The following is a 55,290-nucleotide window of genomic DNA, read 5'->3' as shown; positions in this document are numbered from 1 at the left end:
AGCGCCGTCGAACGCATGCGGTCGCTGGCCTCGGTTCGCCGGGCCCGCGAGCGGGAACGCGAGAAGCGCAAGGGCGGCGGCCAGGAAGCCGCCCGCGCCGCGCGTGAAGTCATCATTCCCGACGTCATCACCGTGGCCGAGCTCGCCAACCGGATGGCGACCCGCGGCGTGGAGATCATCAAGTTCCTGATGCGTCAGGGCGTGATGCTGAAGATCAACGACGTCATCGACAACGACACCGCCGAGCTGGTGGCCACCGAATTCGGCCACACCGTCCGCCGCGTGTCGGAAGCCGACGTCGAAGAGGGCTTCATCGGCGACGAGGATCTCGACGATCACCTGGTGTCCCGTCCCCCCGTGGTGGCGGTCATGGGTCACGTCGACCACGGCAAGACCAGCCTGCTCGACGCCCTGCGCTCGGCCGACGTGGCCAAGGGCGAGCACGGCGGCATCACCCAGCACATCGGCGCCTATCAGGTGCGCCTGGAGAGCGGCCAGTCGGTCACCTTCCTGGACACCCCCGGCCACGCCGCCTTCTCGGCGATGCGGGCCCGTGGCGCCGACGTCACCGACATCGTCATCCTGGTGGTGGCCGCCGACGACGGCGTCATGCCCCAGACCATCGAGGCCATCCAGCACGCCCGGGCCTCGGGCGCGCCGATCATCGTGGCCATCAACAAGATCGATAAGCCCGGCGCCGATCCGCAACGGGTGATCAACGAGCTGCTGCAGCACGAGATCGTCGTGGAAAGCCTGGGGGGCGACACCCAGGCCATCCAGGTCTCGGCCACCCAGAAGCTCGGCCTCGACGACCTGATCGAGGCGATCCTGCTGCAGGCCGAGGTCATGGACCTGAAGGCCAATCCCGACCGCACCGCCGACGGCACCGTCATCGAGGCCAAGCTGGACCGGGGCCGCGGCGCGGTCTCCACCGTCCTGGTCAAGCGCGGCACCCTGAAGCGCGGCGACATCGTCGTGGCCGGCTCCAACTTCGGCCGCGTGCGCGCCCTGTTCAACGAGCGCGACGAACAGCTCGACGAAGCCGGCCCCTCAGTGCCGGTGGAGATCCTCGGCCTGGACGGCACGCCCTCGCCGGGCGAGCCCTTCGCGGTGGTGGAGAACGAGGCCCGCGCCCGCGAGCTGACCGCCTACCGCACCCGCGTGAAGCGTGAAAAGGCCGGCTCGCCGGTCGCCGGCGGCGTCACCATGGCCGACTTCATGGCCAAGCTGCAGGACAAGAAGATCTCCGAGCTGCCGGTCATCATCAAGGCCGACGTCCAGGGCTCGGCGGAAGCCATCGTGGGCTCGCTGGACAAGCTCGGCACCGACGAGGTCCGCGCGCGGATCATCCTGTCGGGCGCCGGCGCCATCAGCGAGAGCGACGTCATGCTGGCCAAGGGGGCCAATTCGCCCATCCTCGGCTTCAACGTCCGCGCCTCCAGCCAGGCCCGCCAACTGGCCGAGCGGGAAGGCGTCGAGATCCGCTACTACGCGGTGATCTACGACCTGATCGACGACATCAAGGGCGTGCTCTCGGGCATGCTGGCGCCGGAACAGCGCGAAACCTTCATCGGTAACGCCGAGGTCCTCCAGGTCTTCGACATCACCAAGGTCGGGCGCGTCGCCGGTTGCCGGGTCACCGAAGGCACGGTGCGCAAGGGCGCCCGCGTCCGGATCATCCGCAACGACATCGTCGTCCTCGAACTCGGCACCCTGCAGACGCTCAAGCGCTTCAAGGACGAGGTCAACGAGGTCAACGCCGGTCAGGAATGCGGCATGTTCTTCCAGGGCTTCCAGGACATCAAAGAGGGCGACACCATCGAGTGCTTCACCCTCGAAGAGGTCAAGCGCAGCCTCTAGGCGGCGATCTTGGCCCGGGCCTGAGTTCATGAGAGCCTTCCCGGAAACGGGGAGGCTCTTTTGATGTCCGACTTCGGTGTTCCGGCCCGGCCCAATCTCGCCGCCGCCATCCTCACCGGCGGCCTGGTGGCCGGCGCCGTGGACCTGCTGGCCGCAACGATCATCTATCACGCGCCCCTGCCGGTGATCTGCAAGTCCGTCGCCGGGGGCCTGCTGGGCGCCAAGGCGGCCCAGGCGGGCGGGCTGGAAAATGCGCTGATCGGCGCGGCCTGCCATTTCGCCATCATGACCACGATCGCGGCCATCTATGTCCTGGCCAGCCGCCGCCTGCCGATTCTGGTAAGGCGGCCCCTGGTTTTCGCCCCACTTTATGGGGCCGCCATGTACGGCGTCATGAACTATGTCGTCGTGCCGCTGTCGGCCATAGGACCCAGGCCCACGCCGCCCCTGCCGATCCTGATCGAGGCGGTCGCCCTGCACATGTTCATCCTGGCCCCGATCATCGTGTTCGCAGCCCGGAAGTTCGCCCCAGCGCGCGAATAGGCCCTCGCCAAGGCCATCAAGACACCCCATTTTCCGCGCATTCGACCGCGGGGCTGAACGGAGTAGACCATGCGCATCCTTCTGGTGACCGCCCTGCTGCTGTCCCTGACCGCCTGCGCCTCGGCCCAGCGCCTGGATGCGGCGGGCGACGTGCACACCCTGCTGGTTTCCATCCGCGACGAGGACCAGGCGACCTTCGACGCCCATGTCGACCGCGACGCCCTGAAGCACGAGATTTCCGCCCGCCTGACCGCCGAGGCCAAGAGCCCCAAGGTGGACAAGAACTGGCAGGCCCTGGGGGCGATCCTGGCGCCGGCCATCGCCGACATCGCCGGCGACGCCCTGGTCCAGCCCCGGGTGTTCCACAAGGTCGCCGAGTCCTACGGCTACAAGCCCGGCCAGCCGATTCCCAACCGGATCGCCATCGCCGGCTCGCTGAAGGCCATGGACGACGGCCGGGTCTGCGCCACCCGCACCAAGGACGGGCCCTGCATCCTGGTCTTCACGCGGGAGGAGGGGGTCTGGAAGCTGTCCGGCTTCGAGGGCGATATTTCGACCCTGCGCATCAAGCTCTGATCGGGTTAGGCTCCCCGAAAAGCGGGGGGACGCCATGGGTTACGAGGCCGCGCTCAGCGCCTACGACAAGTTTCAGTTCGACGACGGGCGCTGGACCCGCGACGTCTACAGGCGCGGCTCGGGCCCCGCCGTCATCGTCATCCACGAGATGCCGGGGCTCCATCCCCTGGTGGTGCGGTTCGCCGACGCGGTGGCGGCCGCCGGCATGACCGTCTACTGCCCCAACCTGTTCGGGGTGGCCGGCCGTCCGGCGACCCACCCCCTGGGGGCGGCCACCATGCTGGCCGGCATCTGCATCCGCCGCGAGTTCAATGTCTGGGCCACCGACAGGTCCAGCCCCATCGTCGACTGGCTCCGGGCGCTCGCCCGCAAGGCCCACGCCGACTGCGGCGGCAAGGGTGTGGGGGCCGTGGGCATGTGCTTCACCGGCGGCTTCGCGCTGTCCATGATGACCGAGCCCAGCGTCGTGGCGCCGGTGCTGTCCCAACCCTCTCTGCCCCTGGGGTCGAGCAACCCCAGCCGGGCGGCCGGGATCGGCGCTTCGCCGGCGGAGATCGCCTGCGCCCGCTCGCGGTTCGCGGAGGAGGGCCTCTCCATGATCGGCCTGCGCTTCCACGGCGACCCCTTCGTCCCCGACGCCCGCTTCGACACCTACAGGCGAGAGTTCGGCGACAAGTTCGAGGCCATCGAGATCGACCCCAAGGACGCCGCCCCAGGCCCCCTGAAGCACCCCCACTCGGTGCTGACCGTGAACCTGGCCGAGGATGGGCCCACCAGGGCCGCCGAACAGCGGGTGATCGCCTTCTTCAAGGAACGCACGGGGGCGTAAGGCTGGACTTCCGACCTCCATCCCACTAGAAGCCGCCGCTTGCCTGAGACCCGCGTCCGATCCGCGGGCCAGGCCTGCGAAGGTTCAGCGATATGAAACGTCATTCCGCCGGAAAACATTCCGGCCCCAGCCAGCGCCAGTTGCGCGCCGGCGAACTCACCCGCCACGCCCTCGTCGAGGTGATGCGCGACCACGAGATCCTCGATCCGGACCTCGCCGGCGTCTCGGTGACCGTCACCCAGGTGCGGCTGAGCCCGGACCTGCGCCACGCCGTCTGCTTCGTCGAGCCGCTCGGCGGCGGCAAGGCCTCGGTGGTGGTGGACGCCCTGAACCGCCACGCCAAGTTCCTGCGCGGCCTCCTCGGCCGCTCCATCGACATGAAGTTCACGCCGGACCTGAAGTTCATCCACGACGAGACCTTCAACCAGGCCAGCCGCATGAACGCGCTGTTCGAGGACCCCAAGGTCGCCCAGGACATCGCGTCCGCCCCCGATTCCGACGAGGACTGATCTTCCCCATGGCGCGACGCAAGAAGGGCGATCCGGTCTCCGGCTGGATCTGCCTCGACAAGCCCTATGACCTGACGTCGACCAGCGCCGTCGGCCGCGTGCGGCGGCTGTTCAACGCCCAGAAGGCGGGACACGCCGGCACGCTGGATCCCCTGGCCACCGGCATCCTGCCCATCGCGCTCGGGGAAGCCACCAAGACCGTCCCCTTCCTGATGGACGCCGACAAGACCTACCGCTTCGTCATCGAGTGGGGCCGCACCACCGCCAGCTTCGACCGCGAGGGGGCCACCACGGCCACTTCCGACGTTCGACCCACCGTGGCCCAGGTGGAGGAGAAGCTGCCGGCCTTCGTCGGCGAGATCTCCCAGATCCCGCCGATCTTCTCGGCCATCAAGGTGGACGGCGAGCGGGCCTATGATCTGGCCCGCGCCGGCCAAGAGGTGGAGCTCAAGGCCCGCCCGGTCATCATCCATTCCGCCCGGGTCACCGAAGCCCCCGACGCCGATCACGTCGAGATCGAGGTCACCTGCGGCAAGGGCACCTATGTGCGCGCCATCGTCCGCGACCTGGCCGAAATGCTCGGAGCCTGCGGCCATGTCAGCGCCCTGCGCCGCACCCGGGTCGGGCCCTTCTCGGAGGACCGGGCGATAACACTGGAATTGCTTGAGGATTTGGGGCATAAGCCCGGCCATCTGGAGGCCTTGCTTCCGGTCGAGACCGCCCTGGACGACATCCCGGAGCTGGCCGTGACCGCCGAAGACGCCTTCAGCCTTAAGCAGGGACGGTCCATCCTTCTCGTTCCCCGACAGGTTGAAGCCCTGAAAGCCCGGTTCACCCTGGGTTCTCGAACCGTTTCAGTCCTATCGGAGGGTATGATGGTCGCCCTCTGCGAGATGCGCGCAGGCAAGCTCGAGCCCTCGCGAGTCTTTCATCTGACAAAGAGCGGAGACTGACCGATGTCGATTACGATTGAACGTAAAGCCGAGCTTATCAAAACCCATGGCCGCTCCGAGGCTGACACGGGTGGCGCTGAAGTGCAGGTCTCGATCCTCACCGAGCGGATCGCGAACCTGACCGAGCACTTCAAGATGCACAAGAAAGACAACCACTCGCGCCGGGGCCTTCTCAAGATGGTGTCCCAGCGCCGCCGCCTTCTCGATCACCTGAAGTCGACCGACGCCGGTCGTTATCAGGCCATCATCGAGAAGCTGGGTCTGCGCCGCTAGGACCTCAAGTCCAGCCCCCGCGAGAGCGGGGGCTTTGCGTATCAGGCTCTATTCCATTGCGCCGCTTCCCCCGCGACAGGCCGGGGGATCAAAAGCGGCGATGGGCCGCCCCTTTCGGTGGGCGCCCAATCACGCCGAGGGTTCCATAGTAATCCTCACCCCGCCTGTTTGACTGGAGAGGATTTCGGGAGCCCGACGCCCTGTCCGCCCCCGCCGGGAATACGCCCGCGGGATGAGAAAGAAGCAAAATGTTCGATATCAAACGCAAGACCATCGAGTGGGGCGGCAAGACGCTGACCCTGGAAACCGGCCGCATGGCCCGCCAGGCCGACGGCGCCGTTCTCGCCACCTACGGCGAGACCATGGTGCTGGCCACGGCGGTCTACGCCAAGAGCGCCAAGCCGGGTCAGGACTTCTTCCCCCTGACCGTGAACTACCAGGAGAAGTTCTATGCCGCGGGCAAGATCCCGGGCTCCTTCCCCCGCCGCGAGGGCGCGCCCTCGCTAAAGGAAACCCTGACCAGCCGCCTGATCGACCGTCCGATCCGCCCGCTGTTCGTCAAGGGCTTCAAGAATGAAGTCCAGGTGGTCTGCACCGTCCTGGCCCACGACCTGGAAAACGATCCCGACATCGTCGCCCTGGTGGCCGCCTCGGCCGCCCTGGTGATCTCCGGCGCCCCCTTCATGGGCCCGATCGGCGCGGCCCGCGTGGGCTACGTGAACGGCGAGTACATCCTGAACCCGACTCTCGACGAGATGAAGGAAAGCAAGATGGACCTCGTGGTCGCCTCGACCAACGAAGCCGTCATGATGGTGGAATCCGAGATCCAGGAGCTCAGCGAGGATGAGGTCCTCAAGGCCGTCATGTTCGCCCACGCCGGCATCCAGCCGGTGATCGAGGCGATCATCGAACTGGCCGAGCACTCCGCCAAGGAGCCCTTCGACTTCACCCCCGACGACACCGACGCCATCAAGGCCGAAGTGAAGAAGCTGATCGGCAAGGATCTGGCCTCGGCCTACAAGATCGTCGCCAAGGGCGAGCGCCAGGACGCGGTGGGCAAGGCCAAGGCCAAGGCCACCGAGAAGTTCGGCAAGTCCGACGCCAACCCGGCCGGCTACGCCCCCGACAAGCTCGCGGGCGTCTTCAAGGAGCTGGAAGCCGACGTCGTGCGTCGCAACATCCTCGACACCGGCATCCGCATCGACGGCCGCACCGTCGACAAGGTCCGCCAGATCGTCTCGGAAGTGGGCGTCCTGCCCCGCGCCCACGGTTCGGCCCTGTTCACCCGCGGCGAAACCCAGGCCCTGGTCGTGGCCACCCTGGGCACCGGCGACGACGAGCAGCTGATCGACGCCCTGGAGGGCAAGTACTACGAGAAGTTCATGCTGCACTATAACTTCCCCCCCTTCTCCGTGGGGGAAACCGGCCGCATGGGCGCTCCGGGTCGCCGCGAAGTCGGCCACGGCAAGCTCGCCTGGCGCGCCATCCGGCCGATGCTGCCGAGCCAGGAAGACTTCCCCTACACCATCCGCCTGGTCTCCGAGATCACCGAGTCCAACGGCTCGTCCTCGATGGCCTCGGTCTGCGGTTCGTCCCTGGCCCTGATGGATGCGGGCGTGCCCCTGAAGAAGCCGGTCTCCGGCATCGCCATGGGCCTGATCCTCGAAAAGGACGGCTTCGCGGTTCTGTCGGACATCCTGGGTGACGAAGACCACCTCGGCGACATGGACTTCAAGGTCGCCGGCACCGAGGACGGCATCACCTCCCTGCAGATGGACATCAAGATCGCCGGCATCACCGAAGCGATCATGAAGCAGGCCCTGGAGCAGGCGAAGGGTGGCCGCAAGCACATCCTCGGTGAGATGGCCAAGGCCATGGAAGCCCCGCGTCAGGAACTCGGCGAGTTCGCCCCGAAGATCGAGACCATGAAGGTCCCGGTCGACAAGATCCGTGAAGTGATCGGGTCGGGCGGCAAGGTCATCCGCGAGATCGTGGAAAAGACCGGCGCCAAGGTGGACATCGAGGACGACGGCACCATCAAGGTCTCGGCCTCCGACCAGTCCAAGATCGACGCCGCCAAGGAATGGATCAAGTCCATCGCCTCGGAGCCCGAGCTGAACGCCATCTACACCGGCAAGGTCGTGAAGATCGTCGACTTCGGCGCCTTCGTGAACTTCTTCGGCGCCAAGGACGGCTTGGTTCACGTCAGCCAGATCTCCAACGACCGCGTCGCCAAGGTCTCCGACGTCCTGACCGAGGGCCAGACCGTGAAGGTCAAGCTCCTGGGCTTCGACGATCGCGGCAAGACCCGCCTGTCCATGAAGGTCGTCGACCAGGAAACCGGCGAAGACCTCTCGGCCAAGCAGGGCGAAGACGCGTAAGCGCCTTCACCTCCGGGACATCGAAGGGGCGGCCGCAGCGATGCGGCCGCCCTTTTTGTTGCGCCCGGGTCCGGTCGGCCGCCCCAATCCAGCCATGGTGGCGGCGGAGATGGAGACCCTTCCAAGGAACGTAGGAGGCGCGTCATGGCGGACGCCCAGACGACGGAGCAGGTGCGCGGGCTGCTGAAGGCCGCCCTGGCGGAGCGCAGGATCGACTACCGGGAGCTGGCGTCCCTGCTCGGGCGGATGGGGACGCCCTTCAGCGAGGCGCAGGTGGCCGAGCGGATCGATCACGGCGAGATCACGGGCGCCTTCTTCACCCTGTGCTGCGAGGCCATAGGGGCCCCGATCATCCATCTCGACTTCTAGGCGCACGGCCATCGCCCAAAAGCGAAAGGCCCGCCGGGGGTGGCGGGCCTTCGTTTCTCTCGATGAGTGAGAACGCCTAGCTGCGCAGCTTGCGCAGCAGCTGATCGAGATCCCGCGCCAGGACCGGATCGTCGGCCTTCAAGGCCTCGATGCGGCGCACGGCGTGCAGGACGGTGGTGTGGTCGCGGCCGCCGAACCTGCGGCCGATGTCGGGCAGGGAGCGGGTGGTGATCTGCTTGGCGATCCACATGGCCGCCTGGCGGGGCCGGGCGACGGCGCGGGCCCGGCGCTCGGAGATCATGTCGGCCTGCTTGAGGCCATAGTGCTCGGCCACGGCCTTCTGGATCTGGTCCACCGTCACCCGCTTCTCGGTGCAGGACAGGTGGGGCCGCAGGATGGCCTGGGCCTCGTCCAGGGAGAGCTTGGCGATCTCGCCGCCCACCCGGGCCACCAGGGTGTTGAGCGCCCCCTCCAGCTCGCGCACGCTGTCGGTGAAGCGGTCGGCGAGGAATTGCAGCACCTCGGACTTGGCCGAGGGGATGAAGCGGCCCTGGCCAGCCAGGGTGGCCAGCTTCCGCTCCAGTATGCCCAGGCGCAGGGTGCGGTCGGCGGGCTCGATGCCGCAGACCAGACCGGCCTGCAGGTGGCTGCGCAGGCGCGGCTCCATCTCCGACAGCTCGGCCGGCGAGCGGTCGGCGGTCATCACCACCCGGCGGCCGTCCTCGATGAGGGCCATCAGGGTGTGGAACAGCTCCTCCTGGGTGGAGGTCTTGCCGGCCACGAACTGGACGTCGTCGATGAGCAGCAGGTCAGCGTTGCGCAGCTCTTCCTTGAAGGCCGCGGTCTGGCGGTCCTGGACCGCCTTGACGAAGGTGGAGGTGAAGCGCTCGGCGGTCAGATAGACCACCCGCTTGCCCGGCGCGGTCCGCATGGCCTCCCAGGCCATGGCGTTGAGCAGGTGGGTCTTCCCGAAGCCGTAGGGGCCGTGGAAGAGTACGGGATTGAAGTGGCCGTCGGCCCAGGAGGCCACCCGGCGGGCGACCGCGAAGGCGAACTCGTTGGCGGGGCCGGCGACGAAGGTCTCGAAGGAGAAGCGGTCCTGCAGGCCCTGCTGGCGCGCGGCCTTGGGTTGGCTGATGTCGACCTCGATCTCGATGACATCGGTGTCGGCGTCCCGGACGGCGGCAGCGGCGGCCGGGGCGACGACGGCCACCATGGGCGCGGCCGGGCCGGCCTGGTCGAATTCCATGCGAGACTTCAGGTCGAGGGGACGGCCCATGGGATCGTTCTGCGCCCACAGCTCGCCGATCCGGCGCCAGGCGTGCCGGCGAATCCAGTCGCGCGCCACGCCGGTGGCGGCCACCAGACAGACTTCTCCCCCACGCTCGCGCAGGGCCGCCTGGCCCAGCCACGAGCCGAACGTGGCTTCACCCAGCTCGCGCTTCAGGGCCTGGCACGTCTTCGTCCAGACCGCGCCCGCCGGCGTTTCCGCCATGTCGCCCGCAATGCCCCCGGTCGTCATCGTCATCACCAACCATCACCTGCCCGTCCGGTCTAGGCCCCGCGCCTCACCGGATCTTTGTTCAACAAACACAAGTTCTTAGTCGCCGAGAAGATAGACTCCCCCCGCCGCTTTTTTCATCCGAGATAGGATGGAAGAACGCGCTTAAGACCTCGAACACTAGTCAGGGCGACCGGGGGGTCAACGCAGATTCTTCGCCCGTCCAGTCGATATTTTCGTTGACTCAAATCGACCCCTCGCGCGGCAAGGGAATCCCGAAATCGACCTTCCGTTAACTGAGAACATTCGTCGCAGGCTTGGCTTTGAAATGCTGCGGCGCACGAAAACACCCGCGGGTCTTTCAACCCGCGGGTGCGTCAAAATGGTCAGTTATTTCAGAAGGATAGCTGCCAAGCTAGACGCTCGGCGCCGCAACCTTAGGCAGCGGCCATCTTCTTGAGCTGAGCCGCCAGGCGGGACACTTTTCGCGACCCGGTGTTCTTGTGAACAACACCCTTGGTGACCGCGCGCATCAGCTCCGACTGGGCCTCGACGAAGGCGGCCTTGGCGGCGGCGGCGTCGCCCGAGGTCAGGGCCTCTTCGAACTTGCGCAGATAGGTCCGCACGCGCGAGCGGCGGGCCTTGTTGACTTCGGTGCGGCGTTCGATCTTGCGAACGGCCTTCTTGGCGCCAGGCGTATTGGCCATGATTTAGCTCTCAAAACGGCTCGCGCCCGAACCTGCGCTCGGGCGGGTAAATTGGAGGCGCGGATATACGGGAAGGCGCCCTGCGGGTCAATGCGGCTCGGCAGCTATTCCGCGGCCTGGGTGAATCGGCGCCAGGCGGGATGGGCGCTCACCAGGTCCGCCATCTGCTGATAGCCCCCCGCCCCGGGGTGGGCGCCGTCCCAGGCGGCGGCCTCGGTCTGCCACAGGCCGCCGGCCGCCAGGGGGTGGAAGACGTCGATGAAGGGGGCCTGCAGCCGTCCGCACAGGGCCAGCAGGGCGGCGTTGAGGCTCTCCACCCGGGCGCAGACCCCGGGGTCGGCCACCGGCGGCGGCCCGACCATCAGGACGGGCGCCAGGGCCCGCGCCTGGGTCAGCACCGCGCGCGCGTTCTTCAGGGTCTCGGCGGTCGCCACCCTCGGCGCGCCGTCCTCCAGGTGGCAGTCATTGACGCCGAAGGAGAAGACGATCCGCAGGGGTTCGTCCGGGGTCAGCCGGACCCTGGCCTCGGCCTCCCAGCGCCCGGCGATGTCGGCGGAGGTCTCCCGCCGCACCCCCAGGTTATAGAGGGTGATCTCGCGCCGGCCGGTGATCGCCCGCCCCACCCAGCCCAGATGGTCGGGATCCCCGGCGCCTGCGACCATGGAATCCCCAAAGGCGATCAGCCGCACCGATCAGGAGCCCTTGAAGTCGGGCTTCCGCTTCTCGACGAAGGCGGCCATGCCCTCCTTCTGGTCCTGGAAGGCGAAGAGGGAGTGGAACAGCCGCCGTTCCAGGGCCACGCCGGTGGCGAGCGTCGTCTCATAGGCCGCCTCCACCAGCTCCTTGTTCATCATCACCGCCAGGGGGGATTGGCCGGCGATCTTGGCGGCCGCGGCCATGGCCTCCTCGATCAGCTTGTCGGGGGCGGTCACGCGGGAGACCAGGCCTGAGCGCTCGGCCTCGGCGGCGTCCATCATCCGGGCCGTCAGGATCATGTCCATGGCCTTGGACTTGCCCACGAAGCGGGTCAGGCGCTGGGTGCCGCCGATGCCGGGGGCGACGCCGAGATTGATCTCCGGCTGGCCGAACTTGGCGGTCTCGGCGGCGATGATGAAGTCGCACAGCATGGCCAGCTCGCAGCCGCCGCCCAGGGCGTAGCCGGCCACCGCGGCGATCACCGGCTTGCGGAACTGCTCCATCCGCCGGGCGAAGGCGCCGAAGAAGTCCTGGGTGAACATCTCGGCATAGGTCTTGTCCGACATCTCCTTGATGTCGGCGCCGGCGGCGAAGGCCCGCTCCGACCCGGTCAGGACCAGGCAGCGGACCCCGTCATCGGCCTCGGCGGCGTCCAGGGCCGCCGACAGCTCCGACAGCAGCTGGGTGTTCAGGGCGTTCAGCGCCTCGGGCCGGTTCAGCCGGATCAGGGTCACCGCCTCGGTGGTCTCGACGATCAGGGTCTCATAGGCCATGGCCGGTTCCTCTTGCGTGTAGGAGCCCGATTACGGCCCCTCGACCGAATAGCCAAGCGCCCGCAGCCGGGCGGGCACCCCGTCGGCGGTCAGCAGGTGGCCCACCCCCACCACCACCACCGTGCGGCCATGACCCTTCAGTCGCCCGTCCAGCACCTGGGTCCAGGCGGCGTTGCGCTCGCTCACCAGCCGCTCATAGAGGGCGGGTGAGGCGTGGCGCAGCGGCTCCAGCGCGTCCCGCTCCAGGGCGGCGGTGTCGGCGGCCATCCAGGCGGCCACCAGCCGATCATAGGCGTCGGGGTCCTTCTCCATCTGGTCCAGGCTCTCCTCCAGGGAGGCCACCTGGGCCGGGACCGGGGCCTCGTCGAACAGGGCGATCTGCTGGGCGGCGGTCTCGAAGGCCCGGCGCTGGGCGCTGGCGGGCGCGATGGCGGCCAGCGCCTTCTCCACGCCGGAGTCGGTGTCGGCGCCGGCGGCGCGGAACTCCGCGCCGGCCAGGGCCACCTCGGCGAACCAGGGCTCCAGGCGATCGAGGAAGCCTGGGGTCAGGCCGTACTTCTGGCTCGCCTTGGCCAGCGCGCTCGCCCCGGTGGGCGACAGCAGGCCGCTGAGGGACTTGTCGGGGGGGAGCACGCCCCTGGAGGCCGCCAGGCCGGCGATCTGCGCCTCCGTGGCCGGTCCCATGGGCAGCTCGAACCAGAGGTCGTCGGCCTTGGCCAGGGCGGCGTCCAGGGCCGGAGGCCGCCAGTCCAGGCCCGGCGGCAGGACGTGGACGGAGCCAAAGATGAGAACCTCGGAATCGGCGTCGCGCACGATCCAGACCGGCGGCTTGGCCAGGGCGGGGCCGGCGATCAGGAACGCCGCCAGGGCGAGCGGGCCGAGCTTGAACATGGGGGAAACCTAGGAGGGGAGGGCGCCGCGCGCCATTATTTCTGGCAAACCGGGCAGAAGAAGGTCGAGCGCCCCGCCTGGACCTCGCGGGCGATGACGCCGGCGCAGCCCTCATTGAGGCAGCGCTGGCCCTCACGGCCATAGGCGCGGAAGCGGTGCTGGAAATAGCCCAGCGCCCCGTCGGCGCTGGCGTAGTCGCGCAGGGTCGAGCCGCCGGCCGCGATGGCCTCCTCCAGCACCTCGCGGATGATGGCCACCAGGCCCGGCAGCTTTCTCGGCGAGATGGACCCCGCCGGCTTGAAGGGGGAGATGCGCGCGCGGTTGAGCGCTTCGCACACATATATATTGCCCAGGCCCGCCACCACGCGCTGGTCCAGCAGCAGGGTCTTGGGACCCTGTTTGCGGCCCGCGAAGGCGGCCTGCAGGCCCTGCGCGTTGAACGCCTCGGAGAGGGGTTCCGGCCCCAGCCCGGCGAACCAGGGATGCTCCGCAAGCGTCGCCGTCTCGATCAGCGCCATGTAGCCGAACCGGCGGGGGTCGTAGTAGGTGACCCGGCCGCCAGCCTGGGTCTCGAAGACCACGTGGGCGTGCTTGGGGTCGGGGTCGGCGGCGTAGACGAACTCGCCGGGCCGCACCGTCCCCTCGGGGCGGGCGATCTCGAAGCGGCCGCTCATCCCTAAGTGCATCACCAGGGTCTCGCCGCGGTCCAGCACCCCCATCAGGTACTTGGCGCGGCGCTCCAGGCGCTGGATCGTCGCCCCGGTCAGGCGCTGGACGAAGCCGTCGGGGAAGGGGAAGCGCAGGTCGGCGCGGCGGGCCTCCACGCGGGAGAGCCTCTGGCCCTCCAGCACGGGCGCCAGGCCGCGGCGGACGGTCTCGACCTCGGGAAGTTCGGGCATGGCCTGGAGTGGCATGGGTCGCGCCCGGGCTCAAGCCGGCGAGGCTGGCGCGGCCGGCCCTCGCGGTCTAAGACCGCTCATCATGACAGGACCCGCCGCCACCTTCGGATTCCGCGACGTGGACCCCGCCGAGAAGCCGAGCCTCGTGCGCGGCGTCTTCGACCGGGTCGCCAGCCGCTACGACCTGATGAACGACCTGATGAGCGCGGGCGTGCACCGGCTCTGGAAGGACGCTGTCGCCGCGCGGCTGAACCCGCAGCCCGGCGAGGTCATCATCGACTGCGCCGGGGGCACCGGCGACATGGCCCGCCGCTTCGCCAAGATGGCGCGGGCCGCCCAGCTGCGCCGGGGCGGGGACGACGCGGCCATCCACATCATCGACTACAACGCCGAGATGATCGCCGCCGGGCGCGAGCGGGGCGGGGAGCCGGAGATCACCTGGACCGTCGGCGACGCCCAGCGTCTGCCCCTGCCCGACGCCAGCGCCAACGCCTATGTCATCTCCTTCGGCATCCGCAACGTCACCGACATCTCCCAGGCCCTGCGCGAGGCGCGCCGGGTGCTGAAGCCGGGGGGCCGGTTCCTGTGCCTGGAGTTCTCGCAGCCGGCCACCGAGGCCCTGCGGAAGGCCTATGACGCCTATTCCTTCAAGGTGATCCCGGCCATCGGCGAACTGGTGGCCAAGGATCGCGCCTCCTACCAGTACCTGGTGGAGAGCATCCGCCGCTTCCCCGACCAGAGGACCTTCGTCGACCTGATCACCAAGGCCGGCTTCGGCAAGGCCGGCTACACCAACTTCACCGGGGGCGTCGCGGCCCTGCACCACGGTTGGGCTGTCTGATCGGTGGGGACCTTGTCGGCCTATGGTCGGTTGGTGGGGGCGGGCCTGCTGCTGGCGCGCAATGACGCCCTGCTGCCCCGCGAACTGGACGGCCTCTACCCGCCCGGCCTGAAGGTCCTCGCCAACCTGTCGCGCATGGCGGCCGGATCGTCGGCCCGCGTTGGCCGCCCCGGCGAACGCCTGGCCCGCTCCCTGGAGCAGCTGGGGCCGGTGGCCATCAAGCTGGGCCAGCTTCTCTCCACCCGGGCCGACATCTTCGGCGAGACCTTCGCCCTGGATCTCGCCCGCCTGAAGGACAAGCTCGATCCCTTCCCCACCGACCAGGCCCGCCGCGAGGTGGAGCTGACCCTCGGGCGCACGGTGGAGAGCCTGTTTGGCGCCTTCGGCCCGCCGGTCGCCGCCGCCTCCCTGGCCCAGGCCCATGAGGCTGTCCTGCTGGACGGCCGCCGGGTGGCGGTGAAGGTCCTGCGCCCCGGGGTGGCCCTGCGGGTGGCCCAGGACGCCGAGGCCATGGCGCTCGCCGGCGCCCTGGTGGAGCGCTGGAGCTTCGCGGCCCGGCGTCTGGAGCCCCGGGCGCTCGCCGCCACCGTGATCCGCGCCACCGAGTTGGAGCTGGACCTCCGCTTGGAGGCCGCCGGCGCCGACGAACTGGCCCAGGTCATGGCCCGCGACGGTTATATGTCGACGCCGAAGATCGTCTGGGAGGGGGTCGGCAAGAGGGTGCTGACCCAGGAATGGGCGGCGGGAACCCCGCTCTCCGATCCCGCGGCGCTGGATCTGCCCGGACTCGACCGCCAGGCCCTGGCCGACAATCTGATCCGGGCCTTCCTGGCCCAGGCCCTCGACCATGGGGTCTTCCACGCCGACCTGCACGAGGGGAACCTGTTCGTCGCCGCCCCGGACCGGGTCGTGGCCGTCGACTTCGGCATCATCGGCCGCCTGGGCGCGCCGGAGCGGCGCTACCTGGCCGAGATCCTCTGGGGCTTCCTGGAAAAGGACTACGACCGGGTCGCCCAGGTCCACTTCGAGGCGGGCTATGTCCCGGCCGGCCACAGCCCCGCGGCCTTCGCCCAGGCCCTGCGGGCGGTGGGCGAGCAGGTGTTCGGCCGCCCGGCCAACGAGATCTCCATGAGCCGGGTGCTGATCCAGCTGTTCGAGATCACCGCCCTGTTCGACATGCGCCTGCGCCCGGAACTGGTGCTGCTGCAGAAGACCATGATGACGGTGGAGGGGGTGGCCCGGCGCATCTGTCCCGACCACGACATCTGGGCCGCCGCCGACCCGGTGGTGCGCCGCTGGATGCTGCGGGAGCTGTCCCCGGCCGCCAAGGCCAGGCGCTTCGCCGAGGAGGGCCTGAGCGCCCTGCGCAACCTGGGCCGTCTGCTGGAGGCCCCGCCCGCGCCCGCCGTGACGGTTGTGGAGACCGAGGCCGCCCATCCCGCCCGCTGGTTCGCCATCGGGGCCCTGGTGGCCACCGTGGTCTTCTGGCTGGCGAGCCGGCTGCCTAGCTAGGCTTCGTCCGCGCGCCCCATTCCTCGGCGGTGAGTTCCTCGACCCCATCGTCTCCGAACAGGCTGATTCGGCCCGGCCGGAAGACGGCGGTCTTGCCGATCGTCGGCATCTCGGCCACTTCCACCCGCGCCCGCTCGCCGGCGGTGAGATAGAGCAGGTCGCCGGTCCCGGTGTTGCGGAAGGCGTGCACGACCCCGTCGGTGGGGAAGCCCACGAAGTCGCCGACCCCCACGGGGTGGGCCACACCGTCCAGCACCACCTGGCCCGAGCCCTCGAGGACGAAGATGAACTCCTCCTCCACGGCGTGGCTGTGGGCGATGAAGCTCTCCTTGCCCGGCGGCAGGCGGACCAGGTTGGTCAGGACCCGCCTCATGCCGGTCTGGTCCCCGAGCCGCGCCATCTTCATCTCGGAGTCGGGATTGAAGGGGTGGCGGCCGGAGGGCAGGGCGGCCCAGTCCAGGTCGCGGGTGCGGACGATGTGTTTGGGGTCAGCCATCGTCACTGTCCCTGTCCTTGCGGGCCGCCGTCTGGCGCTTGGCCTCACGGGCCTTCTGCTCGTCCCAGTAGGCGGCGCCCTCGTCGGGCTTGAACATGGTGCGCGGCGCGCCCTCCTTGTTGGCCACGGCGAAGACATTGCCCTTGGGATCGTAGAACAGGGTGTCGCCGTTGGACCGCTTAAGGGTCTGGGTGCCGGCCGGCGGGTGGTCGACGAAGGCGTGGGCCTTCTTGACGAAGGCGTCCAGGTCCTTGGCGCCGAAGTCCTCGCCGTTGCGCTCGAAGCTCTTGGCGGCGTTTTCCTGGGCGCTGCCCTTGCGGCTGGAGGACCACATGGGCTTGCCGTCCACCTGCGGCACGGCCTCGTCGCGGCGGTCGGCGCTGGCGGTCGCGGAAACATGTTCCCCGCTGTCGGAGGCCGAAGCGGCCGACGAACCGCTAGACTCAGAGGGCCTGTTCGCCACCGCCGAGGGCCGCTCGCAGGCGGCCAGCAAGACCAGCGCGGCGCCCGCGCTCAACCACACCTTGAACCCAGCCATCGTGTTCTCTCCCTGCACGGCCAAGTGAAGCGGGAACAAATTAAGAACAGATCGGCGGGTTTGTCCAGCGCCCGCGTTTGGCCTATGACCGGGGACCAACACCCAAGGGGGCGCGAAGCCTTGTCGGAAAAGCGGATTCTCCTGATCGTGGGCGGCGGGATCGCGGCCTATAAGAGCCTCGAGCTGGTGCGGCTGCTGCGCAAGGCGGGCGTCGCGGTGCGGCCGATCCTGACGGCCGCCGGCGCCCAGTTCGTCACCCCGCTCAGCCTCTCGGCGCTTTGCGAGGACAGGGTTTATTCCGAACTCTTCGCCCTCGATGACGAGGCCGAGATGGGCCATATCCAGCTCTCGCGCTCCGCCGACCTGGTGGTGGTGGCGCCGGCCACCGCCGACCTGATGGCCAAGGCGGCGGGCGGCCTGGCGAACGATCTGGCCTCGACCACCCTGCTGGCCACCGACAAGCCGGTGCTGATGGCGCCGGCCATGAACGTGCGGATGTGGAACCACCCGGCCACCCAGCGGAACCTGGCCACCCTGCGGGCCGACGGGGTGAGTTTCGTGGGCCCCGATGAGGGGGCCATGGCCTGCGGCGAGTTCGGACCCGGGCGCCTGGCGGAACCCGCAGACATTTTCACCGCCATCATGGCCGCCTTGCAGGGTCCGCCGGCCAAGCCGCTGGCGGGCAAGCGCGCCATCGTCACCGCCGGCCCCACCGCCGAGCCCATCGATCCGGTCCGCGTGCTCACCAACCGCTCCAGCGGCAAGCAGGGGTTCGCGATCGCCGCGGCGCTGGCCGAGCTGGGCGCCCAGGTGACCCTGGTGGCCGGACCCGTGGCCCTGCCCACCCCGCCCGGCGTCACCCGGGTGGACGTGGAGACGGCGCGCGAGATGCTGGCCGCCTGCGAGGCCGCCCTGCCCGCCGAGATCGCCGTCTGCGTCGCCGCGGTCTCCGACTGGCGGCCGGAGGCGGCGGCCGAGGTGAAGATGAAGAAGGGCGCCGAGGGCCCGCGGGCCCTGAAGCTGGTGGAGAACCCCGACATCCTGGCGACCCTGGCCAACGGCTTCCGCCGCCCCAAGCTGGTGGTGGGCTTCGCCGCCGAGACCCACGACGTGGAGACCTACGCCCAGGCCAAGCTGGCCAAGAAGGGCTGCGACTGGATCGTCGCCAACGACGTCAGCATCGAGGGCACCATGGGGGGCGACGACAACGCGGTCTCTATCGTCACGGCCCAGGGAATCGAGCGATGGGAGCGGACCGCCAAGTCCCAGGTCGCCCGCAAGCTGGCGGCCCGCATGGCCGAGGAGCTGTCGTGAACCTGCCCATCAAGCGCCTGCCGCATAATTCCGACCTGCCCCTGCCGGCCTATGAGACCGCCGACTCCGCCGGCATGGACCTGCGCGCCGCCGTGCCCGAGGGCGAGCCCCTGGTGATCCGCCCCGGCGACCGCCACGCGGTGCCCACCGGTCTCTCCATGGCGATCCCCCGCGGCTTCGAGGGCCAGGTGCGGCCGCGCTCGGGCCTGGCGCTGAAGTCCGGGATCACCTGCCTGAACACGCCGGGCACCGTGGATTCCGACTATCGCGGCGAGGTGAAGGTCATCCTGATCAACCTGGGCGCAGAAGATTTCACCGTTCGCCGCGGCGACCGCATCGCCCAGATGGTGATCGCTCCGGTGATCCAGGCGGCGGTGGCTGAGGTCAGCGACCTCGACGAGACGGCGCGCGGGGCCGGCGGGTTCGGCTCGACCGGGGCGGCCTGAGGAGTCGAAGAGGGTCCCTTCACCCCCCGTGGGAGAAGGTGGCGCGGGGGGCGCGCCGATGTGGGGTCGCAGTTCCCTCTCAGAAAACAACGGCGGGGGTTTGCCGGATAGGCCTATCGACCCGGCATCCGACCCAGCTCAGCAGGGCCGCCTTCTCCCGCAGGCGAAGGATGACAGAGGCTCTTCAACGAAACACCAGGCCTAGAACTCCAGCGCCGGGCTCACGAAGCCGGTGATATTTTCATCGATGGCCTGGGCGACGGCGAGGGTCTTGGCGTCGCCGCCGTGGGGGCCGATGAGCTGGACGCCCACCGGTAGGCCCGACATGGCGTGGCCGGCGGGCACGGTGGTCACCGGCAGGTGGCAGGCCGTGGCCAGCGCGATCCAGTTCAGCATGGAGCCGTAGGGCAGGGTCTCGCCGTTGGAGCAGGTGATCTTGCGGCCGGCGAAGGGCCGGTGGTTGTGCTGGAAGGCCACGGTGGCGCTCACCGGCGCCAGGATCACGTCGAAGCGGGAGAAGACGTCCTTGAGGCTGTCGCGCAGGCGGCAGCGGACCTCGTCTGCCTCCAGCCACTCGGCGTGGGTGGCGGTATAGGCCCGCACCTGGGCGATGGCGGAGCGCTCGTCGGCGCCCAGGGTCACCGCCAGCTTGGAGACGCCGCGCATGGCGGCCATCTGCTTGCGCTGGGACTCGGGTAGGTCGGTCGCCACGATGGAGCCCAGCAGCACCTGGTAGGCGCCCATCAGCTGATCGACGGGCACGGGGCTGGAGATCGGCTCCACCTGGGCGCCGGCGGCGATCAGCTTGGCGGCGAAGGCCTCGATCACCGTGCGCACCTCGGCGTCGAGGGGGAAGCCGTCGGCCTCCAGCCACAGGCCGATGCGGGTCTTCTCCAGGTCGGCGGGCGGGGCCTTGGCCGCCACCGGCCCCCCGGCGATCACGGAGAGCAGCAGCTTCAGGTCCCGCGCCGAACGCGCCAGGGGGCCGACGACGTTGAGGTCGCGCTCGGCATGGGCGCCGGGCTGGGGCGGCACGTGGCCGATCTGCGAGACCAGGCCCCAGGTGGGCTTGTGGGAGAAGACCCCGCAGAAGTGGGCCGGCACCCGGAGGGAGCCTCCGATGTCCGATCCGATCTCCAGGGCGGTGATCCCGACGGCGAGCGCCGCGGCCGCCCCGCCGGAGGAGCCGCCGCTGGTGCGTTCGGGGTCCCAGGGATTGTTCGTGGTCCCGAACAGGGCGTTGAAGCTCTGCCAGTCCCCGGCCATCACCGGGACATTGGTCTTGCCCCAGATCACCGCCCCGGCCCGCCGGGCGCCGGCCACGGCGGGGGCGTCCTCGCAGATGCGGTGGCGGAAGGCGTCCAGGCCGGAGGAGGCGGGCATGCCGGCCACGTCCAGGGTGTCCTTGACGGTCATGGGCAGGCCGGCCAGGGGCCCGAGCAGGCCGTCCTTGGCGCGGGTGTCGTCGATGGCCCGGGCGCGCTCCAGGGCGTAGGCCAGGTCGGCGTTGACCACGGCGTTGACGCGCTTGTGCAGCTTCTCCTGGCGGCCGAGGGCCAGCTTCAGCAGCTCCTCGGCGGAGATGCGCTTGGAGGCCAGGGCTGCGAGCTGGCTGGTGGCGTCCTGGTCGAGGATGTCTCCGGGCATCGTCCCTCTCGCTGCTGAAGGCATGAAGCGGAGAAGAATTCCCCGCCTTGGTGTCTCCGCCTAGGCCTTGAAGCCCAGGACGTCCTGCATGTCGTAGGCGCCGGCGGGCTTGCCCACCACCCAGCGGGCGGCCTCCACGGCGCCGCGGGCGAACAGGCCGCGGTCGCGGGCCGAGTGGCTGAGGGTGAGGATCTCGTCCTCGGCGGCGAAGGTCACCGAGTGCTCGCCGATGATGTCGCCGCCGCGCATGACGGAAAAGCCGATGTCGCCCTCGGCGCGGGGGCCGTTGATGCCGTCGCGGCCGCGCTGAGCCACCTCGGTCAGGTCCACGCCGCGCCCCTCGGCGGCGGCCTCCCCCAGCATCAGGGCGGTGCCGGAGGGGCTGTCGACCTTGCGGCGGTGGTGGGCCTCGAAGATCTCGATATCGTAGTCCCGGGCCGGCAGGGCGCGGGCGGCCTGGGCCACCAGCCCCATCAGCATGTTGACCCCCAGGGAGAAGTTGCGGGCCCGCACGATGGGGATCTTCGCGGCGCAGGCGTCGATGGCCGCGCCCTCGCGCTCGGAGATGCCGGTGGCGCCGATCACCAGGGCCGGGCCGCCGCGAGCCGCGCAGGCCTGGGCGAGCGCCACCGAGGCGGCGGGCGTCGTGAAGTCGATCACCACGTCGCAGGCGGCCAGGGCGGCCTCCTGGCTCACCAGACCCTCGCCCACCGCGCCGGGGCGGTCGAAGCGGGCGGCGAGCACCAGGTCGTCGCGGGCGGCGATGGCGGCGGTGACCGCCTGGCCCATGCGGCCGAGCGCGCCGGCGACGGCGATGCGGATGGGGGCGGTCAGCGAGGTCTCTCCAGGGTCATACGGAACACCGTATGCGCTTGTCCCGCGAGCCTGCGGGTTGGGTCAAGGGAGAGCGCCAACCCCGCCGTCATCCCGGACGGCCGCCAGGCCGATCCGGAACCCAGGGGCGGAGAGCGCGGCCCCTGGGGCCGGCTCTCCGCTTCGCTGCGGCCCGGATGACGTTGGTTGGGCCCCTAAGCCGCCTGGAACAGCCCGATCTCCTCCTGCATCGCGCGCGCCACCTGGGGACGGGCGGTGACGCGGGCATAGTAGGCGGCGACGGCCGGCCAGGCCTTGAGATCGATCCCCACGAACTGCGCCCAACTCAGGACGGCGGTGAGGTAGGCGTCGGCGACGCTGAAGCGGTCCAGCAGGTGGTCGCGGCCCGCCAGGTGGGCGTCGAGATAGGCCAGGCGGGCCGGGGCGGCGTCGCGGGCATAGGCCTTGGCGCCCTCGTTGGCCGTGGGGCTCAGCAGGGGGGTGAAGACGGTCTTGTGCAGCTCCGAGCCGATGAAGCTCAGCCACTGGGCCAGGCGCGACCGCTCCAGGCCCGCGGCCGGGGCGAGATTCGCGGCGGGGAACTGGTCGGCGATGAAGGGCAGGATGGCGGCGTTCTCGGTGAGGATCTCGCCGGCGTCGGTGCGCAGGGCCGGGACCATGCCCTTGGGGTTGATGGCCAGGTAGTCGGCGCCCTCGGCGGTGCGCTTGGCCTTGGTGTCCACCCGCGTCAGGGCGACCTGGTCCTCGGCGCCGGCCTCATAGACGGTGATGCGGGAGGCCAGCGAGCAGGCGAGGGGGGAGAAATAGAGTTCCATGACGTCCTCCGGTCGGTTGATTTACGTACCGTCCGATACAAAATAAAAGGCGTCAAGAGTTTCGTGCGAAACAGTACATAAAGACCCTCGCGCGGCGGGCGAAATCCTCAACCGGCGGCGGGTCGAAATACCCCCTGGCGCCACGCATTAAAGTCCTTAACGGTAGTAAATTAATCGCCTCAGGGATTTGATTCGAAGTGGTACAGAACGAGCCTCGACCCCGCGGCCGTCCGCGCAGCTACGACCCCGCCGTGGCCCTCGACCAGGCCCGCGCCGCCTTCTGGAACACCGGCTACGCCGCCACCTCCCTGGACGACCTTTCGGCCGCCACCGGCCTGAACCGGCCCAGCCTCTATGGCGCGTTCGGCGACAAGAAAGCCCTGTATCTCAAGGCGTTGGAAAAATCCCGCGCCGAGACCACAACGGCCCTGGCCGCCGCCATGGCCCCGGACGAGCACCTGCGCGCGGCCCTGACCCGGGTCTATGACGCCGCCGCCGGCATCTATATGCGCGGCGACCACGGCCCCCGGGGCTGCTTCCTGATCGGCACGGCGGTGACCGAGGCGGTGGACGATCCGGAAATCCGCGCGGTGCTGGCCGCCGCGCTGGCCGAGATCGACGCGGCCTTCGAGGCCCGCATCCGGCGGGCCATGGAGGTGGGCAACCTGCCGCTCTCCACTGACGCGGCGGGCATGGCCAAGGTGGCCACGGCGGTGATGAACGCCATGGCCGTCCGCGCCCGGGCCGGGGGCGACCTGGCCACCCTGCGGGCCATGGGGGCGGCGGTGACGGACCTGATCTGCGGACGGGCGGGGCGGTGATCTAACCGCTCATCCCGGCGAGGGGCCCAGATGCGTCACGGACCGTCAATCAGATGATGTTCGTGTGGTTCGTGTGGTTCGTGGTCCCAACTCCGCGAGCCGTGCGGCTGGTGAGGCCCATCAGATTGTCCACGAACCACACGAACGGGGGGTCAACCGCGACAGTTCTGTACGAATCCGGGTCCCGGCCTTCGCCGGGATGAGCTGAATGAAGCGGCGAGCCCTGGCCGAGCCGGCCGCGCCTGCATAAGAGTCCCCGCGCAGGCGCGGCCGATTTGGAGACGCGCGCCGGACCACGTCAGGAAACGCCATGAAGCTCTATTCCAACGATCTCTCGCCCTTCGCCTCGCGTCCGCGCATGGCGATCTACGCCAAGGACCTGCCGGTGCACATCCTGCCGCCGCCGGGCGACCTGAAGAGCGCGGAATATCTGGCGATCAATCCCATGGGCAAGATCCCGGCCCTGGTGCTGGACGACGGCACGGTGATCCCCGAGAGCGACACCATCGTCGAATATCTGGCCGACGCCTTCCCGGCCTCCGGCCTGCGGCCCACCAAGCCCGACGAGATCGCCCGCGGCCGCCTGATCGCCCGGGTCGCCGAGCTCTATGTGATGGCCAGCGGCTCGAACCTGTTTGGCCAGATGAACCCCGCCACCCGCGACGCCGCGGTGGTGGAGGAGGGCTTCGCCAAGCTCGACAGCGGCCTGGCCCACCTGAACCTGTTCATGACGCAGGACGCCTATGCGGTGGGCGACAGCGTCACCACCGCCGACTGCGCGCTCGTCCCCATGCTGATGTTCGTGGGCGTGTTCGGCATGGTGTTCGGCAAGGGCGATCCCATGGCCCGGCACACCAAGGTGGCCGCCTATTGGGGGCGCATCCAGAAGGACCCGGCCGCCGCCAAGGTGCTGGGCGAGATGCAGGCCGCGCTCAAGGCCCGCATGGCCGGCTGACCGCCGCCGCCCCGTCCACGGCGAAGCTTCGCCGCGGCAGGTTGTTTCAGGGCGCCGGCCTCTGTAGGTTGGCGCCCTTCATTCAAAAGCCCCCAGCGCCGTAAGGACACGCTCCCCCTATGAGCGACGAAAAACGCACCTTCACCGATGAGGAAGCCCTCAGCTTCCACCGGGACCCGACCCCCGGGAAGATCGCCATCGTGCCCACCAAGCCGATGGCGACCCAGCGCGACCTCAGCCTGGCCTATTCGCCGGGCGTGGCGGTGCCGGTCCTGGCCATCGCCGAGAACCCGGAGCTGGCCTACGACTACACGTCGAAGGGCAACCTGGTGGCGGTGATCTCCAACGGGACGGCGATCCTGGGCCTGGGCAATCTGGGGGCGCTCGCCGCCAAGCCGGTGATGGAGGGCAAGAGCGTCCTCTTCAAGCGCTTCGCCGACGTCGATTCCATCGACATCGAGGTCTCGGCCACCGATCCGGACGAGATCATCACGGTGGTCAAGAACATCGGGGTGACCTTCGGCGGCATCAATCTCGAGGACATCAAGAGTCCCGAGTGCTTCCGCATCGAGACCGAGCTGCAGGAGCTGCTGGACATTCCGGTGTTCCACGACGACCAGCACGGCACGGCCATCATCTCCTGCGCGGGCCTGATCAACGCCTGCCACATCACCGGCCGCGAGCTGAAGGACGTCAAGGTGGTGCTCTGCGGGGCGGGCGCGGCGGGGATCGCCAGCCTGGACCTGATGAAGGCCATGGGGGTGCGCAGCGAGAACTGCATCGCCGTCGACAACACCGGGGTCATCTATCGCGGCCGCACCGCGGGCATGAACCAGTGGAAGTCGGCCCACGCCGTCGACACCGACGCCCGGACCCTGGCCGAGGCCCTGGTGGGCGCCGACGTCTTCCTGGGCCTGTCGGCCAAGGGGGTCCTGACCCAGGACATGATCATGAAGATGGCGCCCAATCCGCTGATCTTCGCCATGGCCAATCCCGATCCGGAGATCCTGCCCGAGGAGGTCCACGCCGTGCGGCCCGACGCCATCGTCGGCACCGGGCGCAGCGACTATCCCAACCAGGTCAACAACGTCCTGGGCTTCCCCTACATCTTCCGCGGCGCGCTCGACGTGCGCGCGCGGCGCGTGAACCTGGAGATGAAGATCGCCTGCGCCAACGCGCTGGCCCAGCTGGCCCGCGAGGACGTGCCCGACGAGGTGGCCGCGGCCTATCACGGCCAGCAGCTGAAGTTCGGCCCGCAGTACATCATCCCCTCGCCCTTCGACCCCCGGCTGATCTGGTACATCCCGCCCTTCGTCGCCCAGGCGGCGATGGACTCCGGGGTGGCCCGCAAGCCGATCGAGGACATGGACGCCTACCGGGCCTCGCTGGCCCAGCGCCTCGACCCCACCGCGGCCTTCCTGCAGAAGCTGCAGGGCACCGTGCAGGCCTCGCCCAAGAAGAAGATCGTCTTCGCCGAGGGCGAGGAGCCCAGCGTGATCCGCGCCGCCTACGCCTTCCAGAGCGCGGGCCTCGGCCAGGCGGTGCTGGTGGGCCGCGAGGAGCTGGTGCTGGAGAACATGGCCGTGGCCGGTCTCGATCCCAAGGACACCGGCCTGGAGATCATCAACGCCCGGCTGTCGCACCGGAATCCGGAATATGTCGACTATCTCTACAGCCGGCTGGCCCGCCAGGGCTTCCTGAAGCGCGACGTGCAGCGGCTGATCAACCAGGACCGCAACTCCTTCGCCGCCTCCATGGTGGCGCTCGGCCACGCCGACGGCATGGTCACCGGGGTCACCCGCTCCTACGACCAGGTGCTGGAGGAGGTGCTGCAGGTCATCGACCCGTCCCCCAACGGCCGGGTGATGGGCATGAGCGTGGTGCTGGCCAAGGGCCACACCCTGTTCATCGCCGACACCAATGTCACCGAGATGCCGGAGGCCGACGAGCTGGTGGAGATCGCCCTGCAGGCGGCCCGAACCGTCAGCGTGCTGGGCTACACCCCGCGGGTGGCCTTCATGTCCTATTCCACCTTCGGCAACCCCATGGGCCAGCGCAGCGAGAAGGTGCGCGAGGCCGTGGCCATGCTCGACGAGATGGAGGTGGACTTCGAGTACGAGGGCGAGATGCCGCCGGAGCTGGCGCTCGATCCGGAAAAGCGGGTCAACTACCCGTTCATGCGCCTCACGGGGCCCGCCAATGTGCTGATCATGCCGGCCATCCATTCGGCGGCCATCTCCACCCAGCTGGTCCAGGCCGTGGGCGGGGCGACGGTGATCGGGCCCCTGCTGCTGGGCCTGTCGCGCTCGGTGCAGATCTGCCCGCTCTCGGCCTCGGTCAGCCGCATCCTGCAGATGGCCACGGTGGCGGCCTACGAGCAGGACCTGGCGGAGGCTCAGACCTGATGCGTCAGGCCGGCCTCACGACCTAAGCGGGTCGCGCGCCTTGGGTGGGGCGGCGATCCGTCGTCCCCCCACCTTGAGATCTCGGAGCGCGCGCCATGGCCGGAACGATCGGCATCGATTTCGGCACCACCAATACGGTGGTGGCCCTGGCCGGCGACGGCGGCCCCGCGACCCTGGTCAATTTCCCGGCGCCGGAGGGGGAGCTGTTCGCCTTCCGCTCGGCCATCAGCTTCCACGCGCCGGCCGAGCGGCCCAACGAGCGGACGGTGGAGGCCGGACCCTGGGCCATCGAGGCCTATGTCGAGGACCCGCTGGAGACCCGCTTCATCCAGTCCTTCAAGAGCTTCGCGGCCTCCGAAAGCTTCACCGAGACCCAGATCCTCGGGCGGCGCTACCAGTTCGAGGACCTGCTCTCGGCCTTCCTGCTGAAGCTGCGCGACCATGCGGGACAGGGCCTGGCCGACCTGCCCGACCGGGTGATCGTCGGCCGGCCGGTGACCTTCGCAGGCGGCGCCCCCAATCCGGAGCTGGCCCTGCGTCGCTACGAGACGGCCTTCGCGCGGCTGGGGTTCAAGGAGATCCTCTACGCCTACGAGCCGGTGGGGGCGGCCTTCTTCTTCGCCCGCGAGCTGAAGGCCGACGCCACGGTCCTGGTGGGGGACTTCGGCGGCGGCACCAGCGACTTCTCGATCATCCGCTTTTCCCGCGAGGGCGGCGAGATCGCCTCGACGCCGCTCGGGCGGTCGGGGGTCGGGGTGGCCGGCGACGCCTTCGACTACCGGATCATCGACCACCTGGTCTCGCCGGAGCTGGGCAAGGGGACGAGCTACACCTCCTTCGGCAAGACCCTGCCGATCCCCAACCGCTACTATTCCACCTTCGCCCGCTGGGACCAGCTGGCCCTGATGCGGGCCAGCCGCGACATGCGCGAGATCCGCAAGCTGGTGCGCGAGGCCGTCGAGCCCGACAAGATCGCCCGGCTGGTGGAGACCCTGGACGAGAACTACGGCTACCTGCTGTACCGCTCGGTGAGCCGGCTGAAGGAGGCCCTGTCACGGGAGACCGCCGCGGAGTTCAGCTTCGCCGCCGGCAGCATCGAGATCCGCCGCCACGTCGAGCGCGCGCAGTTCGAGGGCTGGATCGCGCCGGAGCTGGCCCTGATCGAGACCGCCGTCGACGAGGCCCTGGCCGAGTCGGGCCTGGCGCCGGGCCAGATCGACCGGGTGTTCCTCACCGGCGGCTCCTCCCTGGTGCCGGCGGTGCGGGCCATCTTCCACCGCCGCTTCGACCCGTCGAGGATCGAGAGCGGCAGCGAGCTGGAATCCATCGCCTCGGGCCTGGCCCTGATGGGCCGGGAGCGCGACCTCGACCGCTGGTGCCGCCGGGCGGACCTGTCCGCGTAATTTCTTACCGCTTCTTCTCCAAGGTGGCGCTGGCGGCCAGTTCGCGCAGGGCGGCGTTGGCGATGGTGAGCTTGGCGAAGGTCCAGCCGCCGCCGGCCGCCTCGATCTCGTCCACCGCCTTGCGGGCCGCCTGGGCGGCGTCGTGGCGCAGGGCGGCCCAGGAGGCCACGGCCTTCTGGGCGGTCTCGGCGCTCTCGCCGGCCTGGGCGCTGGCGGCGAAGGCCATGATCGAGCGGGTCAGCACCGCCTGCTCGGCCAGGAGGTCCTCCAGCAGCCGCCGCACCGCGGTGCGCTCGAAGGCGTCCCCGGCGGTGAAGCCCCCCGCCGCCGCCCGCAGGCGGTCGAAGGCGAAGACCTCGCCGGTCTGGTGATAGAGCCTGGCCACGCTGGGCAGGGCCCAGGAGGAGGCCTCGGCCAGGTCCACCAGATCCACCGCGGTGGTGAGCGGCTGCAGGTTGGCCACCTGGGTCGCCAGGGCCTCCGGCGCGCCGGCCTCCACCAGCTTGGCGATCTGGGCCGCGGTGCGGTCCTGCTCGACGCTGGAGAGCACGCCGGGGCCCAGCTTGCGCAGGGTGGCGGTGCCGGGGCCGTAGCGCTTGATCAGGTCGGCCACCCCCGAGCCCTCGCGCCCGGCCCGGCGGGCCAGCCAGAAGGTCTCGCCGCGCAGGGTGTAGGCCAGGCGGCGGAACAGGGCCATCTGGCCCGCCGCCGGGGTCTGGCCCGGGATCTTGGGGTCGAGATCGGCGACGGCGTCCCACAGGGCCGGCAGGTCCAGCACCGCCTTGGCCGCCTCGTAGCCGGTGACGAAGGCGCGGGTGTCGCAGGAGGCCGCCGCCATCAGGCGCGAGGGGAAGCTCGGCCCGCAGCGGTTGATCACGTCGTTGGCCACCACGGTGGCGATGATCTCCCGGCGCAGGCGGTGCTTGCGCAGGGCGTCGTCGTACTTGCGAAGCCCCTTGGGGAAATAGCCCTCCAGCACCGCCTCGAAGTGCGGGTCGTCGGGCGCCGCCGAGGCGACGATGTCGTGGGAGAGCTCCAGCTTGCCATAGGCCAGCAGCACCGCCTCTTCCGGCCGGGTCATGCCGCGTCCGGCCTCGGCCCGGGCCGCGATGACGCCCGGGTCCGGCAGGCCCTCCACCGCGCGGTCCAGCCGCCCGGCCTGCTCCAGCCGGGTCATGAACTGGGCGTGGGGCTCCAGCTCGCCGACGGCGTCCAGGTCCATCAGGGACAGAGCCAGGGTCTGGTCGTAGTTGTGCGACAGGACGTGGGCGGCCACGTCCTGGGTCATCGACTTCAGCAGCTTGTCGCGTCGCGGCCGGGTCAGCACTCCGGTCCGCTCGAGGATGCCGGTGGCGATCTTGATATTGACCTCGTGGTCGGAGGAATCGACCCCGGCGGAGTTGTCGATGGCGTCGGTGTTGATCTTGCCGCCCTTCAGCGCGAACTCGATGCGGCCGGCCTGGGTGAGGCCCAGATTGGCGCCCTCGCCCACCACCTTGACCCGCAGGTCGGCGCCGTTGACCCGCAGGGCGTCGTTGGTCTTGTCCCCCACGTCCAGGTGGCCCTCGGTCCGGGCCTTCACATAGGTGCCGATGCCGCCGAGATAGAGCAGCTCGGCCGGCGCCTTGAGGATGGCCGACAGCAGCTCGGCCGGGGTGGCCGACTCCGCGCCGATCTCCAGCATGGCGCGGACCTCGCGGGAGAGCGGAATGGACTTCAGGTTGCGGGGGAAGACCCCGCCGCCCTTGGAGATCAGCTTGCGGTCATAGTCGTCCCAGGAGGAGCGGGGCAGGGCGAACATGCGCTCGCGCTCGGCGTAGCTCCTGGCCGGGTCGGGATCGGGGTCGAGGAAGATGTGGCGGTGGTCGAAGGCCGCCAGCAGCCGGGTCTGGCGCGACAGCAGCATGCCGTTGCCGAACACGTCGCCGGACATGTCGCCGACGCCGACCACGGTGAAGGGCTCGCTCTGGATGTCCTTGCCCAGCTCGCGGAAGTGGCGCTTCACCGCCTCCCACGCGCCGCGGGCGGTGATGCCCATGACCTTGTGGTCGTAGCCGGCCGAGCCGCCCGAGGCGAAGGCGTCCCCCAGCCAGAAGCCGTAGGACTCGGCGACGCCGTTGGCGATGTCGGAGAAGGTGGCGGTGCCCTTGTCGGCGGCCACCACCAGATAGGGGTCGTCGGCGTCGTGGACCACGACGTTCTCGGGGTGGATGACCTTGCCGTCCGGGGTCAGGTTGTCGGTGATGTCCAGCAGGCCCTGCAGGAAGGTGGTGTAGGCGCGGATCCCCTCGGTCCGCACCGCCTCGGCCGCACCGCCCTTGGGGAGCTGCTTGGGATAGAAGCCGCCCTTGGAGCCCACGGGCACGATCACCGCGTTCTTGGTGTTCTGGGCCTTGGCCAGAGCCAGGACCTCGGTGCGGAAGTCGTCGCGCCGGTCGCTCCAGCGCAGGCCGCCCCGGGCGACGGGGCCGAAGCGCAGGTGGACGCCCTCCACATGGGTCGCCCAGACGAAGATCTCGCGGAAGGGCTTGGGCAGGGGCAGGTCGGCCAGCTCGCCCGAGGCCACCTTGAAGCTGATATAGGGCTTGGCGTGACCGTCGGGACCGGGCTGGTAGTAGTTGGTCCGCTTGATGGCCCCCACCAGCAGAGCCAGGCGGCGCAGAACCCGGTCGTCGTCCAGGCTCTCGACGAGCTGCAGGGCCTCGACGATCTCGGCCATCACCGCGTCGGCCTGGATCTGGCGGGCGGCGAGGTCGGCGTTGATGGCCGGATGGAACTTGGTGCGGAACAGATCCAGGATCAGGCGCGCCACCCCGGGGTGGTTGGAGAGCGCGGCCTCCTGCACCCTCTGGCTAGGGTCCAGGCCCGACTGCTGGCGGTGGCGGGCGAGCGCCCGGATCAGGGCCGCGTCGCGCCAGGTGATGGAGAGCTCCAGCACCAGGCGGTTGAAGCCGTCATTCTCGGTGCGGCCGCTCCAGATGGCGACGAAGGCGTATTCGAAGGCCAGCTTCACCTCGGCGAAGACCAGGTGCTCGCCGCGCGGGTCCTCCAGCTCGAAGTCGTGGACCCAGACCGGGTCCGCGCCGACGCGGGTGACCGGGAAGCCGGTCTCCACCATGGCCTTGAGGCCCATGTTCTCCAGGATCGGCAGGACGTCAGCCAGGGGCGCCGGGGCGCCGGGGCGGTAGAGCTTGAAGCGGAACTGGGTCTTGCCGTCGGCGGGGCGGCGATAGGCGCGCACCCGAACCGGCTCGTCGGCCTCCAGGCTGTCGATCACCGCCAGGTCGGCCAGGGCCTCGCCGGCGTCGTAATTGTCCCGATAGCCGGCCGGGAAGGCGTGGGCGTAGCGGGCCAGGAGGTCGGCGACCTCGTCGGTGGGCCGGCCGCTGGCGCGGACGGCGGCGTCGAAGCGATCCTCCCAGGTGCGGCTGGCCTGGGTCACCTGGGCCTCGATGGCCCTCAGGTCGGGATCGAGGTGCTGGCCCGGCGTGAAGCCGATGATGAAGTGGACCCGGGCCAGGGGGGCGTCGGAGAAGTAGGGATAATAGGCCGAGACCCGGCCGCCATAGGCCTTGGCCAGCAGGTCGCCGGCCGTGGTCCGCAGGTCGGAATCGTAGCGCTCGCGCGGCACGAACAGCAGCACCGAGGCGAAGCGGTCATAGGGGTCGCGGCGCTCGAATAGCCGCACCCGGGGCCGGTCATAGAGGTGCAGGACCGCCAGGCAGGTGGCCAGCAGGTCGTCCTCGCTGGCCTGGAACAGCTCGTCGCGGGGGTGGTTCTCGACGATGTTGCGCAGGCGCTTTTCGTTGTGGCTGCCCGGCGTGGCGCCGGCCCGCTCCAGCAGGTTGGCCACCTTGGCCCGCAGCAGGGGCACGTCGCGCGCCGGCTCGTCATAGGCCTCGGAGGTGAACAGGCCCACGAAGCGGATCTCGCCGCAGGGCTTGCCGTCGGCGCCGTAGCGCTTGATGCCCACATAATCCATGTAGCCGCGGCGGTGGACCCGCGAGCGGACGTTGGACTTGGCCACCACCACCGGCGGATCGCCCAGGCGCGAGCGGATCTGGGCGGTGAGGACCGCGGGCTCCGACGAGCGGCGCAGGACGGTGCGCTCGGGATCGCGCAGCACGCCCAGCCCATCCTGCGGCTGGTAGAGGGGTTCCTCCGGCGCATAGTCGCCGTTCTTCAGGCGCGGGTACTCGTAGACCCGGGCGCCGAGATAGACGAAGTGCTCGTCGTGCAGCCAGGACAGGAAGGCGATATCCTCGTCGCGGACCTCGCTCTTGGGGGCGGCCCCCAGCTCCTCGATGGCCCGGCGCATCAGGGCCAGCATGGCGGGGAAGTCGTCCACCGCGGCGCGGACGTCGGCCAGGGCGGCCTTCAGACCGGCCATCAGGGCCGCCTCGCGGTCCTCGCCGACGGTCTCCAGCACCACCTGGATCATGGATTCCCGGCGGGGGGCGCCGGCCTCGCCGCGCACGCCCTTGCGGTCGCGGGCCACGCCGACCACCGGGTGGAACATGGCGCGGACCGACAGGCCCTGCTCGGCCAGCTCGCCCATGACGCTGTCCACCAGGAAGGGGGCGTCGTCCTGGACGATCTCCAGACGGTCGAGGCCGGCCTGGCCGTGGACCAGACGGATGGCCGGCCCCTTGCCCCGCCGGGTCTCGGCGAAGGCCCAGAAGTCGGCGAGCGCGCCGGCCAGGTCGGGGACGGGCAGTTCGGGCAGCTCGTCGGGGGCGGCGTCGGCGGCGGTCTGCTCGATGAAGGCGCGGCTGGCCTCGCCCTCGGGAACCAGGGCCAGGAAGGCCTTGATCAGGGGGAGGGCGGACCTGGCGGGCTTGAGGCGGCGGGTCATGCCCCGGCTCCGGACGCGAGAACGCCGCCGGAGGAGAGTGTCCGGCGGCGCCTGGTTCCGCCTAGGGGGGGTGGCGAAACACTCGGTCCTCGCGACGCCCGGGGGCTGAGAAAGCGGGCGTCGGGGTGTCGGGACTCGCCCGAGCCACACTCAGATAGGTATTGAACGGCCAAGTTGAAGACCCCGGGGTTTGGCCCTCGGCGTCACGCTTGCGTGACGCGGCGAGGACGTTTTGATTTCGGCGTTTCGTCGGGCGCGAGTCCGGCCTTCCGGTCCCGCAGCTTTTCGGGCTCCCCGTCGGCGGACAACAGGACAGCGACCCAGCGGGTTCCGTCGAACTGGGCCAGGATGACCATGGCCATCACCGTCAGCGGGGTGGAGAGGAACATGCCGGCCACCCCCCAGATCGCCCCCCAGAAGGCCAGGCTGAGCAGCACCACCAGGGGATCGATATTGAGGCTTTGCCCCTGCATGCGCGGCAGGACCACGTTGCCCACCACGAACTGGATCGACTGCAGCACCGCCAGCAGGACGATGGCGGGCCAGACCGGCTCGAACTGGATGAGCGCGAAGATCGGCGGCGCCAGGATGCCGATCGCCCCCCCGATGATAGGGATGTAGGAGGCGATGAAGATCAGGAAGGCCCAGAACACCGCGTTGTCGAGGCCGAGGATCGCCATCACCAGCCAGGAGCCCAACGCGATCATCAGGCCGGTGACGGTCTGGACCCAGAGGTACTGCTCCACCCCGTCGCGGATGCGCTGGAAGGCCTCCAGGGCCTCGTGACGCTTGGCGCGGTTGTTGGACAGCCCCACCATCTTGCGCTCGAAGGCGTGCCGCGAGGCGATGATGAAGCCCAGATAGATCAGGATGAAGATGGCGTTGGAGGCGAAGCCCTGGATGCCGCGGGCCGCGTCGCCGATGTACTTGCTGGGGTCGAGCCGGCTCAGCAGCTGCTCGATGGTGGGCGCCACGTCGAGCCCGGCCACATTGGCCACCTGGGCGATCAGCTTGTTGAGCTTGGGCACATAGGTGACCAGCTGGGTGGCGAAGGTCGCGCCGTTGTCGGCGATCACGAACAGGGCCGTGCCGAACAGCAGGATGGAGACGATGATGGCCACCGGCATGGCGGCCCTGGAGGGCAGCCAGCGGAACCGCCGCTTCAGCACCCGGGCGAACCCGTCGATGACGATGGCCAGGAACATGGCCATGGCCGGCGGCGTCAGGATGTCGGCGAGCCAATAGATGGTCGCGCCGCTGGCGATCACGGCCAGGATGACGAGGCAGATGCGGGAGACGTTGGTGGTCGGTTCGGCGGCGGGCATGGAGCCGACTGTCCTCGGGGTCGCGGGCGTCGTCAATGAAGGTGACCTCTAGCGTGATTTCCCCGGGATGATGGTGCGTTCTTCGCGGCGTTTCCGCCGGTTCCGGCAAGGCTGAGCCAAAACCCGCCGGGTTTGGGAAACGTTTCTGCCGGTGACAATTGTTTACGCTTGGCCGTGGATGCGGCGCGCGGCTGAGGATAGCTTGGCGCCCGGACTTCGAAGGAGCGTTCCATGGCCGACGACGGCGTGCTGATCGGGTTCTCCGATCACCTCGAGACCCTGCGGCTTGACCGCGCCAGCCGCCATGGCCTGGTGGCCGGGGCGACCGGCACCGGCAAGACCGTGACGCTCCAGGTCCTGGCGCAGGGGTTGTCGGACGCCGGCGTTCCAGTCTTCGCCGCCGACGTGAAGGGCGACCTCTGCGGCGTCGCCGCGCCTGGGACCCCCAACGAGAAGATGCTGGCCCGGGCCAAGGTGATGAACCTGGAGCTGCACCCGGCCGGGGCGCCGGTGGTGTTCTGGGACCTGTTCGGCGAGCAGGGCCATCCGATCCGCGCCACGGTCTCGGAGATGGGGCCGCTGCTGATCTCCCGCATGCTGGAGCTCAACGACGTGCAGGAGGGTGTGCTCTCCGTCGTCTTCCGCGCCGCCGACGCCGAGGGCCTGCTGCTGCTGGACCTGAAGGACCTGCAGGCCGCGCTCACCTACACCTCCGAGCACGCCAAGGAGCTGGGCGCCAAGTACGGCAATGTCTCGGCCGCCACCGTGGCCACCATCCAGCGCAAGCTGCTGACCCTGGAGGACCAGGGCGGCGCGCACCTGTTCGGCGAGCCGGCCCTGCAGCTTTCCGACCTGATGCGCACCGACGGCGCCGGGCGCGGCTATGTGAACATCCTGGCGGCCGACAAGCTGATCGCCAGCCCCCGGCTCTACGCCACCTTCCTGCTGTGGCTGATGAGCGAGCTGTTCGAGGAGCTGCCGGAGGTCGGCGACCCCGACAAGCCCAAGCTGGCCTTCTTCTTCGACGAGGCCCACCTGCTGTTCCGCGACGCCCCCAAGCCGCTGCTGGAGAAGGTCGAGCAGGTGGTGCGGCTGATCCGCTCCAAGGGGGTGGGGGTCTATTTCGTCACCCAGAACCCGGCCGACATTCCCGAGACCGTGCTGGGCCAGCTGGGCAACCGCATCCAGCACGCGCTGCGGGCCTATACGCCGGTCGAGCAGCGGGGCCTGAAGGCCGCCGCCGACAGCTTCCGCACCAACCCGGCCTTCGACACCGCCGAGGCGATCCAGGCGCTGGGGGTCGGCGAGGCCCTGGTCTCCGTGCTGGACGAGAAGGGGGCGCCCACCATGGTGCAGAAGACCCTGGTCCGTCCGCCCATCTCGCGGCTCGGGCCCCTGACGCCCGCCGAGCGGACGGCGGTGATGGCCGCGAGCCCGGTGCGCGGCCTCTACGACCAGACCGAGGACCGGGAGTCGGCCTATGAGAAGCTGGCGGCCCGCACCGCCGCCGCCGTCGAGGCGGCCGCCGCCCCACCGGCGCCGCAACGCCGCGCCGAGCCGGCCCCGTCACCCTGGGGGGAGGAACCCGCCCGTCGCCCGGCGGCGCGCGCCTCCAACCGCCAGTCCATGGGCGAGACCTTCGCCAAGCAACTGCTGCGCACGGTGGCCAGCACGGCCGGCCGCGAGATCATGCGCAGCCTGATGGGGAATGTACGCCGCCGATGAACTCCGAACGCGCCCTCGAGGCCATCGCCGCCGAGCTCGGCGTCCTGGCCGATCGCCCCTCCACAGCCCTGTCCCTGGCCCTGATCGGCCAGCCGGGGTCGCGCTGGCAGGTCCCCACCCCGGCCGCCGTGATCGACCTCGACGCCTTCGACCGCAACGTCGCGCGCATGGCCGCCCGGGCCAAGGCGGCGGGCCTGGCCCTGCGGCCCCACGCCAAGTCCCACAAGTGCGCGGCGCTGGCCCGGCGGCAGATCGCCGCCGGGGCGGTGGGGGTCTGCTGCGCCAAGCTGGCCGAGGCCGAGGCCCTGTCGGCGGCGGGGATCCGCGGCATCCTGATCACCTCGTCCCTGGCCGGCGAGCCCTCGGCGGCGCGGGCGGCCAGGCTGGCCGGGATCGATCCCGACTTCGCCATCACCGTCGACCATCCGGACGGCGCGGCCGAGATCGGCCAGGCGGCGCGGGCCGCCGGCGTCACCGTCCGAGTGGTGCTGGACGTGGACCTGGGCATGGGCCGCACCGGCGTCTCCGGCGTGGAGCAGGCCGTGGCGGTGGGGGCGGCGATCGCGGCCCAGGCCTCGCTGAAGCTGATCGGGGTGCAGGGCTATGGCGGCCACTGGCAGCACATGGCGGGCGCCAATCAGCGCGCCGCCGCCGTGGCCGACGGCATCGGCAGGCTGTCGGACGTGGCGTCCGCCCTGCGGGCCCAGGGCCATGAGATCGGGTTGGTCACCGGCGGCGGCACCGGCACCTTCAGCGCCGACGCGGCCCAGGGCGTGCTGAATGAGATCCAGGCCGGGTCCTACGCCTTCATGGACCGGGAATACCGCGAGGCCCTGGGGGCCGACGAGGACGGCGCCTTCGAGACCAGCCTGATGGTCCAGGCCCGGGTGATCAGCGCCAACGCCCCGCGCTGGGTGACGGTGGACGCGGGCCTCAAGGCCTTCGCCACCGACGGCCCGGCGCCCGAACCCCTGGGGGAGGCCTGGGCGGGGTCCAGCTACCACTTCTTCGGCGACGAGCACGGCATGGTGACGCGGCCCAAGCATCGCAGCGTCGAGCGCGGGGAGCGGGTGGAGTTCACCGCCCCCCACTGCGACCCCACCATCGACCGTTACGACCTGCTGCACCTGGTGCGGGGCGACGTCCTCGTCGACCTGGTGCGGGTCGAGGGCCGCGGCGCCTCGCAGTAGGCTTCAGCGGGCGGTGTAGCCGCCGTCGATCACCAGCTCCGAGCCGGTGACGAACTTGGCCTCGTCCGAGGCCAGGTAGACCGCGCCCCAGGCGATGTCGTCGGGCTCGCCGATGTGGCCCAGGGGGTGCAGGGCGGCGGTGGCCTTGCGGCCCTCCTCCAGGTCTCCGGCGGCGCTCAGGTGGTGTTCCACCATCGGGGTCCAGATGAAGCCCGGATGGATCGAGTTCACCCGGATCCTGTCGGGGGCGTAGGTCAGGGCGTCGGTCTTGCTCATCAGCCGCACCGCCCCCTTGGAGGCGTGATAGGGCGGCACGTCGGGGCCGCCCACCAGGCCGTAGATCGAGGACAGGTTGATGATCGAGCCGCCGCCCGCCGCCTTCAGGTGGGGGATGGCGTGCTTGGTGCAGAAGAAGACGCCCTTGACGTTGATGGCCTGGACGAAGTCCCACTCGGCCTCGGTGATCTCGTGGGTGGGCTTGTTGGCGCCCGAGACCCCGGCGTTGTTCACCAGGACGTCCAGGCGTCCGAAGTGGGCGGCGACCTCGTCGATCACCCGGCGCACCTCGGCCTCCTTGGAGACGTCGCAGCGCCAGAAGCGGGCGGGGAAGCCGCGGGCGGAGAGCTCGGCGGCGAGCGCCGTCCCCTCGGCCTCCAGCATGTCGAGCACCGCCACGGCGGCGCCCTCCTCGGCCATGCGGATGGCGGTGGCGCGTCCCAGGCCGAGCGCGGCGCCGGTGATCGCGGCGACCTTGGTCTTCAGTCTGTCCATCGGAGTCGTCCTCGTGAGGGGAGACCCATGTCAGCCGGCGTCGGGGGCCGCCTTGACGGCGGTCAAGGCCGCCCGCCCCGGAGGGGGTCCGGGGCGGACGCCTTCGCCTAGGCCTTGTCGGCCGGGGGCGCGTCCTTGAAGGCGTCCTTCACCTCGTCCTCGGTGATCCGGGCCTTGGGATTTCCCGGTTGGCCGAGGTTCTGCTCCTCGGTGCCGTCGCCCATCACGCCGGGTTGCGAGCCGTCGTTCTTCTGTTCGCCTTGGGTCATGGTCGCGCCTTTGGGTTGCCGTTGTCTGGGGACAACGACTCCCGCGCGCCGGGGGTTCCGGCTTAGGTCGCGGCGACCCGGGCCAGGGCCTCGCGCACGGCGGCGCTGAGCTGTTCGGCGCGGAAGGGCTTGCGCACCACGGGCCAGGCGATCTCCGAGGCGCCGTCGAACTCGTCGCCGGCATAACCGGTGGTGAGCACGATGGGCAGGTCGGGGTCGCGGGCCCGGGCGAGCTTGGCCAGCTCCACCCCGCTCATGCCACCGGGCATGATGATGTCGGAGATCAGCAGGTCGAAGGGCTCCCCCGACCGCAGGCGGGCCAGGGCCGAGGGGCCGTCGGGCTCGGCGGTCACCTGACAGCCCAGCTCGACCAGCAGACCCTCGGTCACCGCCCTGACGGCGGCGTCGTCCTCCACCAGCAGGATCGCCCGCCCCCTGGCCCAGCTGTCGTCGCCGGGCTCGTGGGGCGCCTCGACCGCGGGGACGGCGTCCACCGCCGGGACATAGAGGGTGACGGTGGTTCCCGCCCCCAGGCGGCTGTCGAGGGTCGCCGCGCCGCCGCACTGGGTGATGAAGCCATAGACCTGGGCCAGGCCCAGACCCGTGCCCTTGCCCACCTCCTTGGTGGTGAAGAAGGGCTCGAAGGCCCGGGTGAGGACCTCGGGGGACATGCCGCCGCCGGTGTCGGCGACGCTGACCGCCACATGGTCCCCGGCCTGGGCGCCGGGAACCTCTCCGGCGGCCAGGGCCACCCGGCGGGTGAGGATCTCGATCCGTCCCGATCCGTCCACCGCGTCGGCGGCGTTGACCACCAGGTTCAGCAGGGCGGCCTCGAACTGGGCGGGATCCAGGCGGGTGGCGCCCACCCCCGGCTCGCAGCTCACGGTCAGGTCGATGGCCTCGCCGACCGCGCGGCGGACCAGGGGCTCCACCTGTTCGATCAGGGCGCCGACGTCCACCACCTCCAGCTTCAGCTCCTGACGGCGCGAGAAGGCCAGCAGCTGGCGGGTGAGGCGCTCGCCACGGCGGCCGGCGGCCAGGGCGGCCTCCGACAGGCGCTTGACCCGCTCGGTGTCGGCCGGGTTCTTGAGGATCATGTCCAGCCCGCCGATCACCACGGTCAGCAGGTTGTTGAAGTCGTGGGCCACCCCGCCGGTGAGCCGGCCGACGGTCTCCAGGCGGTGGGCCTGGGCCAGCGCCGCCTCGGCCCGGGCGCGTTCCTCCAGGCTGGCCTCCAGCTCGCGGGTGCGCTCGGCGACCCGCTCCTCCAGGTCGCGGCGGGCCTCGACGATCTCGGTGATGTCGGAGGCCGAGCCGAACCAGCGGCGGATGGAGCCGTCCTCCTCCCGGATCGCCGAGGCGCGGCCGTTGAACCAGCGCCAGACCCCGTCGTGGCGGCGGATGCGGTGCTCCACATCGAAGGGCAGGCCGCCGCGCACCGCCTGGGCCCAGGCGGCCGCCAGGTCGTCGCGGTCCTCGGGATGGATGGCGCGCAGCCAGCCGTCCCCCATGTGGTCGGCGGCCGGGGCGCCGGTGAAGTCCACCCACTGGGGGCTGAGATAGTCGAAGGCGCCGTCGGGGCGGCTGGACCACAACAGCTGGGGCAGGGAGTCCACCAGGGCGCGCACCCGGGCCTCGCCGCCGCGCAGGGCGGTCTCGGCGGCCTTGCGGTCGGTGATGTCGGAGCAGGAGCCGATATAGCCCAGGAAGGCGCCTTCCCGGTCGAAGCGGGGGGCGGCGGCCTCGTCGAGCCAGCGATAGACGCCGTCGTGGCGCCGGACCCGGTATTCCAGCCGCGCGGGCGAGCGGCGGCTGAAGTTCTCCTGGTAGATCTCCAGCACCCGGTCGCGGTCCTCGGGATGGACCCCCTCCAGCCAGCCGCGGCCCAGCTCCTCGGCCAGGGTGCGGCCGGTGAAGCCCAGCCAGGAGGCGTTGAACCAGATCGCGCCCTGCTCGACCCCGCTCATCCAGATCAGCACCGGCGCGGCGTTGGCGATGTGTTCGAACTCGTCGCGGCTGCGGCGGGCCTCCTCCTCGGCCTTGCGCACCGCCTGATCGGCCAGGCGCTGGTCGGTGACGTCGTGGAAGCTGACGGCCAGGCCGTCCCCCAGGCGCATGGCGCTGGAGCGCATCCAGCGCTCGGCGCCGTCGATCACCCGGCGAACCTCGATCTCGTCGGGCCGGTCGGCGACCAGCGCCGCGCGCAGCCGCTCCACCATGGCCGTCCCGGTCTCGTCGGGGAAGATCTCCAGCACCCGCCGCCCGGTCAGCCCTCCGGACCCGGCGGGGGCCAGACGTTCGGCGGCGGGGTTGGCGTAGGTCCAGAGGAAGTCGGTCACCTCGCCGTCCCGGCGCACCGGGGCCAGGATCACGAAGCCGTCGAGGGCCTGTTCCTGGAAGATGCGGAAGCGCGCCTCCACCGCCGCGCCGCGCTGGATGGCCAGGCGCAGGGCCTTGGCGATGACCACGGTCAGGGTGGCGGTGAGGACGAAGAGCAGGAGCTCGACGTGCTGCTGGCCCCAGGTCTCCCCGAGGGCGGCCTCCGGCAGCCACAGGGCCCAGACGAGGCCGGCGCTGAGCGCGGTGGCCAGCAGGCCGCCCCGCAGGCCCGCCACCAGGGTGGCGAACAGCACGGCGGGAAAGAAGGTCGAATAGTTGGGCGGTGCGGCCATGAACAGGCTGGCCGCGCCCCGCGCCAGGGCCGCGACGGCCACCGCCGCCAGGGCGGCGGCATAGCGGAAGACCGGGCGTTCGATCGCGACCGCGAAACGCTGCGCCCACCGTCCGATCATGACGCGACAAGCCCCCCACTCAGGGTTTCGGTCACACCGAACCCCTAATCGGAGGGAACGTAAAGCGTGGCCTTAGGTTCCCTCCGGACTCAGGCGGGGAAGATCAGCGCGGCGCCATCCGGATCGCGCCGTCGAGGCGCACGTCCTCGCCGTTGAAGTAGCCGTTGGTGATCATGGTGAGGGCCAGCTGGGCGTATTCCTCGGCGTTGCCCAGGCGCTTGGGGAAGGGCACGGAGGCGGCCAGGCCCTGCTTCACCGGCTCGGGCGCGAACTGCATGAGGGGGGTGTTGAAGATGCCGGGCAGGATGGTGTTGACCCGGATGCCGTCGCCGGCCAGGTCGCGGGCGATGGGCAGGGTCATGCCGACCACGCCGCCCTTGGAGGCCGAATAGGCCGCCTGGCCCATCTGGCCGTCCTCGGCCGCCACGGAGGCGGTGTTGACGATGGCGCCGCGCTCGCCGTCCTCCAAGGGCTCCAGGTCCAGCATGCCCTTGGCCGACTTGGCGATGCAGCGGAAGGTGCCCACCAGGTTGATCTGGATGATCAGATTGAAGGCGTCGAGGGGGAAGTGCTTGGTCTCGCCGGTGGCCTTATCGCGGCCGGCGGTCTTGATGGCGTTGCCGGTGCCGGCGCAGTTGACCAGGATGCGCTCCTGGCCGTGGGCGGCGCGGGCCTTGACGAAGCCGGCGTCGACATCTTCCTCGGAGGTCACGTTGACCTTGCAGAAGACGCCGCCGATTTCTTTTGCGACCGCTTCGCCCTTGGCTTCGTTCATGTCGAAGATGGCCACCTTGACGCCCTGGGCCGCCAGTTGGCGGGCCGTGGCTTCGCCGAGGCCCGAGGCGCCGCCGGTGACAACCGCGGCGATAGAGGAATTGAGTTTCATGGACGCGTCGCTCCCGGTTTCGATTAGACTAGGTCTTGTTTCCCCCGAGGCTTTAGCCCGATGAGCGGCAAGTCAAAAGCGTCACGCCACGTCAATGGCGACGGTTTCGATCCCAAGAGCGCCCTGAATCCCGACCACGCCCTGGTTCCGGCGGTGCAGCGGGTGAACGAACAGCGCGTGGCCCAGGGTTTCTGGCCAAAGTTCCGCAAGGTGGCCGCCAAGATCCCCTTCGCCGGCGACGCGCTGTCGGTCTGGTACTGCGCCCGCGATCCCGAAACGCCCCGGGCGGCCAAGGGGCTGATGATGGCGGCGCTCGCCTATTTCGTCCTGCCCACCGACGCCATCCCCGACATCCTGGGGGTGATCGGCTTCACCGACGACGCCGCCGTGTTCGCCGCCCTGATGGCCGTGGTGGGCAAGAACCTGAAGCCCAAGCACCGCGAGGCGGCCAAGGGATTCCTGGACCGGATGGGCGGCTAGGCGGCCGCCGTTCGCCCGCCGGGGGAAATTTGATCTCCGTCAAGGCGCGCGGCCGACCCCCAAGCCGCAATGCGCGGCCGGGGGGATTTCATGCTCAAGACCTACACCATCTATCTCCGCGACGGGCGGGAGCCGCCGCGTTTCGAACCGGCCCTCTGCCGCAATGACGTCGAGGCCCTGAGGCGGGCGCGCGAGTTGCTGGCGCTCCATCCAGAGTGCCAGGCGGTGGAGGTGTTCTTCGGCGAGACCCGCCTGTTCCACGTCGAGGGGGACTCGAAGGCGTAGGGGCTTGGTGGCGTCGGCGGTGTGTTCAGGTTCCGTCGTCGAGGCGCTGATCGGAGGCCATCTTAGCCGCCATGATGGCCGTGATAGGCAAGAACCTGAAGCCCAAGCACCGCGAGGCGGCTAAGGGGGTTTTGGACCGGATGGGCGGGGCCGGCGCGCCACGGCAAACACACACGGAGCGAGGCCGCGTGGAGGATCTGGCCATCTGAATCAGCGAGACACGGGCCAACCTGAGGAACAAGATCAACCGGGGCGGTTCACCGGGGGTTTCTTGCTCTAATGCTTGGCCGCGATGAGAGTGACGACGATCCGACTGGACGACTAATCCTAGGATGGGCGGCCGTCATGGCAGCTGCCGCCTTTATCGCTGCTACCTGGACTTCCGTGGAAACCGCTGGCGCGCACCGCGAGATGGCCAATCAAACGGCCGAGCAGCGCTGCGAGGAGAGGAGGGAAGGCACCTGCAAGAGCCTTGAGGCTGACATTCGTTCTGCGCTTGCCGCTGAAGCTGCCGCCGACCTCGCGATGCGACAGGTCTGGATTAGCTTCATTGGCCTTATGGGCCTGGGAGCGACCGTCTTTTGCGCGCGGGCCGCTTGGGTCGCGGCCCAGAGAAGCGCCAACACTGCCGACGAAACCCTCAAGGCCACGCGCTTGTCCGAACGGAGGCAGTTGCGGGCCTATGTCCACGTTTCCGAGTGCAGCTTTGCAGACACGCGACAGCACCTCGCCGCGTTCGTGAACTTCAGGAACTACGGCCAAACACCCGCGCATGACGTTTGGATAGAGCGGGCCGCTAGCGTCCGCGACTACCCACTAACCGAAATCCTCGCTCCTCTGGAGCGTTACGATGCCGTTTTCGACCTTGCGCCTACCGGTGAGAGCAACACGATGGTCCTGCCTTTCGCCGAGTGGGACGACCCAAGTCCTGGGCGCTTCGGAAGTGGTGGAACGGCTCTCTACATCCACGGGATCATCCACTACCGGGACGCGTTTGATGAGGCGCACGAGACGAAATTTAGGCTGTATGTGCGCAGTCAAACCGACACGGCTGTCCGTCCAGCTGATGGTGGAAATCAGGCAACTTAGTGAGCCGGCGACCGCTCAGGACCTGTTCATTTTCCACCATCGTCTCAGATGAGATACGCCTCTGCTCGTCAGCGATCGCCAGGTTGAATGCAATTGATGCATTGCCGAGCTACAGCGATTCCACCAGGGCCGCTGCCGCCTTCGCCTGGTTGGCCAGGTGCTCGCGCCAGGTGATGAACAGGGTGGAGACGACCACCACGCCGGCGCCGACGACGGTCCAGATCCCGGGGACTTCGTGGAAGAGGGCGAAGCCCACCATCACCGTGAAGACCAGGCGGATATAGTCGATGGGGGCCATGGCGCCGGCGTCGCCGATGGACATGCCCTTGATGTAGCAGCCCTGGGTGATGGTCCCCAGCACCCCCATCAGGGCCAGCAGCAGCAGGTCGAAGGGTTCGGGCCAGCGCCAGGCCAGGAAGGCGCCGGGCAGGGCGAGCACGAGACCCAGGCTCGCCGACCAGACCAGCAGCACCATGGGGGCGTGGTCGCGGGTCATCACCTTCATGCCGGTGATGGTGAGCGCGAACAGGAAGGACGAGGCCAGCATGGCCAGGGCCGGCAGGCCGATGGCGAAGGACCCGCCGACGCCGGGCCGCAGCATGATCAGCACGCCCAGGAACCCCACCACGGCGGCGCCGATGCGCAGGGGCCCCACCGGTTCGCGCACCACGAAGAAGGCCAGCGGGACCAGCCAGAGGGTGCGGGTGAAGGAGAGCGCGTTGGCGTCGGCCAGCGGCATCTTCTGGAAGGCGTAGAAGGAGAGGATCATCCCCACCGTGCCCGCCGCCGAGCGGAAGATCAGGATGCCGGGCCGGGTGGTGGCGAAGGCCGCGCCCCTATGTTTGAGGATCACCGGCAGCATGATCAGGAAGCCGAAGAACTGCCGGTAGAAGGTCTGCAGCGAGGCCGCGTAGTCGTCCCCCAGATACTTGATCAGGGTGGTCATGGCGGTGAAGCCCAGGGCCGAGGCCACCATCCACAGGGCGCCGTGCAGGTTGGGCGACAGGCGGGCCTTGGGCGTCGCCTCAGCGCTCACGGATCCACCCGGTGACGGAGAGCCGCTGGGCGCCGGCGAAGCTGGCGACCTGGGTGACGGCGTGCTGCTGAGGCACGCGGAAGATGTTCAGGGCGTTGAAGGTGGGGGTGTAGGCCTCGCTCACGTGGCCGTCGGCGTCGTGGAAGGCCAGCAGGCCGCCCCAGTCGGGCCGCCAGGCGGGCGTGAAGTTCAGCACGAAGGCGTAGAGCCTCTTCTTGCCGGCCACGTCGTCGTCGTGGGCGGTGAGGAAGTCGCCGGGGCGGTAGCGGGTGGCCTGGGCGTCGGCATAGGCGCAGCGCGGGTCGCCGGTCAGCGTGCGGATGAAGGCCAGGAAGGGCTCGCTGTTGATCAGGTCGTAGAGGCCCTCCAGGGGCGCCAGGGCCCCGCCGGTCCTCTGGCCCGCCTCCATCAGGTCCGACAGCCGCCAGGCGTCGAACTGGTATTGGAAGCCGGTCCGCCCGCCCTCCAGGATCGCCGCCTCCAGCTCCGCCCGGCGCTCGGGCGGCATGGCGGCCAGGGTCTCCAGCGCGATGTCGTAGCTCTTGCCCGCCGCGGTCAGCGACCGGTGGTAGGGGGCGGCCGTCAGCGCCGCATGGATGGCCAGGGCGTCCTCGGGCCGGAAGACGCCGGGCAGGTGCAGGCGCCCGAAGCGGGCGAAGGCCGCGTGCAGCTTGCCGGGATCGAGGCCCCGCGCCAGCTGCGGAAGGGCGGCCTTGCCCGCCATGGTCAGGAGGTCGCGCCCGGCGCGGGCATCATTTCGCCGAACAGGGCGGCGAAGGGCGAGCCGGCCTCCGGGTCCCAGGAATGGCGGCCGCCGACGGTGATGCCGCCGTCCACCACGATGTGGGTCCCCGACACGAAGGCCGCGTCGTCGGAGGCCAGATAGAGGGCGGCCCTAGCGATGTCGTCGGGCATGCCGGCCTTGGGCACCGGCTGGGCCTTGGCGGCGTTCTCGGCGACGCGGGCGGCCATCTGGTCCGCCACCTCGCGGGGCAGGCCGAGCGAGGCGCCGAAGATCGAGGTGGCGATCAGGCCCGGGCAGATGGCGTTGACCCGGATCTTCTGCGGCGAGAGCTGGGCGGCGGCCGCGCGGCTCATATGGATGACGCTGGCCTTGGCGCTGGAATAGGCGATGGGGCCCCAGCCCGCCTGCAGGCCGGCGATCGAGGCGGTGTTGATGATCGAGCCGCCGCCGCGCTCCAGCATCAGGGGCAGGGCATGCTTCATGCCGAGCGCGGGCCCGCGCACCAGGACGTCGAAGATCCAGCTCCAGCCGTCGGCGGTGATCTCGGCGATGGAGGTCATCCGGTCGGAGATGCCGGCGTTGTTGAACAGGATGTCGAGGCCGCCGAAGGCGCTCTTGGCGAGCTTCACAGCGGCCTCGATCTCGGCCTCCTTCGTCACGTCGCAGTGGGCGTAGACCACCTTGCCGGGGAACCGCTTCTCCAGCATGGCGCCCTTTTCGTCCTGGATGTCGGCGGCGACGACGCAGGCGCCCTCGGCCACGAACAGCTCCACCGTGCCCAGGCCGATGCCCGACGCGGCCCCGGTGATCACCGCGACCTTGCCCTCAAGACGTCCCGCCATTTCGCTTCCCCGTTTCTTGTAACTGATCGGCGATCACTAAAGCTCAGACGCCACGACGTCGAGAGGCCCCACAAGGTGTCATCCCGGAAAGCCGCGCGAGCGGCTTGTCCGGGACCCAGACGCGCGGGGCGTGCCGGCAAGGCCGGTGTCTCTGGGTCCCGCACTTGCGCGCTGCGCGCTGCATGCGGGATGACACCTGGGTGCTAGTCGACCGTCACCACGACCTTGCCCATGGCCTTGCGGCTGCCCAGGTGGGCGATGGCGTCGGCGCCCTTGGAGAGGGGGAAGCGCTCCGAGACGTGGGGCTTCACCTTGCCCTGCGCGTAGAGCTTGAGCAGTTCGTCGATGGACTGGGCGAACAGCTCGGGGTTCTTGGTGGTCCAGGTGCCCCAGAAGACCCCGACGATGTCGCAGCCCTTCAGCAGGGCCAGGTTCAGCGGGATCTTCGGGATGTCGCCGGCGGCGAAGCCGATCACCAGGTAGCGGCCTTCCCAGGCGATGGAGCGCAGGGCCGGCTCGGCATAGTCGCCGCCCACCGCGTCATAGATGACGTCGAAGCCGTGCTCACCGCCGGCCTCCTTGAAGAGGGCGCCCAGCGCCTTCTGGCCGTCGCGGTCGAAGGGGCCGCGGCCATAGACGACCCCGGCGTCGGCGCCATGGGCGATGGCCAGGTCGCACTTCTCCTGGGACGAGCAGGCGGCCACGACCCGGGCGCCCATGGCCTTGCCCAGCTCGACCGCCGAGAGGCCGACGCCGCCGGCCGCGCCCAGGACCAGCATGGTGTCGCCGGCCTTCAGGTGACCGCGGTCCTTCAGGGCGTGATAGCTGGTGCCGTAGGTGAGGATGAAGGCGGCGGCCACGTCGTGGGGCATGGAGTCGGGGATGTGCCACAGGCGGTTGGCCGGCAGCAGGACCTCCTCGGCCAGACCGCCCCAGCCGGTGTTGGCCAGGATCCGGTCGCCGACCTTCACATTGGTGACGCCCTCGCCGATGGCCTTGACCACCCCCGACAGCTCGCCGCCCGGCGAGAAGGGGCGGGGGGGCTTCATCTGGTACTTGTCCTCGATCATCAGCACGTCGGGGAAGTTGATCCCCACGGCCTTGGTGCTGATCACCGCCATGCCGGGACGGACCTCCGGGGCCGGAACGTCCTCGTAGCTGAGGGTCTCAGGACCGCCGGTCGTCTTGCTCAGAAGGGCCTTCATCTTCGTCTCCCCGGACATCGTTTTTCGAAAGTCGGCGGACGCTAGCGCAGCCCCTTCCCTTGCGAAAGTGCGGTCCGAACATTTGTTTGATCCCCTGCGGCGTCAGGCCGATTTGGCGCGCGGGGCCGGCGGCCCTATATTGCGAGCCTTCCAGCCAGCGAGTTTTCCCCTTGGGCGTCACCCTCGATCTTTCGCGCGCCACCGTTCCGGCGCCGCCGTCCAAGCCGAACCTCTGCGGCCTGACCCGCAAGGGGCTGGTGGAGACCCTGGTGGCCGCCGACGTCGTCCCGGCGCCCAAGGCCAGGATGCGCGCCAACCAGATGTGGCGCTGGATCCACCACTACGGGGTCACCGACTTCGAGGCGATGACCGACATCGCCAAGGAGACCCGCGCCGTTCTCGCCGAAGCCTTCAGCCTGGCGCGCCCGGAAATCGTCGAGCGCCAGGTGTCCAAGGACGGCACGCGCAAGTGGCTGATCCGCATGGCGCCGGGCATCGAGGTGGAGACCGTCTATATCCCCGACGTCGGGCGGGCGGGCGCGCTCTGCGTCTCCTCCCAGGTGGGCTGCACGCTGAACTGCACCTTCTGCCACACCGGCACCCAGGCCCTGGTGCGCAACCTGACCGCCGCCGAGATCGTGGCCCAAGTGCAGGTGGCCCGCGACGACCTGGAGGAATGGCCGAGCCCCAAGGAGGACCGCCGCCTCTCCAACATCGTCTTCATGGGCATGGGCGAGCCGCTCTACAATCTCGACAACGTCGCCGACGCCATCGACATCATCGCCGACGGCGAGGGCATCGCCATCTCGCGGCGGCGGATCACGGTCTCCACCTCGGGCGTGGTCCCGGAGCTCGAGGCCCTGGGCAATCGCACCCAGGCCATGCTGGCCATCTCCCTGCACGCCACCAACGACCCCCTGCGCGACGTCCTGGTGCCGCTGAACAAGAAGTACCCCATCGCCCAGCTGATCGAGGGCATCCGCGCCTATCCGGGCCTGTCCAACGCCCGGCGGGTGACCTTCGAATATGTGATGCTCAAGGGGGTCAATGACAGCCCGGCCGAGGCGCTCGCCCTGGTGAAGCTGCTCAAGGGCCTGCCGGCCAAGATCAACCTGATCCCGTTCAATCCCTGGCCGGGGACCGACTATGTCTGCTCCGACTGGGGGGCGATCGAGAAGTTCGCCGCCATCCTCAACCGCGCCGGCTACGCCTCGCCGATCCGCACCCCGCGCGGGCGCGACATCCTGGCGGCCTGCGGCCAGCTGAAGAGCGAGAGCGAGAAGGTCCGCGCCAGCGCCCGGCGCAAGGCCGCGCCCGAGCCCGTGGACTCGCCCGCCGCCTGAACGATTTTCGCCCCGGCGCCCGGTCCGTGCTAACCAAGCGTCACCTTCGTCCTTCGCCCAAGGATCCCGATGCCGCCCGCGCTTCAGTCCCCTGAGATCCAGGCCTTCGCCACCGGCTTTCCCATCACCCTGCTGCACGCGGGCCTGACGGTCCTGATCCTGTTCCTGGGCAGCGCGCTGTACATCCTGCTCACCCCGCACCGCGAGATCGCCCTGATCCGCGAGGGCAATTCCGCCGCCGCCCTGTCCCTGGCGGGCGTGATGATCGGCCTGTCCATTCCCCTGGCGGTCTCGCTGACGGCCTCGACCTCCCTGATCGAGATCGGCATCTGGGGGGCGTCCACGGTGGTGGTGCAGCTGCTGATCTTCCGCATCGTCGACATGATCCTGCGGGGCCTGCCCCAGCGGATCGAGGAGGGCGAGCTCTCGGCCGCCGCCCTGCTGGTGGGCGCCAAGCTCGCCACCGCCCTGATCCTGGCCGCGGCCGTGGCCGGCTGAGGCGCCCATGCACTTCCCCAAGCTGCCCGACTGGCTGGTCTATTCGGCAGTGGTCCTGGCCCTGCTGATCGCCGCCATCGGCCGCCAGGAGCGGGCCGACGCCCCCCCGCCGCCGCCGCCGGTGCCGGGGGAGGAGGGCATGCCGCTGGGACCCGCCTCGCCGTTCGATCCGTCGGTGGTGGTGGACGTGCCGTCCAAGGCCGAGCCGGGGCTGGGCACCGCCTTCTCCGTCGCCGACCGCGGGGTCTGGGTCACCGCCCGCCACGTGGTGGACGGCTGCACCCAGGCCGCCATCGTGGTGGCCGAGGGCCGGGGCGTCGCCGCCCGGGTCCGCATCGACCAGCGCGGCGAGGCCGCCATCCTCACCACCGAGGGGGGCTCGGCGCCCCTGCCCCTCGGCCTGGACGAGAAACTGCACCGCGGCGACCGCGCCTACCATCCGGGCTTCCCCCAGGGCCAGTCCGGCGAGGCCACCTCCCGCCTGCTGGGGCGCGAGAACCTGGTGGTGCGCGGCCGCGGCGCCCGCACCGAGCCGGTGCTGGTCTGGGCCGAGACCGGCCGCACCGACGGGCTGAAGGGGACATTGGCGGGGCTGTCCGGCGCGCCGGCCCTGGACCGGGCCGGCCGGGTGATCGGGGTGACCGTGGCCGAGGCCCCGCGCCGGGGCCGCATCTACACCACCGCCCCGGAGACGCTCGCCTCCACCTTGTCGGAGGCCCATGAGCGCCCGGCCAGTTTCGCGGTGGGCGAGAGCGTCACCACCGACAACTACGGCCGCGTCGCCGACAGCCTGCGCCGCGACCTGCGGGTCGCCCAGGTGATCTGCCTGTCGACGACCTAGGCGGCTGCGGGCTCTTCCGGCTCTTCCACGCTCTTCGGGGTCCGGGCGGCGACGATGAAGACCAGGACGATCCCCACCACCCCGAGCAGGGCCGAATAGACGAAGAAGACCACGTAGCCCGAGCCGAGCGCCGCCGGGGTGACGCCGGATTTCTCCACCGCGCTGGCGAAGGTGGCGGGCGGCAGGCCGGTGAACAGGGACTTCAGGCCGGCGAAGGCCCCGCCCTGGTCGGCGGCCTTGGCGGCGCCCTCCACCACCTTGCCCGACTGGGAGGCCACCAGCTTGCCCAGCAGGGCGTAGAAGGAGGAGAACATGGCGTACTGGGTGGCGGTGAAGCCCTCGCCGGTCAGGCTGGACATGTAGGCGATCAGGCAGGTGCCGGCGAAGCCCGAGGCGATGTTGTCGATGCCGATGGCGACGCTGAGCGCCCAGAGCTGCGGCCCCTGCAGGGCCAGCCAGGCGAAGACCAGGTTGGAGATCGGGCCCGCGAAGGCGCCGATCACCATCGAGCGCATCAGCCCCAGGCGCGCCACCGAGAAGCCCCCTAGGCCCACCCCGATCACCGACATCACCACGCCCAGCACCTTGCGGACCTCGGCGATCTGCAGCTTGTCGAAGCCCAGGTCGATGTAGAACGGGTTCATGATGTTGAGCACGAAGTCGCTCAGCCGGTAGACGCAGATCAGGGCCAGGATCAGGCCGGCCAGCTGGCCATAGCGGCGGAAGAAGTCGATGAAGGGCGCCCCCAGAGCCGTCGACAGGTAGCGCCCGGGCCGCGTGGGCAGGCCGGGGATGGGCAGGGCGGCCACCACGATCAGGGCCACCCCGGTGAGGATGCCGCCCACCTGGGCGAAGACCCCGAAGGGCTTGGCCTCCCAGGCCGCCTTGATGGCGTCCCCCAGCTCCGGCCGGCCGAGGCTGGCGGTCACCGATTGCAGCACCGTGGCGTTGCCGGCCAGGCCCGAGCCGAACACCAGGGCGCCGACGACCACGATGGCCAGGCGCAGGGCCCACTCGATCCCGTCGCGGGCGGGGACCGAGGGGACGCCGGCGAAGTCGATCTCGCGCATCTCGTGCTTGGCTTCGCGGGGGGCGCCCAGCACCCCCAGGACGCCGACGACCATCAGGGCCGCCATCAGGGCGTAGGACAGGCTCCAGCCCACCACGTCGGACATGGCGAGCGGCACGACGCCGGCCACGATCATGGCGATGCGGTAGCCCCACTGGTAGGCCGCGGCCATGGCGCCCTGCTTCTCGGTGGCGGCCGCCTCGATGCGCCAGGCGTCGATGACGATGTCCTGGGTGGCCGAGGTGAAGCCGACGAAGACCGCGAAGGCGGCCATCAGGCCCAGACTGGTCTTGGGATCGACCCCGGAGATCAGCCACAGGCCCAGCATGATCAAGGCCTGGCAGACCAGCATCCAGGAGCGGCGGTGGCCCAGCCACTTGGTCAGGACCGGCACGGCGGCCCGGTCGATCAGCGGCGCCCAGAGCAGCTTGAGGGAATAGGCGAGCGTCGCCAGGCTGAAGAAGGCGATCACCTCCAGCGACAGGCCCGCGTCCCGCAGCCAGGCCGACAGGGTGTCGAAGATCAGCAGGTTGGGCAGGCCGGAGGCGAAGCCCAGCGCCAGCATCACCAGGGCCCGGCGCTCGCCATAGACGGCGATGGCGCTCCAGACGCTGCGTTTCGGCGCGGCTTCGATGGTCATGCGGCTTCCCCCGGGCAGGCGTCCGGGGCGAGCCCCGACTCTAGCCGACCTTGGCGCGGTCCGCGGTCTCCGTCCAGCCGCCGCGGCTGAGCCTGGCCAGCACCCCGCGCAGGGCGTCGGGGGCGAGCGGCTTGACCAGGAAGTCGTTCATCCCGGCGTCCAGGCAGGCGTGGCGGTCATCCTCGAAGGCGTTGGCGGTGAGCGCCACCACCGGGGTGTCGACTCCGGCGGCCCGCAGGGCGCGGGTGGCGTCCAGGCCCGACATGCCGGGCATGCGCATGTCCATCAGGATCAGGTCGTAGCGGCCCACCTTCAGGGCCGCCATGGCCTCCTCGCCGCCGCCGGCGTGGTCGACCTTGCAGCCCTCGCGGGCCAGCAGGGTGCGGGCCAGCAGGGCGTTGATGGCGTTGTCCTCCACCAGCAGCACCCGGGCGCCGGGCGCCATGGCGGGCGCGATGCGTTCGTCCTCCGGGGCCTCGGCGCGATGGGGGCCTTCCCCCAGCACCGCCAGCACCCGCTCGGCCACCGAGGCCCGCCGCAGGGGCTTGATCAGGTAGCCGGCGAAGCCCTGGGCCCGATAGCTGTCGATCCGCGCCCGCTGGTCGGGGGGCAGCAGGATGATGGCCGGCCGGGCGTCCGGCGGGCAGCTGGGGGCGAGCGCGTGGTCCACCAGCAGCACCTCGGCCATCCGGTCCTGACCGTTGACCGGCACGCCGCCGGCCGCCTCGATCTGCCGGCGGGCGGATTCGGCCACCACGGGGTTGGGGGACATGACCCCCACCACATGGCCGGCCAGGGCGGCCTCGGAGGTTCCGCCCAGGCGCGGGAAGGCCGCCTCGAACCAGAACAGGGCCCCGCCGCCGGGGGCGTCCTCGACGCCGACCTCGCCGTCCATGGAGGCCGCCAGCTTGCGGGCGATGGCCAGGCCCAGCCCCGCGCCGCCGAGCTGGACCCCGTCATAGGAGGGGTCGGCCTGGGCGAAGGCCTCGAAGATCGTCTCGCGGGCCGCCTGGGTGACACCGGGCCCGGTGTCGGCGACGCTGAAGCGCAGCCGGCCCTTCGCGCCCTCGGCCACGGTCAGCAGGACGCCGCCGGTCTCGGTGAACTTCACGGCGTTGCCGGCGAAGTTGAGCAGGATCTGGCGCAGCCGGCCCTCATCGGCCAGGGCCTGGCCGATGCCGGGGGGCGCGGCCCAGGCGATCTCCAGCCCCTTTTCCTGGGCCCGCGGCGAGAGCAGCTCGCTGACCGAGCGCAGCAGGCCCTCCACGTCCATGGTGGCCGGGTGCAGCTCGATCTTGTCGGCGCCCAGCTTGGCGAAGTCCAGCACGTCGTTGACCAGGCTCAGCAGGTGTTCGCCCGACTCCCGCAGGGCGGCGACATAGGCCTTCTGTTCGGCGGTGAGGCCGGTGCCCTCCAGCAGGCGGGCCATGCCCAGCACGCCGTTCAGGGGCGTGCGGAACTCGTGGCTCAGGGAGGCGAGCTGCTCGGCGCTGACGCGGGCGTCGGGGGCGGGCGGGGCGGTCGGGATCGTGCGGGCCATGGGATGAGCCTAGGCGCCGGCGGCTTAACGGTCGGTCAAGCGCCCAGGTGTTCGGCCATCTCGCGGGTCAGGGAGATCAGGGCGTGGCGGGTCGAGCCCCGGCGGATGGCGGCGAAGGCCTCCAGCAGCTCCTGGGCGCCGGGGGCCGCCAGCAGGGCCAGCACCGCCTCGGCGTCGCCGCCGGCCGGGCTCTCCTCCCCCACCAGCCAGCCCACCGTGGTCTCCAGGGCGGCGGCCACGGCCACCAGGGTGGAGCCCGAGACCCGGTTGGTCCCGCGCTCGTACTTCTGGACCTGCTGGAAGGTTACGCCGATCCGCTCGGCCAGGGCGCCCTGGCTGATCCCGAGCGACTTGCGTCGCAGGCGGATGCGGGCGCCGATCGCGAGGTCCGTGGGGTGGGGTCCGGTGGCGTCGTCGAGGGGCATGGCCGCTCCCGCAAATGCCTGAAGAAAAAGCGAAAGTCCGTAGCTGCGCCGTTACGGCTGGACGAACGTCCGCGCGAGTCGTTAGCTTGCCTGGCTTGGGGCTGAGCGCAAGACATGACCGGGAATCCCATCGAGCTTTTGACGCCGCGAGAGCGTGAGTGTCTGCGCCTGGTGGACCGTCACCTGAGCTCCAAGCAGATCGCCCGCGAGCTGGGGATGTCGAAGACCTCGGTGGACACCTATTGCGACCGCGCGCGCCGCAAACTCGGGGTCGACGACCGCTACGCCGCCGCCCGCCGACTGGCCGACCATGACCGGGATGTCCTGATCGCGTCAGGACAGGACCCGATCAGGACAGACAATCGCCCCTTCCCGCCGCCTTCTGAGGGCGACGAGGGAGACCGCGAATATGACCGACTGGATGCGAGCCCTGCTGGAGGTGGATCCCGATCAGCGGGACTGGGAGGACCTGGAGCAGCGGGCCGCGCTCAACCGCGCGCTGCGGCTGGCCCGGGAGGTGGCGGCCTTCGAAGCCCGCTGGCCCGAGACGGAGGCGCGGGAGGCTCCGGCTCCGGCCTTCACCTGGACCCAGCTGGAACGTCAGCTCGCCGACCTGGCGGGCTGTCCGGTGAAGGCGGAGATGGCCCGGGACCTGGTCTCGGCCACCCGCAAGATGTCGCGGTTCAAGCCGCCGGAAATGGTCCTGCGCGAAATCCTCTGCATGACCTGGGCGCTCTTGGACGAGGGCTTTCAGCCCCCTCAGGAGGGATCGGCCGAAATGCCCTAAGTCCCGCCGTCAGACTGGGGCTGATCGGTCTTATCGCCATCATCACCGCCCTCGCCTTCGGGGGGATGCTGGCCGGCCTGCACGCCCTGCAAGACCTCGCCTAACCAGACCTCAAGCCGACAATTTTCAGCAGCAACGCGCCGGGGGCTCTCCGGCGCGCAGGAGATCGCTCATGCTCAAGCAACGCCGCCTCATGGCCGACCAGGTCGCCGCCAGCCTCTTCGAAGCCGAAGCCGCCATCGACGCGGCGCTGGCCAAGGCCGCCGCCCTGGCCGGGATCATGCCGGGCCTGCGCGGTGAAGCCGGTATCTCGGCCCTGATCGGCCAGGGCGCCGTGGAACGGGCCGGCGAAGCCTTCGCCGCCCTGGCCACCGCGCGCCGCGCCATCTGCGAGACCCATATGGAGCTCAGCATCGCCCAGAAGCAGATGGGCCTGGGCGCGGTGATGTACGGCGACTCCCTGCCCAAGCCGCAGATGACCGCCGGCGACGCGCCGAACCTGCGCGCCGTGGCCAGGGCCGGGCGCGCCGCCTAAAGGCCGCTACTCACCACCGGCGGCTTCTGACAAGATCGAGCCCCTGACTAGGGATTGCAGGGGCTCGATTCTCTTGGTCTTCGCCACGCTCGCCCAACAGACCTGGACGATCCTGATGTTCCTGGTCTCCGGCTTCGCCCTGTGGCGGGGCCGCGGGCCGGAGCGGGTCATCGCCCTGGCCAACCTGGCGGCCTGGATCCTCACCCCCCTGACCTACCGCACGGTCCTGCTCGATCCCCAGTGGGGGGTGTTCATCGTCGATGCGATGTTCTTCGGCGTGCTGGTCTGGTTCGCGGTCACCACCGACCGCAATTGGCTGTTGTTCGCCGC

At 70.0% G+C, this 55,290-nt stretch carries 52 protein-coding genes and 1 pseudogene (2 of these 53 running past the window's edge); 29 read left to right on the top strand and 24 right to left on the bottom strand.

Going from position 1 to position 55,290, the window contains the following annotated elements; all coding sequences use genetic code 11:
* The 9 genes from infB to ACO06I_RS16125 all read left to right on the top strand — a co-directional run.
* Positions 1-1,860 carry part of the coding region annotated (infB, locus tag ACO06I_RS16165; RefSeq protein ID WP_421933582.1) for a translation initiation factor IF-2 on the top strand (this coding region is incomplete at its 5' end). 340 nt of the annotated region lie to the left of the window's left edge, so 1,860 of the 2,200 annotated nt are shown.
* Between the two features lie 63 nt (positions 1,861-1,923).
* Positions 1,924-2,403: a hypothetical protein gene (locus ACO06I_RS16160; RefSeq protein ID WP_421933581.1), complete on the top strand. Its 480-nt coding sequence runs from the start codon at positions 1,924-1,926 to the stop codon at positions 2,401-2,403.
* A 69-nt stretch (positions 2,404-2,472) separates the two neighbouring features.
* Positions 2,473-2,979: a DUF2939 domain-containing protein gene (locus ACO06I_RS16155; RefSeq protein ID WP_421933580.1), complete on the top strand. Its 507-nt coding sequence runs from the start codon at positions 2,473-2,475 to the stop codon at positions 2,977-2,979.
* Positions 2,980-3,013: 34 nt separating this feature from the next.
* A complete protein-coding gene (locus ACO06I_RS16150) occupies positions 3,014-3,808 on the top strand; it encodes a dienelactone hydrolase family protein (protein ID WP_421933579.1) in 795 nt (264 codons plus the stop codon).
* Positions 3,809-3,882: 74 nt separating this feature from the next.
* Entirely contained in the window at positions 3,883-4,317 is a 435-nt protein-coding gene (gene rbfA, locus ACO06I_RS16145; RefSeq protein WP_421933645.1) for a 30S ribosome-binding factor RbfA, read from the top strand.
* An 8-nt stretch (positions 4,318-4,325) separates the two neighbouring features.
* Complete coding sequence (gene truB / locus ACO06I_RS16140) at positions 4,326-5,270, top strand: tRNA pseudouridine(55) synthase TruB (RefSeq protein WP_421933578.1); 945 nt, start codon at positions 4,326-4,328, stop codon at positions 5,268-5,270.
* A gap of 3 nt (positions 5,271-5,273) precedes the next feature.
* On the top strand, positions 5,274-5,543 hold the full coding sequence (gene rpsO, locus ACO06I_RS16135; protein WP_421933577.1) for a 30S ribosomal protein S15: 270 nt from the start codon (positions 5,274-5,276) through the stop codon (positions 5,541-5,543).
* 248 nt (positions 5,544-5,791) lie between these two features.
* On the top strand, positions 5,792-7,924 hold the full coding sequence (pnp, locus tag ACO06I_RS16130; protein WP_421933576.1) for a polyribonucleotide nucleotidyltransferase: 2,133 nt from the start codon (positions 5,792-5,794) through the stop codon (positions 7,922-7,924).
* A gap of 144 nt (positions 7,925-8,068) precedes the next feature.
* Positions 8,069-8,293, top strand: a complete 225-nt coding sequence (locus tag ACO06I_RS16125) for a DUF6471 domain-containing protein (protein ID WP_421933575.1) — start codon at positions 8,069-8,071, stop codon at positions 8,291-8,293.
* A gap of 76 nt (positions 8,294-8,369) precedes the next feature.
* Here the strand turns inward: ACO06I_RS16125 and dnaA are convergent, their stop codons facing one another.
* From dnaA to mutM, 6 genes are all read right to left on the bottom strand, one after another.
* Complete coding sequence (gene dnaA, locus ACO06I_RS16120; protein ID WP_421933574.1) at positions 8,370-9,821, bottom strand: chromosomal replication initiator protein DnaA; 1,452 nt, start codon at positions 9,819-9,821, stop codon at positions 8,370-8,372.
* Between the two features lie 410 nt (positions 9,822-10,231).
* Complete coding sequence (rpsT, locus tag ACO06I_RS16115) at positions 10,232-10,501, bottom strand: 30S ribosomal protein S20 (RefSeq protein WP_293497186.1); 270 nt, start codon at positions 10,499-10,501, stop codon at positions 10,232-10,234.
* A gap of 104 nt (positions 10,502-10,605) precedes the next feature.
* Positions 10,606-11,190 (bottom strand): GDSL-type esterase/lipase family protein, encoded by a 585-nt coding sequence (locus ACO06I_RS16110; protein WP_421933573.1) that lies wholly within the window; start codon positions 11,188-11,190, stop codon positions 10,606-10,608.
* 3 nt (positions 11,191-11,193) lie between these two features.
* Positions 11,194-11,970, bottom strand: a complete 777-nt coding sequence (locus tag ACO06I_RS16105; RefSeq protein ID WP_421933572.1) for an enoyl-CoA hydratase — start codon at positions 11,968-11,970, stop codon at positions 11,194-11,196.
* A gap of 30 nt (positions 11,971-12,000) precedes the next feature.
* Positions 12,001-12,861, bottom strand: coding sequence for a TraB/GumN family protein (locus ACO06I_RS16100; RefSeq protein ID WP_421933571.1), 861 nt, complete (start codon positions 12,859-12,861; stop codon positions 12,001-12,003).
* 35 nt (positions 12,862-12,896) lie between these two features.
* On the bottom strand, positions 12,897-13,760 hold the full coding sequence (gene mutM, locus ACO06I_RS16095; RefSeq protein WP_421933644.1) for a bifunctional DNA-formamidopyrimidine glycosylase/DNA-(apurinic or apyrimidinic site) lyase: 864 nt from the start codon (positions 13,758-13,760) through the stop codon (positions 12,897-12,899).
* An 82-nt stretch (positions 13,761-13,842) separates the two neighbouring features.
* Here mutM and ACO06I_RS16090 point away from each other — a divergent pair, with 82 nt between their 5' ends.
* Together ACO06I_RS16090 and ubiB are read left to right on the top strand one after the other, a co-directional pair.
* Entirely contained in the window at positions 13,843-14,601 is a 759-nt protein-coding gene (locus ACO06I_RS16090; RefSeq protein WP_421933570.1) for a class I SAM-dependent methyltransferase, read from the top strand.
* A gap of 3 nt (positions 14,602-14,604) precedes the next feature.
* Positions 14,605-16,113 (top strand): 2-polyprenylphenol 6-hydroxylase, encoded by a 1,509-nt coding sequence (gene ubiB, locus ACO06I_RS16085; protein ID WP_421933569.1) that lies wholly within the window; start codon positions 14,605-14,607, stop codon positions 16,111-16,113.
* On the opposite strand, the gene ACO06I_RS16080 is transcribed toward ubiB, so the two are convergent.
* Together ACO06I_RS16080 and ACO06I_RS16075 are read right to left on the bottom strand one after the other, a co-directional pair.
* Positions 16,106-16,609 (bottom strand): cupin domain-containing protein, encoded by a 504-nt coding sequence (locus ACO06I_RS16080; RefSeq protein ID WP_421933568.1) that lies wholly within the window; start codon positions 16,607-16,609, stop codon positions 16,106-16,108. The genes ubiB and ACO06I_RS16080 overlap by 8 nt on opposite strands.
* Positions 16,602-17,147: a hypothetical protein gene (locus ACO06I_RS16075; protein ID WP_421933567.1), complete on the bottom strand. Its 546-nt coding sequence runs from the start codon at positions 17,145-17,147 to the stop codon at positions 16,602-16,604. Before ACO06I_RS16075 ends, ACO06I_RS16080 begins: the two co-directional genes overlap by 8 nt.
* A gap of 120 nt (positions 17,148-17,267) precedes the next feature.
* On the opposite strand from ACO06I_RS16075, the gene coaBC reads away from it, so the two are divergent.
* Both coaBC and dut read left to right on the top strand, forming a co-directional pair.
* The gene (gene coaBC, locus ACO06I_RS16070; RefSeq protein WP_421933566.1) at positions 17,268-18,461 is read left to right on the top strand and encodes a bifunctional phosphopantothenoylcysteine decarboxylase/phosphopantothenate--cysteine ligase CoaBC; all 1,194 of its coding nucleotides are present in this window, start codon (positions 17,268-17,270) and stop codon (positions 18,459-18,461) included.
* Positions 18,458-18,907 (top strand): dUTP diphosphatase, encoded by a 450-nt coding sequence (dut, locus tag ACO06I_RS16065; protein ID WP_421933565.1) that lies wholly within the window; start codon positions 18,458-18,460, stop codon positions 18,905-18,907. Before coaBC ends, dut begins: the two co-directional genes overlap by 4 nt.
* Before the next feature lie 201 nt (positions 18,908-19,108).
* On the opposite strand, the gene ACO06I_RS16060 is transcribed toward dut, so the two are convergent.
* The 3 genes from ACO06I_RS16060 to ACO06I_RS16050 all read right to left on the bottom strand — a co-directional run bounded on the left by ACO06I_RS16060 (position 19,109) and on the right by ACO06I_RS16050 (position 22,203).
* Positions 19,109-20,554 carry an amidase family protein gene (locus ACO06I_RS16060; RefSeq protein WP_421933564.1) on the bottom strand — a complete coding sequence of 482 codons (1,446 nt, stop codon included), beginning with the start codon at positions 20,552-20,554 and terminating at the stop codon, positions 19,109-19,111.
* Positions 20,555-20,614: 60 nt separating this feature from the next.
* Positions 20,615-21,388 carry a 4-hydroxy-tetrahydrodipicolinate reductase gene (dapB, locus tag ACO06I_RS16055; RefSeq protein WP_421933643.1) on the bottom strand — a complete coding sequence of 258 codons (774 nt, stop codon included), beginning with the start codon at positions 21,386-21,388 and terminating at the stop codon, positions 20,615-20,617.
* Between the two features lie 194 nt (positions 21,389-21,582).
* Entirely contained in the window at positions 21,583-22,203 is a 621-nt protein-coding gene (locus tag ACO06I_RS16050; RefSeq protein ID WP_421933563.1) for a glutathione binding-like protein, read from the bottom strand.
* Positions 22,204-22,400: 197 nt separating this feature from the next.
* On the opposite strand from ACO06I_RS16050, the gene ACO06I_RS16045 reads away from it, so the two are divergent.
* The 4 genes from ACO06I_RS16045 (at position 22,401) to ACO06I_RS16030 (ending at position 27,787) form a co-directional block, all read left to right on the top strand.
* Complete coding sequence (locus ACO06I_RS16045; RefSeq protein ID WP_421933562.1) at positions 22,401-23,024, top strand: TetR/AcrR family transcriptional regulator; 624 nt, start codon at positions 22,401-22,403, stop codon at positions 23,022-23,024.
* Between the two features lie 310 nt (positions 23,025-23,334).
* On the top strand, positions 23,335-23,979 hold the full coding sequence (locus ACO06I_RS16040; RefSeq protein ID WP_421933561.1) for a glutathione S-transferase family protein: 645 nt from the start codon (positions 23,335-23,337) through the stop codon (positions 23,977-23,979).
* 119 nt (positions 23,980-24,098) lie between these two features.
* The gene (locus ACO06I_RS16035) at positions 24,099-26,384 is read left to right on the top strand and encodes an NADP-dependent malic enzyme (protein WP_421933560.1); all 2,286 of its coding nucleotides are present in this window, start codon (positions 24,099-24,101) and stop codon (positions 26,382-26,384) included.
* 95 nt (positions 26,385-26,479) lie between these two features.
* A complete protein-coding gene (locus ACO06I_RS16030) occupies positions 26,480-27,787 on the top strand; it encodes an Hsp70 family protein (RefSeq protein WP_421933559.1) in 1,308 nt (435 codons plus the stop codon).
* Positions 27,788-27,791: 4 nt separating this feature from the next.
* Here ACO06I_RS16030 and ACO06I_RS16025 read toward each other — a convergent pair whose 3' ends face one another.
* Together ACO06I_RS16025 and ACO06I_RS16020 are read right to left on the bottom strand one after the other, a co-directional pair.
* Positions 27,792-32,642, bottom strand: coding sequence for an NAD-glutamate dehydrogenase (locus ACO06I_RS16025; protein WP_421933558.1), 4,851 nt, complete (start codon positions 32,640-32,642; stop codon positions 27,792-27,794).
* Between the two features lie 203 nt (positions 32,643-32,845).
* Positions 32,846-33,967 carry an AI-2E family transporter gene (locus tag ACO06I_RS16020; RefSeq protein ID WP_421933557.1) on the bottom strand — a complete coding sequence of 374 codons (1,122 nt, stop codon included), beginning with the start codon at positions 33,965-33,967 and terminating at the stop codon, positions 32,846-32,848.
* A 231-nt stretch (positions 33,968-34,198) separates the two neighbouring features.
* Between ACO06I_RS16020 and ACO06I_RS16015 the strand changes: the two genes are divergently transcribed.
* Both ACO06I_RS16015 and ACO06I_RS16010 read left to right on the top strand, forming a co-directional pair.
* Positions 34,199-35,692 carry a helicase HerA-like domain-containing protein gene (locus tag ACO06I_RS16015; RefSeq protein ID WP_421933556.1) on the top strand — a complete coding sequence of 498 codons (1,494 nt, stop codon included), beginning with the start codon at positions 34,199-34,201 and terminating at the stop codon, positions 35,690-35,692.
* Positions 35,689-36,882, top strand: coding sequence for an alanine racemase (locus tag ACO06I_RS16010; protein WP_421933555.1), 1,194 nt, complete (start codon positions 35,689-35,691; stop codon positions 36,880-36,882). Before ACO06I_RS16015 ends, ACO06I_RS16010 begins: the two co-directional genes overlap by 4 nt.
* Before the next feature lie 3 nt (positions 36,883-36,885).
* Here the strand turns inward: ACO06I_RS16010 and ACO06I_RS16005 are convergent, their stop codons facing one another.
* The 4 genes from ACO06I_RS16005 to ACO06I_RS15990 form a co-directional block, all read right to left on the bottom strand.
* Positions 36,886-37,653, bottom strand: a complete 768-nt coding sequence (locus ACO06I_RS16005) for an SDR family NAD(P)-dependent oxidoreductase (RefSeq protein WP_421933554.1) — start codon at positions 37,651-37,653, stop codon at positions 36,886-36,888.
* A gap of 107 nt (positions 37,654-37,760) precedes the next feature.
* Complete coding sequence (locus ACO06I_RS16000) at positions 37,761-37,922, bottom strand: hypothetical protein (protein WP_421933553.1); 162 nt, start codon at positions 37,920-37,922, stop codon at positions 37,761-37,763.
* Positions 37,923-37,984: 62 nt separating this feature from the next.
* Positions 37,985-40,714 (bottom strand): PAS domain S-box protein, encoded by a 2,730-nt coding sequence (locus tag ACO06I_RS15995; protein ID WP_421933552.1) that lies wholly within the window; start codon positions 40,712-40,714, stop codon positions 37,985-37,987.
* Positions 40,715-40,817: 103 nt separating this feature from the next.
* Positions 40,818-41,600 carry an SDR family NAD(P)-dependent oxidoreductase gene (locus ACO06I_RS15990; protein WP_421933551.1) on the bottom strand — a complete coding sequence of 261 codons (783 nt, stop codon included), beginning with the start codon at positions 41,598-41,600 and terminating at the stop codon, positions 40,818-40,820.
* Positions 41,601-41,660: 60 nt separating this feature from the next.
* Between ACO06I_RS15990 and ACO06I_RS15985 the strand changes: the two genes are divergently transcribed.
* The 3 genes from ACO06I_RS15985 (at position 41,661) to ACO06I_RS15975 (ending at position 43,454) form a co-directional block, all read left to right on the top strand.
* Positions 41,661-42,080 (top strand): YkvA family protein, encoded by a 420-nt coding sequence (locus ACO06I_RS15985; RefSeq protein WP_421933550.1) that lies wholly within the window; start codon positions 41,661-41,663, stop codon positions 42,078-42,080.
* Positions 42,081-42,170: 90 nt separating this feature from the next.
* Complete coding sequence (locus tag ACO06I_RS15980; RefSeq protein ID WP_421933549.1) at positions 42,171-42,365, top strand: hypothetical protein; 195 nt, start codon at positions 42,171-42,173, stop codon at positions 42,363-42,365.
* Positions 42,366-42,710: 345 nt separating this feature from the next.
* Positions 42,711-43,454 (top strand): hypothetical protein, encoded by a 744-nt coding sequence (locus ACO06I_RS15975; protein ID WP_421933548.1) that lies wholly within the window; start codon positions 42,711-42,713, stop codon positions 43,452-43,454.
* Positions 43,455-43,563: 109 nt separating this feature from the next.
* Here the strand turns inward: ACO06I_RS15975 and ACO06I_RS15970 are convergent, their stop codons facing one another.
* From ACO06I_RS15970 to ACO06I_RS15955, 4 genes are all read right to left on the bottom strand, one after another.
* Positions 43,564-44,430: a DMT family transporter gene (locus ACO06I_RS15970; protein WP_421933642.1), complete on the bottom strand. Its 867-nt coding sequence runs from the start codon at positions 44,428-44,430 to the stop codon at positions 43,564-43,566.
* Between the two features lie 49 nt (positions 44,431-44,479).
* Positions 44,480-45,214, bottom strand: coding sequence for a 2OG-Fe(II) oxygenase (locus tag ACO06I_RS15965; RefSeq protein ID WP_421933547.1), 735 nt, complete (start codon positions 45,212-45,214; stop codon positions 44,480-44,482).
* Positions 45,215-45,216: 2 nt separating this feature from the next.
* Complete coding sequence (locus ACO06I_RS15960) at positions 45,217-46,077, bottom strand: SDR family NAD(P)-dependent oxidoreductase (RefSeq protein ID WP_421933546.1); 861 nt, start codon at positions 46,075-46,077, stop codon at positions 45,217-45,219.
* A gap of 203 nt (positions 46,078-46,280) precedes the next feature.
* Positions 46,281-47,282 (bottom strand): NADPH:quinone oxidoreductase family protein, encoded by a 1,002-nt coding sequence (locus ACO06I_RS15955; RefSeq protein ID WP_421933545.1) that lies wholly within the window; start codon positions 47,280-47,282, stop codon positions 46,281-46,283.
* Between the two features lie 170 nt (positions 47,283-47,452).
* Here ACO06I_RS15955 and rlmN point away from each other — a divergent pair, with 170 nt between their 5' ends.
* The 3 genes from rlmN (at position 47,453) to ACO06I_RS15940 (ending at position 49,964) form a co-directional block, all read left to right on the top strand.
* Positions 47,453-48,625, top strand: a complete 1,173-nt coding sequence (rlmN, locus tag ACO06I_RS15950) for a 23S rRNA (adenine(2503)-C(2))-methyltransferase RlmN (RefSeq protein ID WP_421933544.1) — start codon at positions 47,453-47,455, stop codon at positions 48,623-48,625.
* 69 nt (positions 48,626-48,694) lie between these two features.
* Positions 48,695-49,123: a DUF350 domain-containing protein gene (locus tag ACO06I_RS15945; RefSeq protein ID WP_421933543.1), complete on the top strand. Its 429-nt coding sequence runs from the start codon at positions 48,695-48,697 to the stop codon at positions 49,121-49,123.
* A gap of 7 nt (positions 49,124-49,130) precedes the next feature.
* Positions 49,131-49,964, top strand: a complete 834-nt coding sequence (locus tag ACO06I_RS15940; protein ID WP_421933542.1) for a S1 family peptidase — start codon at positions 49,131-49,133, stop codon at positions 49,962-49,964.
* Here the strand turns inward: ACO06I_RS15940 and ACO06I_RS15935 are convergent.
* The 3 genes from ACO06I_RS15935 to ACO06I_RS15925 are packed head-to-tail and all read right to left on the bottom strand — an operon-like array spanning position 49,961 to position 53,638.
* Complete coding sequence (locus ACO06I_RS15935; protein WP_421933541.1) at positions 49,961-51,673, bottom strand: AmpG family muropeptide MFS transporter; 1,713 nt, start codon at positions 51,671-51,673, stop codon at positions 49,961-49,963. The two genes, ACO06I_RS15940 and ACO06I_RS15935, sit on opposite strands and share 4 nt — an antisense overlap.
* 40 nt (positions 51,674-51,713) lie before the next feature.
* Complete coding sequence (locus ACO06I_RS15930) at positions 51,714-53,213, bottom strand: response regulator (protein ID WP_421933540.1); 1,500 nt, start codon at positions 53,211-53,213, stop codon at positions 51,714-51,716.
* Positions 53,214-53,248: 35 nt separating this feature from the next.
* The gene (locus ACO06I_RS15925) at positions 53,249-53,638 is read right to left on the bottom strand and encodes a helix-turn-helix domain-containing protein (protein WP_421933539.1); all 390 of its coding nucleotides are present in this window, start codon (positions 53,636-53,638) and stop codon (positions 53,249-53,251) included.
* A 114-nt stretch (positions 53,639-53,752) separates the two neighbouring features.
* On the opposite strand from ACO06I_RS15925, the pseudogene ACO06I_RS15920 reads away from it, so the two are divergent.
* The 4 genes and pseudogenes from ACO06I_RS15920 to ACO06I_RS15905 all read left to right on the top strand — a co-directional run.
* Positions 53,753-53,923: pseudogene (locus tag ACO06I_RS15920) on the top strand (response regulator transcription factor); the annotation flags it as partial.
* Positions 53,924-54,047: 124 nt separating this feature from the next.
* Positions 54,048-54,425: a hypothetical protein gene (locus ACO06I_RS15915; RefSeq protein ID WP_421933538.1), complete on the top strand. Its 378-nt coding sequence runs from the start codon at positions 54,048-54,050 to the stop codon at positions 54,423-54,425.
* A 172-nt stretch (positions 54,426-54,597) separates the two neighbouring features.
* Positions 54,598-54,960 carry a hypothetical protein gene (locus ACO06I_RS15910; RefSeq protein ID WP_421933537.1) on the top strand — a complete coding sequence of 121 codons (363 nt, stop codon included), beginning with the start codon at positions 54,598-54,600 and terminating at the stop codon, positions 54,958-54,960.
* Between the two features lie 73 nt (positions 54,961-55,033).
* A protein-coding gene (locus ACO06I_RS15905; RefSeq protein WP_421933536.1) for a hypothetical protein crosses the window boundary here: on the top strand, positions 55,034-55,290 show its 5' portion. It continues 178 nt past the right edge of the window; the window shows 257 of its 435 coding nt (coding positions 1-257); its start codon is at positions 55,034-55,036; the stop codon falls past the right edge of the window.

Origin of the sequence: Phenylobacterium sp., from assembly GCF_965229015.1 — a bacterium.
Lineage (GTDB): Bacteria > Pseudomonadota > Alphaproteobacteria > Caulobacterales > Caulobacteraceae > Phenylobacterium.
This window is presented reverse-complemented; position numbering and strand designations above follow the sequence as displayed.

What these genes read in the sequence shown, in the direction of transcription:
- ACO06I_RS16060 (WP_421933564.1), bottom strand. Translation starts at nt 20,554, where the DNA reads ATGCCCGGAGACATCCTCGACCAGGACGCCACCAGCCAGCTCGCAGCC.
- ACO06I_RS15910 (WP_421933537.1), top strand. Translation starts at nt 54,598, where the DNA reads ATGCTCAAGCAACGCCGCCTCATGGCCGACCAGGTCGCCGCCAGCCTC.
- mutM (WP_421933644.1), bottom strand. Translation starts at nt 13,760, where the DNA reads ATGCCCGAACTTCCCGAGGTCGAGACCGTCCGCCGCGGCCTGGCGCCC.
- ACO06I_RS16015 (WP_421933556.1), top strand. Translation starts at nt 34,199, where the DNA reads ATGGCCGACGACGGCGTGCTGATCGGGTTCTCCGATCACCTCGAGACC.
- dnaA (WP_421933574.1), bottom strand. Translation starts at nt 9,821, where the DNA reads ATGACGATGACGACCGGGGGCATTGCGGGCGACATGGCGGAAACGCCG.
- ACO06I_RS15940 (WP_421933542.1), top strand. Translation starts at nt 49,131, where the DNA reads ATGCACTTCCCCAAGCTGCCCGACTGGCTGGTCTATTCGGCAGTGGTC.
- rpsO (WP_421933577.1), top strand. Translation starts at nt 5,274, where the DNA reads ATGTCGATTACGATTGAACGTAAAGCCGAGCTTATCAAAACCCATGGC.
- pnp (WP_421933576.1), top strand. Translation starts at nt 5,792, where the DNA reads ATGTTCGATATCAAACGCAAGACCATCGAGTGGGGCGGCAAGACGCTG.
- ACO06I_RS16100 (WP_421933571.1), bottom strand. Translation starts at nt 12,861, where the DNA reads ATGTTCAAGCTCGGCCCGCTCGCCCTGGCGGCGTTCCTGATCGCCGGC.
- ACO06I_RS16075 (WP_421933567.1), bottom strand. Translation starts at nt 17,147, where the DNA reads ATGGCTGGGTTCAAGGTGTGGTTGAGCGCGGGCGCCGCGCTGGTCTTG.
- ACO06I_RS15935 (WP_421933541.1), bottom strand. Translation starts at nt 51,673, where the DNA reads ATGACCATCGAAGCCGCGCCGAAACGCAGCGTCTGGAGCGCCATCGCC.
- ACO06I_RS15965 (WP_421933547.1), bottom strand. Translation starts at nt 45,214, where the DNA reads ATGGCGGGCAAGGCCGCCCTTCCGCAGCTGGCGCGGGGCCTCGATCCC.
- ACO06I_RS15990 (WP_421933551.1), bottom strand. Translation starts at nt 41,600, where the DNA reads ATGAAACTCAATTCCTCTATCGCCGCGGTTGTCACCGGCGGCGCCTCG.
- ACO06I_RS15945 (WP_421933543.1), top strand. Translation starts at nt 48,695, where the DNA reads ATGCCGCCCGCGCTTCAGTCCCCTGAGATCCAGGCCTTCGCCACCGGC.
- ACO06I_RS15930 (WP_421933540.1), bottom strand. Translation starts at nt 53,213, where the DNA reads ATGGCCCGCACGATCCCGACCGCCCCGCCCGCCCCCGACGCCCGCGTC.
- ACO06I_RS16150 (WP_421933579.1), top strand. Translation starts at nt 3,014, where the DNA reads ATGGGTTACGAGGCCGCGCTCAGCGCCTACGACAAGTTTCAGTTCGAC.
- ACO06I_RS16030 (WP_421933559.1), top strand. Translation starts at nt 26,480, where the DNA reads ATGGCCGGAACGATCGGCATCGATTTCGGCACCACCAATACGGTGGTG.
- ACO06I_RS16050 (WP_421933563.1), bottom strand. Translation starts at nt 22,203, where the DNA reads ATGGAACTCTATTTCTCCCCCCTCGCCTGCTCGCTGGCCTCCCGCATC.
- ACO06I_RS16160 (WP_421933581.1), top strand. Translation starts at nt 1,924, where the DNA reads ATGTCCGACTTCGGTGTTCCGGCCCGGCCCAATCTCGCCGCCGCCATC.
- ACO06I_RS16090 (WP_421933570.1), top strand. Translation starts at nt 13,843, where the DNA reads ATGACAGGACCCGCCGCCACCTTCGGATTCCGCGACGTGGACCCCGCC.
- ACO06I_RS15915 (WP_421933538.1), top strand. Translation starts at nt 54,048, where the DNA reads ATGACCGACTGGATGCGAGCCCTGCTGGAGGTGGATCCCGATCAGCGG.
- ACO06I_RS15925 (WP_421933539.1), bottom strand. Translation starts at nt 53,638, where the DNA reads ATGCCCCTCGACGACGCCACCGGACCCCACCCCACGGACCTCGCGATC.
- ACO06I_RS15960 (WP_421933546.1), bottom strand. Translation starts at nt 46,077, where the DNA reads ATGGCGGGACGTCTTGAGGGCAAGGTCGCGGTGATCACCGGGGCCGCG.
- rpsT (WP_293497186.1), bottom strand. Translation starts at nt 10,501, where the DNA reads ATGGCCAATACGCCTGGCGCCAAGAAGGCCGTTCGCAAGATCGAACGC.
- ACO06I_RS15995 (WP_421933552.1), bottom strand. Translation starts at nt 40,714, where the DNA reads ATGATCGGACGGTGGGCGCAGCGTTTCGCGGTCGCGATCGAACGCCCG.
- ACO06I_RS16155 (WP_421933580.1), top strand. Translation starts at nt 2,473, where the DNA reads ATGCGCATCCTTCTGGTGACCGCCCTGCTGCTGTCCCTGACCGCCTGC.
- ACO06I_RS16020 (WP_421933557.1), bottom strand. Translation starts at nt 33,967, where the DNA reads ATGCCCGCCGCCGAACCGACCACCAACGTCTCCCGCATCTGCCTCGTC.
- ACO06I_RS16035 (WP_421933560.1), top strand. Translation starts at nt 24,099, where the DNA reads ATGAGCGACGAAAAACGCACCTTCACCGATGAGGAAGCCCTCAGCTTC.
- ACO06I_RS15970 (WP_421933642.1), bottom strand. Translation starts at nt 44,430, where the DNA reads ATGGTGGCCTCGGCCCTGGGCTTCACCGCCATGACCACCCTGATCAAG.
- ACO06I_RS16080 (WP_421933568.1), bottom strand. Translation starts at nt 16,609, where the DNA reads ATGGCTGACCCCAAACACATCGTCCGCACCCGCGACCTGGACTGGGCC.
- ACO06I_RS16125 (WP_421933575.1), top strand. Translation starts at nt 8,069, where the DNA reads ATGGCGGACGCCCAGACGACGGAGCAGGTGCGCGGGCTGCTGAAGGCC.
- ACO06I_RS16105 (WP_421933572.1), bottom strand. Translation starts at nt 11,970, where the DNA reads ATGGCCTATGAGACCCTGATCGTCGAGACCACCGAGGCGGTGACCCTG.
- ACO06I_RS16010 (WP_421933555.1), top strand. Translation starts at nt 35,689, where the DNA reads ATGAACTCCGAACGCGCCCTCGAGGCCATCGCCGCCGAGCTCGGCGTC.
- ACO06I_RS16000 (WP_421933553.1), bottom strand. Translation starts at nt 37,922, where the DNA reads ATGACCCAAGGCGAACAGAAGAACGACGGCTCGCAACCCGGCGTGATG.
- ACO06I_RS16025 (WP_421933558.1), bottom strand. Translation starts at nt 32,642, where the DNA reads ATGACCCGCCGCCTCAAGCCCGCCAGGTCCGCCCTCCCCCTGATCAAG.
- ACO06I_RS16005 (WP_421933554.1), bottom strand. Translation starts at nt 37,653, where the DNA reads ATGGACAGACTGAAGACCAAGGTCGCCGCGATCACCGGCGCCGCGCTC.
- ACO06I_RS15980 (WP_421933549.1), top strand. Translation starts at nt 42,171, where the DNA reads ATGCTCAAGACCTACACCATCTATCTCCGCGACGGGCGGGAGCCGCCG.
- ACO06I_RS16040 (WP_421933561.1), top strand. Translation starts at nt 23,335, where the DNA reads ATGAAGCTCTATTCCAACGATCTCTCGCCCTTCGCCTCGCGTCCGCGC.
- ACO06I_RS15985 (WP_421933550.1), top strand. Translation starts at nt 41,661, where the DNA reads ATGAGCGGCAAGTCAAAAGCGTCACGCCACGTCAATGGCGACGGTTTC.
- truB (WP_421933578.1), top strand. Translation starts at nt 4,326, where the DNA reads ATGGCGCGACGCAAGAAGGGCGATCCGGTCTCCGGCTGGATCTGCCTC.
- ACO06I_RS15955 (WP_421933545.1), bottom strand. Translation starts at nt 47,282, where the DNA reads ATGAAGGCCCTTCTGAGCAAGACGACCGGCGGTCCTGAGACCCTCAGC.
- ACO06I_RS15975 (WP_421933548.1), top strand. Translation starts at nt 42,711, where the DNA reads ATGGCAGCTGCCGCCTTTATCGCTGCTACCTGGACTTCCGTGGAAACC.